Origin of the sequence: Arthrobacter sp. AOP36-C1-22 (assembly GCF_052377515.1) — a bacterium.
Classification (GTDB): domain Bacteria; phylum Actinomycetota; class Actinomycetes; order Actinomycetales; family Micrococcaceae; genus Arthrobacter_H.
Genome location: NZ_JBQSWW010000004.1, coordinates 113,289 through 156,742 on the forward strand (window position 1 = coordinate 113,289; position 43,454 = coordinate 156,742).

General features: G+C 67.6%; 49 protein-coding genes, 1 pseudogene and 1 riboswitch (1 of these 51 only partly in view). Of the genes and pseudogenes, 23 read left to right on the top strand and 27 right to left on the bottom strand.

Annotated features, from left to right (window positions below):
* The 3 genes from ACT3S6_RS04015 to ACT3S6_RS04025 all read left to right on the top strand — a co-directional run.
* Positions 1-183, top strand: partial view of an NAD(P)H-binding protein gene (locus tag ACT3S6_RS04015; protein ID WP_444553869.1) — the final stretch only. 738 nt of this gene lie to the left of the window's left edge; 183 of the gene's 921 nt are visible here — the last part of the coding sequence; the start codon falls outside the window, past its left edge; it ends in the stop codon at positions 181-183.
* A 67-nt stretch (positions 184-250) separates the two neighbouring features.
* Entirely contained in the window at positions 251-1,225 is a 975-nt protein-coding gene (locus ACT3S6_RS04020; RefSeq protein WP_444553870.1) for a D-2-hydroxyacid dehydrogenase family protein, read from the top strand.
* A gap of 50 nt (positions 1,226-1,275) precedes the next feature.
* On the top strand, positions 1,276-2,127 hold the full coding sequence (locus tag ACT3S6_RS04025) for a hypothetical protein (protein WP_444553871.1): 852 nt from the start codon (positions 1,276-1,278) through the stop codon (positions 2,125-2,127).
* Here ACT3S6_RS04025 and ACT3S6_RS04030 read toward each other — a convergent pair.
* The 3 genes from ACT3S6_RS04030 to ACT3S6_RS04040 all read right to left on the bottom strand — a co-directional run bounded on the left by ACT3S6_RS04030 (position 2,110) and on the right by ACT3S6_RS04040 (position 4,985).
* Positions 2,110-2,454, bottom strand: coding sequence for a bifunctional 3-phenylpropionate/cinnamic acid dioxygenase ferredoxin subunit (locus ACT3S6_RS04030; RefSeq protein ID WP_444553872.1), 345 nt, complete (start codon positions 2,452-2,454; stop codon positions 2,110-2,112). The genes ACT3S6_RS04025 and ACT3S6_RS04030 overlap by 18 nt on opposite strands.
* Positions 2,455-2,614: 160 nt before the next feature.
* Positions 2,615-4,363, bottom strand: coding sequence for an MDR family MFS transporter (locus tag ACT3S6_RS04035; RefSeq protein ID WP_444553873.1), 1,749 nt, complete (start codon positions 4,361-4,363; stop codon positions 2,615-2,617).
* Positions 4,350-4,985, bottom strand: coding sequence for a TetR/AcrR family transcriptional regulator (locus ACT3S6_RS04040; protein WP_444553874.1), 636 nt, complete (start codon positions 4,983-4,985; stop codon positions 4,350-4,352). Before ACT3S6_RS04040 ends, ACT3S6_RS04035 begins: the two co-directional genes overlap by 14 nt.
* Positions 4,986-5,140: 155 nt before the next feature.
* Between ACT3S6_RS04040 and ACT3S6_RS04045 the strand changes: the two genes are divergently transcribed.
* Positions 5,141-6,979: a bifunctional metallophosphatase/5'-nucleotidase gene (locus ACT3S6_RS04045; protein WP_444553875.1), complete on the top strand. Its 1,839-nt coding sequence runs from the start codon at positions 5,141-5,143 to the stop codon at positions 6,977-6,979.
* Positions 6,980-7,029: 50 nt separating this feature from the next.
* On the opposite strand, the gene ACT3S6_RS04050 is transcribed toward ACT3S6_RS04045, so the two are convergent.
* The gene (locus tag ACT3S6_RS04050) at positions 7,030-7,482 is read right to left on the bottom strand and encodes a hypothetical protein (protein ID WP_444553876.1); all 453 of its coding nucleotides are present in this window, start codon (positions 7,480-7,482) and stop codon (positions 7,030-7,032) included.
* Positions 7,483-7,523: 41 nt separating this feature from the next.
* Positions 7,524-7,730, bottom strand: coding sequence for a hypothetical protein (locus ACT3S6_RS04055; RefSeq protein ID WP_444553877.1), 207 nt, complete (start codon positions 7,728-7,730; stop codon positions 7,524-7,526).
* A 65-nt stretch (positions 7,731-7,795) separates the two neighbouring features.
* Here ACT3S6_RS04055 and ACT3S6_RS04060 point away from each other — a divergent pair, with 65 nt between their 5' ends.
* Positions 7,796-8,248, top strand: coding sequence for an SRPBCC family protein (locus tag ACT3S6_RS04060; RefSeq protein WP_444553878.1), 453 nt, complete (start codon positions 7,796-7,798; stop codon positions 8,246-8,248).
* Between the two features lie 202 nt (positions 8,249-8,450).
* Here ACT3S6_RS04060 and ACT3S6_RS04065 read toward each other — a convergent pair whose 3' ends face one another.
* Positions 8,451-9,119: a DUF6226 family protein gene (locus ACT3S6_RS04065; RefSeq protein WP_444553879.1), complete on the bottom strand. Its 669-nt coding sequence runs from the start codon at positions 9,117-9,119 to the stop codon at positions 8,451-8,453.
* Between the two features lie 152 nt (positions 9,120-9,271).
* Positions 9,272-9,387, top strand: a riboswitch (SAM riboswitch).
* A gap of 34 nt (positions 9,388-9,421) precedes the next feature.
* On the opposite strand from ACT3S6_RS04065, the gene ACT3S6_RS04070 reads away from it, so the two are divergent.
* The 3 genes and pseudogenes from ACT3S6_RS04070 to ACT3S6_RS04080 all read left to right on the top strand — a co-directional run.
* Positions 9,422-9,964: an OsmC family protein gene (locus ACT3S6_RS04070; protein WP_444553880.1), complete on the top strand. Its 543-nt coding sequence runs from the start codon at positions 9,422-9,424 to the stop codon at positions 9,962-9,964.
* 545 nt (positions 9,965-10,509) lie between these two features.
* The gene (locus ACT3S6_RS04075; RefSeq protein ID WP_444553881.1) at positions 10,510-11,127 is read left to right on the top strand and encodes a DUF805 domain-containing protein; all 618 of its coding nucleotides are present in this window, start codon (positions 10,510-10,512) and stop codon (positions 11,125-11,127) included.
* 232 nt (positions 11,128-11,359) lie between these two features.
* Positions 11,360-11,608, top strand: a pseudogene (locus tag ACT3S6_RS04080) (DUF805 domain-containing protein); the annotation flags it as partial.
* Positions 11,609-11,883: 275 nt separating this feature from the next.
* Here the strand turns inward: ACT3S6_RS04080 and ACT3S6_RS04085 are convergent.
* From ACT3S6_RS04085 to ACT3S6_RS04125, 9 genes are all read right to left on the bottom strand, one after another.
* Entirely contained in the window at positions 11,884-12,723 is an 840-nt protein-coding gene (locus ACT3S6_RS04085; protein WP_444553882.1) for an ABC transporter permease subunit, read from the bottom strand.
* Positions 12,720-13,682, bottom strand: a complete 963-nt coding sequence (locus tag ACT3S6_RS04090; RefSeq protein ID WP_444553883.1) for an ABC transporter ATP-binding protein — start codon at positions 13,680-13,682, stop codon at positions 12,720-12,722. The genes ACT3S6_RS04085 and ACT3S6_RS04090 overlap by 4 nt, the downstream gene beginning before the upstream one ends.
* Positions 13,666-14,331, bottom strand: coding sequence for a TetR/AcrR family transcriptional regulator (locus ACT3S6_RS04095; protein ID WP_444553884.1), 666 nt, complete (start codon positions 14,329-14,331; stop codon positions 13,666-13,668). The genes ACT3S6_RS04090 and ACT3S6_RS04095 overlap by 17 nt, the downstream gene beginning before the upstream one ends.
* A 109-nt stretch (positions 14,332-14,440) precedes the next feature.
* A complete protein-coding gene (locus tag ACT3S6_RS04100) occupies positions 14,441-15,847 on the bottom strand; it encodes an MBL fold metallo-hydrolase (RefSeq protein WP_444553885.1) in 1,407 nt (468 codons plus the stop codon).
* A gap of 129 nt (positions 15,848-15,976) precedes the next feature.
* Positions 15,977-17,251, bottom strand: a complete 1,275-nt coding sequence (locus ACT3S6_RS04105) for an MFS transporter (RefSeq protein ID WP_444553886.1) — start codon at positions 17,249-17,251, stop codon at positions 15,977-15,979.
* A gap of 62 nt (positions 17,252-17,313) precedes the next feature.
* Positions 17,314-17,682 (bottom strand): thioredoxin, encoded by a 369-nt coding sequence (trxA, locus tag ACT3S6_RS04110; protein ID WP_444553887.1) that lies wholly within the window; start codon positions 17,680-17,682, stop codon positions 17,314-17,316.
* Between the two features lie 40 nt (positions 17,683-17,722).
* Positions 17,723-18,613, bottom strand: a complete 891-nt coding sequence (locus ACT3S6_RS04115; protein ID WP_444553888.1) for a sulfite exporter TauE/SafE family protein — start codon at positions 18,611-18,613, stop codon at positions 17,723-17,725.
* Positions 18,614-18,658: 45 nt separating this feature from the next.
* On the bottom strand, positions 18,659-18,955 hold the full coding sequence (locus ACT3S6_RS04120) for a rhodanese-like domain-containing protein (RefSeq protein WP_444553889.1): 297 nt from the start codon (positions 18,953-18,955) through the stop codon (positions 18,659-18,661).
* Between the two features lie 29 nt (positions 18,956-18,984).
* Positions 18,985-19,578: a rhodanese-like domain-containing protein gene (locus ACT3S6_RS04125; protein ID WP_444553890.1), complete on the bottom strand. Its 594-nt coding sequence runs from the start codon at positions 19,576-19,578 to the stop codon at positions 18,985-18,987.
* A 118-nt stretch (positions 19,579-19,696) separates the two neighbouring features.
* Here ACT3S6_RS04125 and ACT3S6_RS04130 point away from each other — a divergent pair, with 118 nt between their 5' ends.
* The 6 genes from ACT3S6_RS04130 (at position 19,697) to ACT3S6_RS04155 (ending at position 23,446) form a co-directional block, all read left to right on the top strand.
* Complete coding sequence (locus tag ACT3S6_RS04130) at positions 19,697-19,954, top strand: metal-sensitive transcriptional regulator (protein WP_444553891.1); 258 nt, start codon at positions 19,697-19,699, stop codon at positions 19,952-19,954.
* Positions 19,955-20,066: 112 nt separating this feature from the next.
* A complete protein-coding gene (locus tag ACT3S6_RS04135; RefSeq protein WP_444553892.1) occupies positions 20,067-20,264 on the top strand; it encodes a hypothetical protein in 198 nt (65 codons plus the stop codon).
* A 36-nt stretch (positions 20,265-20,300) separates the two neighbouring features.
* Positions 20,301-20,489, top strand: a complete 189-nt coding sequence (locus ACT3S6_RS04140; protein ID WP_444553893.1) for a hypothetical protein — start codon at positions 20,301-20,303, stop codon at positions 20,487-20,489.
* An 87-nt stretch (positions 20,490-20,576) separates the two neighbouring features.
* Positions 20,577-21,584, top strand: a complete 1,008-nt coding sequence (gene uriH / locus ACT3S6_RS04145; RefSeq protein WP_444553894.1) for a uridine-preferring nucleoside hydrolase UriH — start codon at positions 20,577-20,579, stop codon at positions 21,582-21,584.
* Positions 21,581-22,549, top strand: coding sequence for a ribokinase (locus ACT3S6_RS04150; RefSeq protein WP_444553895.1), 969 nt, complete (start codon positions 21,581-21,583; stop codon positions 22,547-22,549). Before uriH ends, ACT3S6_RS04150 begins: the two co-directional genes overlap by 4 nt.
* A 33-nt stretch (positions 22,550-22,582) precedes the next feature.
* Positions 22,583-23,446: a fumarylacetoacetate hydrolase family protein gene (locus ACT3S6_RS04155; protein ID WP_444553896.1), complete on the top strand. Its 864-nt coding sequence runs from the start codon at positions 22,583-22,585 to the stop codon at positions 23,444-23,446.
* 19 nt (positions 23,447-23,465) lie between these two features.
* Here the strand turns inward: ACT3S6_RS04155 and ACT3S6_RS04160 are convergent, their stop codons facing one another.
* Together ACT3S6_RS04160 and ACT3S6_RS04165 are read right to left on the bottom strand one after the other, a co-directional pair.
* Complete coding sequence (locus tag ACT3S6_RS04160; protein ID WP_444553897.1) at positions 23,466-24,143, bottom strand: FadR/GntR family transcriptional regulator; 678 nt, start codon at positions 24,141-24,143, stop codon at positions 23,466-23,468.
* Entirely contained in the window at positions 24,140-25,417 is a 1,278-nt protein-coding gene (locus tag ACT3S6_RS04165) for an MFS transporter (RefSeq protein WP_444553898.1), read from the bottom strand. Before ACT3S6_RS04165 ends, ACT3S6_RS04160 begins: the two co-directional genes overlap by 4 nt.
* An 82-nt stretch (positions 25,418-25,499) precedes the next feature.
* On the opposite strand from ACT3S6_RS04165, the gene rraA reads away from it, so the two are divergent.
* From rraA to ACT3S6_RS04185, 4 genes are all read left to right on the top strand, one after another.
* Positions 25,500-25,964, top strand: a complete 465-nt coding sequence (gene rraA / locus ACT3S6_RS04170; protein WP_444553899.1) for a ribonuclease E activity regulator RraA — start codon at positions 25,500-25,502, stop codon at positions 25,962-25,964.
* A 51-nt stretch (positions 25,965-26,015) separates the two neighbouring features.
* The gene (locus ACT3S6_RS04175) at positions 26,016-26,651 is read left to right on the top strand and encodes a hypothetical protein (RefSeq protein ID WP_444553900.1); all 636 of its coding nucleotides are present in this window, start codon (positions 26,016-26,018) and stop codon (positions 26,649-26,651) included.
* A 112-nt stretch (positions 26,652-26,763) separates the two neighbouring features.
* Positions 26,764-27,498, top strand: coding sequence for a YcnI family copper-binding membrane protein (locus tag ACT3S6_RS04180; protein ID WP_444553901.1), 735 nt, complete (start codon positions 26,764-26,766; stop codon positions 27,496-27,498).
* Between the two features lie 63 nt (positions 27,499-27,561).
* Positions 27,562-28,137, top strand: a complete 576-nt coding sequence (locus tag ACT3S6_RS04185) for a copper resistance CopC family protein (protein ID WP_444553902.1) — start codon at positions 27,562-27,564, stop codon at positions 28,135-28,137.
* A gap of 21 nt (positions 28,138-28,158) precedes the next feature.
* On the opposite strand, the gene ACT3S6_RS04190 is transcribed toward ACT3S6_RS04185, so the two are convergent.
* On the bottom strand, positions 28,159-29,004 hold the full coding sequence (locus tag ACT3S6_RS04190; protein ID WP_444553903.1) for an HpcH/HpaI aldolase/citrate lyase family protein: 846 nt from the start codon (positions 29,002-29,004) through the stop codon (positions 28,159-28,161).
* Between the two features lie 149 nt (positions 29,005-29,153).
* On the opposite strand from ACT3S6_RS04190, the gene ACT3S6_RS04195 reads away from it, so the two are divergent.
* Positions 29,154-30,251, top strand: a complete 1,098-nt coding sequence (locus ACT3S6_RS04195; RefSeq protein WP_444553904.1) for a YihY/virulence factor BrkB family protein — start codon at positions 29,154-29,156, stop codon at positions 30,249-30,251.
* On the opposite strand, the gene ACT3S6_RS04200 is transcribed toward ACT3S6_RS04195, so the two are convergent.
* Together ACT3S6_RS04200 and ACT3S6_RS04205 are read right to left on the bottom strand one after the other, a co-directional pair.
* Positions 30,248-31,495, bottom strand: a complete 1,248-nt coding sequence (locus ACT3S6_RS04200) for an NAD(P)/FAD-dependent oxidoreductase (protein ID WP_444553905.1) — start codon at positions 31,493-31,495, stop codon at positions 30,248-30,250. The genes ACT3S6_RS04195 and ACT3S6_RS04200 overlap by 4 nt on opposite strands.
* Positions 31,492-32,535, bottom strand: coding sequence for a Gfo/Idh/MocA family protein (locus tag ACT3S6_RS04205; protein WP_444553906.1), 1,044 nt, complete (start codon positions 32,533-32,535; stop codon positions 31,492-31,494). The genes ACT3S6_RS04200 and ACT3S6_RS04205 overlap by 4 nt, the downstream gene beginning before the upstream one ends.
* A 179-nt stretch (positions 32,536-32,714) precedes the next feature.
* On the opposite strand from ACT3S6_RS04205, the gene ACT3S6_RS04210 reads away from it, so the two are divergent.
* Entirely contained in the window at positions 32,715-33,143 is a 429-nt protein-coding gene (locus ACT3S6_RS04210; RefSeq protein ID WP_444553907.1) for a LapA family protein, read from the top strand.
* 70 nt (positions 33,144-33,213) lie between these two features.
* Here ACT3S6_RS04210 and ACT3S6_RS04215 read toward each other — a convergent pair whose 3' ends face one another.
* From ACT3S6_RS04215 to ACT3S6_RS04225, 3 genes are all read right to left on the bottom strand, one after another.
* The gene (locus ACT3S6_RS04215) at positions 33,214-34,806 is read right to left on the bottom strand and encodes a GMC family oxidoreductase (RefSeq protein WP_444553908.1); all 1,593 of its coding nucleotides are present in this window, start codon (positions 34,804-34,806) and stop codon (positions 33,214-33,216) included.
* A gap of 45 nt (positions 34,807-34,851) precedes the next feature.
* Positions 34,852-35,856, bottom strand: coding sequence for an IS481 family transposase (locus ACT3S6_RS04220; RefSeq protein WP_444553909.1), 1,005 nt, complete (start codon positions 35,854-35,856; stop codon positions 34,852-34,854).
* A gap of 111 nt (positions 35,857-35,967) precedes the next feature.
* Entirely contained in the window at positions 35,968-37,485 is a 1,518-nt protein-coding gene (locus ACT3S6_RS04225) for an aldehyde dehydrogenase family protein (protein WP_444553910.1), read from the bottom strand.
* A 308-nt stretch (positions 37,486-37,793) separates the two neighbouring features.
* Here ACT3S6_RS04225 and ACT3S6_RS04230 point away from each other — a divergent pair, with 308 nt between their 5' ends.
* Entirely contained in the window at positions 37,794-38,090 is a 297-nt protein-coding gene (locus ACT3S6_RS04230; RefSeq protein WP_444553911.1) for a DUF503 domain-containing protein, read from the top strand.
* An 18-nt stretch (positions 38,091-38,108) separates the two neighbouring features.
* Here ACT3S6_RS04230 and ACT3S6_RS04235 read toward each other — a convergent pair whose 3' ends face one another.
* Both ACT3S6_RS04235 and ACT3S6_RS04240 read right to left on the bottom strand, forming a co-directional pair.
* Positions 38,109-39,296 carry an NAD(P)-dependent malic enzyme gene (locus ACT3S6_RS04235; RefSeq protein ID WP_444553912.1) on the bottom strand — a complete coding sequence of 396 codons (1,188 nt, stop codon included), beginning with the start codon at positions 39,294-39,296 and terminating at the stop codon, positions 38,109-38,111.
* Between the two features lie 232 nt (positions 39,297-39,528).
* Positions 39,529-40,374 (bottom strand): carbon-nitrogen hydrolase family protein, encoded by an 846-nt coding sequence (locus tag ACT3S6_RS04240; protein WP_444553921.1) that lies wholly within the window; start codon positions 40,372-40,374, stop codon positions 39,529-39,531.
* Between the two features lie 83 nt (positions 40,375-40,457).
* Here ACT3S6_RS04240 and ACT3S6_RS04245 point away from each other — a divergent pair, with 83 nt between their 5' ends.
* Together ACT3S6_RS04245 and ACT3S6_RS04250 are read left to right on the top strand one after the other, a co-directional pair.
* A complete protein-coding gene (locus ACT3S6_RS04245) occupies positions 40,458-40,868 on the top strand; it encodes a helix-turn-helix domain-containing protein (RefSeq protein WP_444553922.1) in 411 nt (136 codons plus the stop codon).
* Positions 40,869-40,926: 58 nt separating this feature from the next.
* Positions 40,927-42,222 (top strand): aminotransferase-like domain-containing protein, encoded by a 1,296-nt coding sequence (locus ACT3S6_RS04250; protein WP_444553913.1) that lies wholly within the window; start codon positions 40,927-40,929, stop codon positions 42,220-42,222.
* 31 nt (positions 42,223-42,253) lie between these two features.
* Here ACT3S6_RS04250 and ACT3S6_RS04255 read toward each other — a convergent pair whose 3' ends face one another.
* Together ACT3S6_RS04255 and idi are read right to left on the bottom strand one after the other, a co-directional pair.
* Complete coding sequence (locus ACT3S6_RS04255) at positions 42,254-42,976, bottom strand: NUDIX hydrolase (protein WP_444553914.1); 723 nt, start codon at positions 42,974-42,976, stop codon at positions 42,254-42,256.
* 17 nt (positions 42,977-42,993) lie between these two features.
* The coding region (gene idi / locus ACT3S6_RS04260) for an isopentenyl-diphosphate Delta-isomerase (RefSeq protein WP_444553915.1) at positions 42,994-43,454 on the bottom strand (461 nt) is incomplete at its 5' end.

Genomic DNA, 43,454 nt, shown 5'->3' on the forward strand with positions numbered 1-43,454 from the left:
GTGGCCGAAGCCCTGGCCTCCCGGGACGGTCTGGGTGCCCCCGACTGGCAGATGGACGCCTGGATCAGCACCTACACCGCGATCGCCTCCGGGGAGCTGGAACCGGTCAGTGCGGATGTCGAACGGCTGCTGGGCCGTCCGGCGCAATCGCTGCGCCGGACGTTGGAACGCCTGCAGGACTGACCGGCACCCGCCCCCGGCGACCGCGCCGGGTCCACGGACCACGAGAACCAGTACGAAAGGCCCTGCCATGTCCCCCACCAACCCTCCGGCCCACCGGCTGGCCATCCTCGACGACCATCAGGACGTCGCCTTGGATTTCGCGCCCTGGACCACGCTGGAGGACGTCGAGATCGTCGTCTTCCACGACACCCTGGCCACCGCCCGGGACACGGTGGAGGCCCTGGCGGGATTCGACATCATCGTCGCCATGCGCGAACGCACGGCCTTCGATGCCGAGATCATCGCCGGCCTGCCCGGGTTGAAGCTGCTGGTCACCACCGGAAAGGTCAACGCCTCCATCGACCTCGACGCCGCCACCGGGGCCGGCATCACGGTCTGCGGGACCGCCGGGTCCACCACCGCCACCCCCGAGCTCACGTGGGCACTGCTCATGGCCTGGATGCGGGATGTCCCGGCCCAACAGGCGTCGTTGCGGGCCGGCACCTGGCAAAACGGTACCGACGTCGGCTTCGGCCTCTGCGGCAGCACCCTGGGCATCCTGGGACTGGGCCGGATCGGTTCACGCATCGCCGCCTACGGGGCGGCCTTCGGGATGGACATCATCGCCTGGAGCCAGAACCTGGAAGCGGACCGGGCCGCCGCGGCAGGGGCCCGGCTCGTGGGTCGCGAGGAACTGTTCGCCTCCGCCGATGTCCTGAGCGTCCACCTGCAGCTCTCGGAACGCACTCGCGGACTGGTCGACGAGACGAATCTTCGCCTGCTGGGGCCCGCCGGGCTGCTGGTGAACACCTCACGGGCCGCGATCGTGGACCAGGAGGCAATGCTTCGGGGTCTGCATGAAGGCTGGCTGGGCGGCGCGGCACTGGATGTCTTCGACGTCGAACCGCTCCCGGCCGACCACCCGGTCATCGCCGCGCCGCGGACCGTGCTCAGCCCGCATCTGGGCTACGTCACCCGGCAGACCTACGAGGTCTTCTACGGGCAGGCCTTCGAGAACGTGAAGGCCTGGCTGGCCGGTGCCCCGTTGCGTCGGCTGAACTAGGACGCGCCCGGCGGCCTCCGAACCCCGCGGTTCCTCGATACGATGGATCCATGTCAGCAGAGGAACGCCGCGAGGGCCAGTGGGCCCCCCGCAACCGGGAATGGAAGTTGGCGCACCACCTGCTTCCCGCCTTCGTCATGGCCGGGTTCCTCATCGGGCTGGGGATCTGGGCGCTGGTCCTGCAATCGCTGCTCTTCGGGGTCCCCCTGGTGGCCTTCGGGATCGGGACCGTCGTGTCACTGTTCCGCGAATTCCGGCTGACCCCCGACGCCCGGCTTCCCGAGCTCAGCGCAGTGGACACCTCCAGCGGTTTGCGGGCCTCCACCCGTTTCGCCTACCGCCATAATTCGGCGGCCTTTGCCGCGGCCACGGTCGGACTCGGGGTCATCGGGCTGGTCGCCGCGCTGGCTGCGGTGGGGAAATTCGCGCTGTGGCACGCAGGATTCGAACGCTTCTGGACCATCGCCGGCGCCATCGTCCTGGGCGTGGCCGGATTCATGATCCTGCGCGAGGGCCTGCGGTTGCTGCGCATCGCCTCCGCCGAGCAGCAACCGGGGGTCTTCCTGACCCGGAGCCGTGTGGTGGTCTTCGGCCCCCTGGGGCTCGCCGAGATGTATTGGCGGGACATGGGCTCGATCAGCGCCGAGAACCCCCGCGGCCGCACCCCCCTGGGCCGGAGAGGCCCGGCGTTGGTGGTCCTGCGTGGCCGCGACCGGACGGCCTCCGACGGTCCGGAAGACCACGGCACCACCGCCCGCAAGGAGGTGGTGGTGCAGGTGGCGTACCTGTTGGCGGACCCGAACGTCCTGCATTCGGCCTTGGTGCACTATCTCGAGCACCCGGCCGACCGGCCCGAACTGGGAACGACGCTGGCGCTGGAGCGCCTAGCCGGCGTTCGGTGACACTCCGGGGTAGAGCAGGATGTCCCCGTCGCGGACCTCGACCTTGTGGATGCGGGCGTTGACGGTTGCCGGCAGGCAGAGTGCCTCACCGGTCTTGAGGCAGAAACGGGCCGAGTGCACGGGGCATTCGACTTCGCCGTCTTCGATCCAGCCTTCGGCCAGCGACGCGGTTTCATGGGTGCATTCGTCGTCGAGCGCGTAGAAACCACCGTCTTCGCTGTGGAAGATGGAAATATCGTTTCCGGTTCCCGTGTCATCGGAGTCGATGACCTTGGCCTCGCCTTCTTCGATGTCTTCGACCGGTCCCACATTGATGGGTTCGCTCACGGTGTCACTCCTTGGTTGGTGCAGCGGGACACCAATCGGGTCCCTGTCTTTCCAGTGTTGTCCAACGCCGTTCGCCGCGCAATGTGGCCCGTCACAACGGGGGCGCCCCCTCCGGGAAGCACCCCCGTTGTGACATCGAGCCCGGACCCCCGGTTCCCGGTCAGTCCCCCTCGACGCCGGCACGGTGCGCGCCCCGTGGACGCTGCCCCGGTCCATCGCCTACCGGCTCCATGGCCTGGGCGGCCGGCACGGGGGCCATGGACGGCACGCGGGACGGTTCGCTGCCGCCACCACCGGCTCCCACGGACACCGGTTCACGGTGGTCCGTCGGCCCGGGCACGTCGCTGGCCGCCAACTGCCCCTCGGCCGCCGAGGTCGCCGGTATCTCACGCTCGATGCGGGTGGCCAGCTTCGATTCCTTCATGAAGAACAGGGCGATGGTCGCGGCGATGGCCAACGGGACCATCCACAGGAACAACGGGACCAGGGCCTCGTTATAGGCCGAGACGATGACCTCGCGGATCGGGGCCGGCAGCGAGGTGACCAGTTCGGGGGTCAGCGAGTTGGTGCTGGCTCCCGACGAGGCGCCATCGGGCAACTTATCGGCCAGGATGTCCTTCAACCGGCTGGCGAAGAGCGAACCGACCACTGCCGAGCCCAGGGTGGCCCCGACCTGGCGGAAGTAGTTCTGCCCGGCGGTCGCCGTGCCGACGAACTTCAGCGGGAAGGAGTTCTGCGCCACCAGGGTGAGCATCTGCATGCTCATGCCCAGCCCCAGACCGATCACGCCCAGGAACACACAGATCATGTAGACCTCCGTGTCGGAGTGGATGGTCGAAAGCAGTCCGAGGCCCAGGCCCAGCGTGCCGGCCATCATGACCTTCTTATAGCGCCCCGAGGCCGAGACCTGGCGCCCCACGACGATCGAGGTCACCAGCAGGGCGCCCATCATCGGGATCATCAGCAAGCCGGCTTGGGTCGGGCCGAAGCCTGTGACCATCTGCAGGTAGGTGGGCATGTAGCCGATGGCCCCGAACATCGCGATGCCGACCATCAGGGCCGCGAATGTCGTCAGGACGAAGTTGCGGTTCTTGAACAGCATCAGCGGGATCACCGGTTCGGAGACCTTGCGCTCGACCAGGACGAAGGCCACCGCGAAGACCAGGGTGGCCGCGAACAGTCCCAGGATCTCGGGGGAATCCCAGGCGTAGGTGTTCCCGCCCCAGGTGCAGGCGAGCACCAGGGTGGTGGTGGCGATCCCCATCATCATCATCCCGACGACGTCGATCTTGGGGCGGGCCTCGTTGACCGTCCGGGGCACATGCAGCAGGAAGATGGTGGCCAGCACCGCCAGGACGCCCAAGGGCAGGTTCAGCCAGAAGGCCCAACGCCAGCCCGGCCCCTCCGTCAGCCACCCACCGAGCAGTGGTCCGGCGACCGAGGACAAGGCGAAGACCCCACCCATGACGCCCATGTATTTGCCGCGCTCACGAGCCGGGATGACGTCGGCGATGGTGGCCTGGGAGAGGATCATCAACCCGCCACCACCGAGCCCCTGGACGACGCGGGCGAGGATGACGCCGTTCATGGTGCCGGAGAGGGCGCCGAGCACAGACCCGCTCATGAAGATCAGGATGGCGATGATCAGCAGCGGTTTGCGCCCGAAGAGATCTCCGAGCTTGCCGTAGACCGGCATCATGATGGTGGAGGCCAGGATGAACGCCGTGATGATCCACGCCATGTGTTCGACGCCGTTGAGCTCGCCCACCATGGTGGGCAGGGCGGCGGAGAGCACGGTCTGATTCAGCGAGGCCATCAGCATCGTGATCATCAGGGCCGCGAAGAGCAGCATGATGTGGTTCTTGCTGCCGAGCACCGGCTTGGCTCTGGTGGTTTTAAGCGTTGTCATGGGTGGCTTGCATTACCTCTCGGAAAATCTTGACGGTTGAGTCGATATGCAGATCGATGTCGGCGACGGTCCCTTGTGGATCGGAACGGTAGGCGAATCGGGTGATGGTTCCCGCGAGCATGAGCAGCGCCCGGGCGGAATCCTGGCCATCGGGCAGCAGGTTGAGTGTCTCCTCGGCAGCGTCGCTGTCCATGCGTTCGTGCAGGATTTCGTCGACCAGCTGTTCGGCGGCGTTGATGTGCTGGACCATCCGACCCTTGAGTTCCGGATACCGGGTGATGATGTCGCGCCTGACCTGGTAGGCGTGGCCCCGGCCGAGACTCGTCGCCATCACCCCGGCAAGGATCCTGACGATCCGGGTCAGCAGGTCCGCATCACTGCTGCGGAACTTCTCCAGCAGTTCATCGGACACCAAGGGTGCCCGCGTGCCCAGAATGGCGTCTTCCTTGGTGGGGAAATAGTTGAAGAACGTTCGTTTGGAGACCCCCGCACGGGAGGCGACCGCCTCGATCGTCACGGAGACCGGCCCGTCTTCGAGCGTCATGGCAGCTGCGGCGTCATGAATCGCGTTCCAGGTCTCGAGGCGGTTGCGCTCACGCTGGGTCAAGGGCACTTCTTGCATAGGTACAGTTTATGCACTCATGCAAAGATTGCACAACTGCAATCTTTGTGGAATAGACCACATTTTTTCCTTGACAGGCCCCTGTCGCTCGGTAGGATCGCCCGTACGCCACGGGTGTGTGGCACCTCACATTTCGCATCTTCGGGAGTCTCGATATGAAGCCACGCGCGCATTCGATCCAGAGAGCCGGCGTCGTCGTCGCGGGCCTCGCATTGGCCGCCACGACCCTGGTGGCGCCGGCCCAGGCCGCCGCCCCCGCGGGGGGCAGCCACGGAAGCCACCACGGTGGCGGGCCGGGAGGCCACCACGGCGGGGGCCACGGCAACGGCCATGGCGGTCATCCTGGCGGGGGTCATCACGGCGGGGGTCATGGATCTGGGCACCACCGGCCGGGAACCAGCACCATCCAGTTGCTGGGCATCAATGACTTCCACGGTCGGATCGAGGCGGGCGGCACTTCGGCCGGCGCCGCGGTGGTGGCGGGAGCCGTCAAGGAGTTGTCCGGCAAGAAGAAGCACAACACACTGTTCGTCTCCGCGGGCGACAACATTGGCGCCTCGACGTTCACTTCCTTCTCCCAGGACGACACCCCCACCATCGACGCACTACGCACTGCCGGGCTGGATGTCTCCTCTGTGGGAAACCACGAATTCGACCGCGGCATCGACGACCTGAAGAACCGGGTCATCCCGCGCTACGGAAAGCACAACAGGAACGCCGGGGCCGACTACGCACTGGGCGCCAACGTCTACCATGAGGGCACCCACCAGCCAGCGTTGAAGGAATATGCGCTGCGCAAGGTCCAGGGCGTCACGGTCGGCTTCATCGGCGTCGTCACCGAACAGACCAAATCGTTGGTCACCCCCTCCGGCGTGGCCGGCCTCGACTTCGGTAACCAGCTCGAGGCCGTCAACCGGGTCTCGACCCAGCTTTCCGACGGCAAGAAGTCCAATGGTGAGGCGGACGTGATCGTTCTGCTGGCCCATGAGGGGTCTGCCAGCACCGACTGCTCGGCGATCGCCGACGAGGACACCGCCTATGGGGAGCTCGTCCGCGGGGCATCGGCCGACGTCGACGCCATCTTCTCCGGCCATACCCACCAGGAATACGCCTGCTCTTTCCCGGTGGAGGGGTGGTCGTCCTCGATGAAGCGCCCGGTGGTCCAGGCCCATGAATACGGCACCACTCTGGACCGGGTGAAGATCACCGTGGACCGTCGTTCCACGAAGCCGGTCGCCCTCTCGGGTTCACTGGTGGAGCTGACGAAAACGAACCACGCCGGCGAGACGGTTCCTGCCTTCCCAGCGGATCGGCGCGTGGCACGGGTCGTGAAGAAGGCGGCCGAACAAGCAGAGATCGTCGGCGCAGAACAGGTGGGCCGGATCAGCGCCGACATCCTGCGCGGCGGGAACGAGCCGGGGGCCGACCGCGGCGTCGAATCCTCGATGGGTAATCTCGTGGCGGATATGCAACTGTGGGCGACCTCCAACGAGGATTTCGGCGGCGAACCGGCACAGATCGCCCTGATGAACCCGGGAGGCCTGCGGGCCGACCTGCTGTATGGCACGAACGGGACCGTCACATATAAGGACGTGGCCAACGTCCAACCATTCGGCAACACCTTGTGGACCGAGGACCTCACCGGGGCTCAGTTGAAGACCGTGCTGGAAGAACAGTGGCAGCCCGATGGCTCCAGCCGGCCCAAGCTGCATCTGGGGATCTCCGAAGGCCTGGACTACACCTACACGGAGGATGCGGCCCGCGGCTCACACATCACCTCGATGACCTTCGACGGTGCGGCCATTGCCGACGACGACGTGTTCAAGGTGGTTATGAACTCGTTCCTTGCCGCCGGTGGTGACAACTTCACCACGTTGGCCGAGGGGGCAAACGCGACCGACTCGGGCCAAAGCGACCTGGTCGCTGCCCTGGATTACTTCGAGGCCCACGACGTCGTCGACCCGGCCCCGCTGGGCCGGGCCGTCGCGCAGTAGTCGCAGTGTCCGCGCCGGCCATTCGCCGGCGCGGCCGTTGCCGGCCGCCTTCAGCCCATGCGCGAATTCGCCAGGATGATGCCGATGGGGGCCGATACCAGGATGATCACGATCATCGCCCGGTATCCATAAAGCCACCACCGCTGTTCCGAGGCAGCACCGCGGGCCGCCCAGATGAACAGGCCCATGGCGACGACGATCAGCCCCGCACCAATCCACGTCAGCAACGTCAGGGAGAACATCGAGCCACCCAGTACGGCGATATTGGCGAGGTTGTACGTCAAGACTTCGGCCGAAACGAAGCCCTCCGACGGGGTTTTTACGGCCAACCGGGCCTGGCCCAGGCCCAGCACCACTTGCGCGACACCGACCACCAGCACCAGATAGGCGACCGCCCAGGCGGCCAAATAGGACGGGGAGGCGGCACTGATGGCGGAGAAGAGACCACCGAGCAGCATGCCGAGGCCACCGATGACGAGGAAGGGAGTCGCTGTTCTGTTCACGCCTACAGACTACGGATTCACCGTCTCCCGTGGAACAACCCTCAGGCCCGGTTCTTCAGGGTGTCTTGACGCCGAAACTCCCGCACCCATACGGAGAGCGTGAATCCGGAGCCTGCGACGATGAGCGCGCCGATCACGGGCAGCCACCAGGATTCCCCGAAGAGCCCGAAGACCAACAGCAGTAGACCCACGAGGATCATGGCGCAGTAGGCGGCAATCAGGAGGCGTTGCTGGGTGGAGAAGCGCATACGCGCACCGTACCGCGTATTCGCCGACCTTTCGAGAGGCGGGCAACACCTGAGAGACTCTGCCCATGAGCGTTTCCTTCCAGTGCACGACGTGGACCACCATCCCTCAGGAACACTTATTCGATCTGGCCCGGAACATCGACACCCATCAACAATCGCTGGCGAAGTCCCGGGAGGAGGCCATCGCCGGTGTCACTTCCGGCCTCATCTCACTCGGTGAGAACGTGACATGGCGGGCTTGGCACTTTGGCGTCCCCCTGAAGATGACCAGCCGCATCATGCAGATGGAAGCACCGCACTCCTTCATCGACGAACAGGTCAAGGGCCCGTTCCGCTGGTTTCGTCATATCCATGAGTTCAGCCAGGAGTCGGGGGGAACAACCATGGTTGACCGCGTCGATTTCGCCGCACCGTTCGGCCCTCTCGGTCGTTTGGCAGAGAAGCTCTTCCTGGCCCGTTATCTGCAGAAGCTCATCGAGGAGCGGAACCGCCATCTCAGCGCCGGGCCCGTGGACTAATTAGCGGCCCTGATTGCGCGGATGCTTCCGTGCAACGCGTTCATTTCCGCGCTTATGGTTGCCGGTGATTCGCGCCATGAGTGCCTGCGGTTCTTGTGTTTCGATGTCGGCCAGGAAGCACGTGGCCATCATCCCGCGCAGTGTTGACGCCCGCCGGCCCTGATGGAAGATCACGACGGAACCGCCACGGGCACACGGTTTGTCAGCCCCCTGCCGCACCAGCCGCGTCTCGCACCGCTTCCGGCCACGGCCGCCAGTGCCCATCGGAAGGGAGCATGGCTTCTGCCACCTCCATCCTTCCCTCGGGCACATCCTCGGCATGGATGCACCCGGCTTCTTCCCACCGGCCCGGCTCGGCCAGCCGATAATCGACAGATTGGTCGTCGTTGGGATTAATTCGTTCAAAATAGCCGCCTGAGACGACGGCTCGCACCACGGATTCAAGGTTTTCCAACAGCTCCTGGACATCGTCATCGCAGGCATCGCAACCGCATACCGGATAGTGGGCGTCGTAGAGGGCGCCAGCGTGCAGGAAGATCCCCGGGAACCCGGTGAAGACGAAGGTCAGCGGGGCCGCGAGCAGGTTGGACGGGACGACCCGGACCGCGTGGACGACGTCCTCCGAGGGGAACAGCAGATCGGAAGCAACCTCCGGGTCCCGTTCGGCGACGACGTCAAAGGCGTCCAACAGCCAGTCGAGCTGGGCATCAGCGACCTCATGCAAGGGAGCGAACCGGTGTCGATGGCCCACCGTGGAGTAGGCGCGCGAAGGCGGAGACATCCCTTCCCACCGATGGCCGTAGGCGATCGGGGCGCCCTGTCCATCGCGATGGATCTCCGGGGTGAACTCCGGGCGCCGGTATCCGCTCATGGCCCCACGATAACCGCTGGGATACCCCCTGGCGAGGGGAATCCTGCTGCGGGGATGGCGGGCTCTCCACCCGCGGATGACCCGGCGTATGTCTCCGGATGACGCGACGCGTTTGCCCGATCGGCGTTCCCGCCAGCAGAATCGAACCCAAGAATCAAGAGATCCAACCTGAGGCCCTGGCCGGTTGGACGGCAACCCCCTTCGCCATAGTGGGGTGCCCCAGGTGACGATTCGACGCCGTCCCGACCGGGAGGCGTAAGTATGGCGCAGCGCCACGCTCGCCATGACAGCGAAGGAACGCCATGACCCAGACCCTTGCAGAAACCAGCATTTCCAACCGCGCCGAACGCCTCGATTCCGCGGGATCCGCCTGGGCGGAACGGATCGGTCAGAACACTGCCAGCGCATCGCTGCAGTTCCGCGCGACGGCCGACCCGGTGGGCTCGGTCGGTTCGACCATCCGCGCCGGACGCCACGAATTCACCGTCGACGAACCGGCGGCATTGGCCGGGGACGACGTCGCCGCCAGCCCCGTCGAATACGCCCTCGGGGCGTTGATCTCCTGCCAGGTGGTGGTCTACCGCCTCTATGCTCACCAGCTGGGCATCACGATCGACTCGCTGGACATCTCGGCGGACGCCGACCTGGATGTGCGCGGCCTGTTCGGCATCGAGGACAAGGTCCGCCCGGGATTCGGTGATGTGCGGCTGACCGTGGACGTCTCGGGTCCGGCCACCGAGGAACGCTATGCCGAACTCCAGGCGGCCGTCGACGCCCACTGCCCGGTATTGGACGTCTTCACGAACCCGACCCCGGTGACCACGACCCTGCGGGTCAACTCCTAGAAGGCGGCCAGCAGCCGACTCCCAACAGGACCTCCGAACCGGCTGTACCTGCCGAATTGCACGGTGTTGTCCCTGGGGCTGCGGCTCCTGGTGTCCAGTCACGATCCATGAAGCAGCGATCTCTTGATGTTCATGAAGTGAGCTTCTGTCTAGTTCGACGGTCCAGTGACAACTGTCCGGCTCCCGGCACCGTGATGGCCAAGTTGAAACCGCTGAGCTGTCGTGGATCGGGGTCTTCCCCGAGGACCAGTGCGCCCAGGCCTGCCACTGCCGGCGGCGGGAGCCGTCAGCAGGGCAGTGGCGGTGGCCGGCAGCCTCCAGAGGTCCCCCTGAACCACAAGGTGTAGGCGGGCAATCCTCCGATGCCACCGAGCTAGAGGTAGCCGGTTGCCCCGGCGGCCTCGAGCTAGTCGGGGTGGCTCCGGGGGCCTACCCCACACCAAGGGCAGACACGACGCGACATGGGGAGTCCTCCCCATCGCATGTCAAGGCTCCATCTGGAAGACTACTCCCGATCACCCGAAATACTTTCGATGGAGGAAATTTTGAGCAGCAGCACCCCCAACCCCTATGGCAACCCCGGAGGGGTCACCATGCCCACCCATGGTGAGGCTCCCTTGGACCAGCCGCTCTACGGGGCCAGCTTCGGCCAGGCCATCAAGCGCTTCTTCAAGAAGTATGCGACCTTCTCGGGTCGGGCCAGCCGCAGCGAGTTCTGGTTCTTCGCGCTTTTCAACGCCATCGTCTACACCGTGTTCTACGGCTTGGCGATCGGATTCGGACTGGCCGGCTCCGACCCCGTCACCGGTGAAATGGGTGCCGGCGGGGCCATCCCCTCCTTGGTGATCGGGCTCTATGGGTTGGCCATCATCATCCCGTCCATCGCCCTGAGCGTCCGCCGCCTGCACGACGGCAACTTCAGCGGATTCCTGTACCTGCTGATCCTGGTGCCGATTCTCGGTGGGCTCGTGGTCCTCGTCCTCATGATCATGCCCTCCGTCCCCGAAGGTGCTCGTTTCGACGCCGATGGCGGCGCGGCAGCCTACGGGAACGCCTTTGGCACCTCTGCCGGGTACCCGGGAGCACCGGCTGCCGGCGGCGGTTTCGCGGGCCAGAACCCCCCACAGGGCTACCAGCAGCCCACCGACCCGACCCAGGGCTAGCCAAGCCCCGGCGATGTCCCGGCGGTCCGCCGCCGGGGCATCGGCCCCGCACGCCAGCGCACACCGCCTGGCCTCGACTCCCCCGGAGAACCCCTTGAGCGCTGGTTACCCCAACCCCTACGGCGGCCCCGCGGGATCCGTCGCCCCGTAAAGCAACCCCTCGGGGCGCACCGTCACCTTCGGGGAGGTCCCGGTGGAGCAGCCGCTCTACGGCGCGGATTTCTATCAATCCGTGAAGCGCTTCTTCGGCAAATATGCAACCTTCAGTGGTCGAGCGAGCCGGAGTGAGTACTGGTGGTTCTGCCTCTTCAACAGCATCGTCTATCTCGTCCTCTTCGCCGTGTTCATCGTTCTCGGGGTCGGTGGCATGGACCCGGTGACCGGCGAGATGGGGCTCGGCGCCGCCTTCCCGCTCCTGCTGCTCACTGTCTACTGGCTGGGGACCTTCGTCCCGAACATCGCGCTCTGCGTGCGTCGGCTGCATGATGGGAACTTCAGCGGGCTGTTGTACCTGCTCACCCTGATCCCTTTCTTCGGCGGGGCTGCTCCTCTTCATCCTCCTGCTCATGCCCTCGGCCCCCCGCCGGCGCCCGTTTCGACGCGGATGGCGGAGCGGCAGCCGGCGCGGCCATGCTCGGGGCACCCACCGGGCATCCAGGCTCCGCGGTCGGCTACCCCGGCGCCCCGGCCGGCGATCCCGCGGGGCAGTACCCTCCACAGGGCCACCGGCAGCCCACCGATCCGACGCGGGGCTAGTCACGCCCCACGGATGTCCCGGCGGTTCAATGCCAGCACCGAGAGCCCGATGCACACCAGACCCACCCCTGCCAGCAGGAGGGCCGCCGGGACATCCACCCCGCTCACCAGCGGGGATTGTCCGTAGGCCCAGTAGTAGGGCGACAGCCCGTGCAACCATTCCAGTTCCGGATTCTGGTTGCCGATGGCGTTGAAGGCGTATCCCAGCACCGCCACCACGGCTCCGACGCCGATCCCGTGGATCCGCCGCCCCCCGATAGCCCCGCCCAATAAGGCGAAGGAGCCGTTGAAGAACACCAGCAGGGCGAACATCAGCACCCCTGCCACGGCATGGCCGGCGTCGATCCCCAGTTCCGAGGGCCCCTTGAGGATCAGCAGCACGGCCAGGATGAACAGGTGCAGGAGCAGGATCCTCATGACCAGCGCCGCGGCCCGTTCGAGGACCAGCTGGCTGCGGGTCACGCCGTGGGCCAGGGTGAGTTCGAGCAGGCCCGATTCCTCATCCCCACCAATGGCAGCCGCCCCGGCGCCGACGGCCATGATCGTCATCAGCAGGAAGCCGATCAGGCCGAAGACGGTCGCCTGGGTGTAGCCCGGTCCGCTGGTGATCTGGCCGTAGTTCAACGCGTCGACGAGTTCGGGGGGCAGGGACTGGATCATTTGCTTCATCTGCTCGCTGCCCCCGATGGACGGGTAGAGCGGCAGATACAGGCCCATCACCGCCAGCATGGCCAGCGCCCAGATGAGCATCGAGGCCTTCGCATCGATGAGCGCCTTGGAGAAGAGCGGAAGGACTCGCGGACGGCTTTGCCGGCCGCGGTGCAGGGCGGTGGCGCTCATGAGGTGGTCCTTCCGGCGCCGTGGTGCCCGTCGGTGGTTCCCGGGGTCCGGTACAACCCCAAGACCACCTCTTCCAGATCCGGTTCCTCCACGGCCAGGTCCACGGGCCGCAGCCGGGGCAGGAGGTCCACCAGCTCAGCCACCGGACCGGACCACGTCGCCGAGGCCTGGCACACCGGCCGGCCGTCGCCGTCTTGCATCTGCTCCAGCCGTAACCCGTCGAGGCCTTCCAGCGCCCCCAATAGCCCCCGCACCTGGTCGACGGGCAGCGGGGTTTGGATGCGCAGGCGGCTGGTGGCTCCCTCGCGTAGTTCGGCGACCGTGGAGGTCGTGGCAATGGCTCCTTCGCGCAGGATCGCCACGGTGTCTGCCGCCTGTTGGATCTCGCTGATGACGTGCGAGGAGAGGAAGACCGTTTGCCCGGCTTCGCGTGCTTCGGCGACCAAGGACAGGAATTCTTGTTGCATCAGCGGGTCCAGTCCGCTGGTGGGTTCATCGAGGATGAGCAGTTCGGGTTCGTGCATGAAGGCCTGGATGATCCCGAGCTTCTGCTTATTGCCCTTGGACAGCCGACGGGTCTGCCGATCCAGGTCGAGCCCGAGGCGTTCCGCCAGCCCCTCGACCCGGCCGGAGGCGACGGGCCCGCTGATGTCCTCGAAGTGGCGCAATAGCCGCCGTCCGGTGGTCCTGCCCTCGAGGATCAGTTCCCCGGGCAGGTAGCCGATGCGTCGTCGGAGGTCCGGACCGGCCTGGCGCGGTGGGACGCCGAGGACACCGAGGTGTCCGGCGCTGGGCCGGATGATGTCCAGCAGGCAACGCATCAGCGTGGTCTTTCCGGCGCCGTTGGGCCCGATGACCCCGAACACGGATCCGCGCGGGACGGCGAAGTCGATACCGTGCAGGACCTCGTTGTTTCCGTAGCTCTTGTGCAGTCCAGTGACTTCAATGGCGTGGCCCATGACCGTCCTTTTCTTCGAGCGTGGTGGCGGCTTCCCGCGTAGCGTCAAGGAATGCGGAGTCCGTATACAACGGATGCGTATAAAGGTCGACGGCGGGGACCGCGAGTCGGTCGATGGCTTCCACACCGAACCCCTGCTGGCCCAAACCACGGGCGACATGGCGACCCAGGACCAGCAGGCCCAACGACTGGGTGACCATCAGGGCGGCAGTGGCTTCGGGGTCCCCGACCTGGCGCATAGTCCCGGCCCGGGCGCCGTCCTGGAGGATCTGCAGAGTCAGGGAGAAGTAGGCGTCGAAGAGGGAGTCCCCTGCCTCCGAATCCTCCACCACCGCTCGTCGGATATAGGCGAGCTCACGTTCATATGCAGCGGGGTTGGCCAGATATTCGGTCAGTGCGTCACGCAGCTTGGCGGGGTCTTGGGACTTGGCGGTGGCCGATTCATGGGCCGTTTCCAACACGTGGGTATCGCAGGCCCGGCGCAGCCCCTCCTTGGTGCCGAAATAGTGGATGACCAGCCCTGGGGAGACCTCGGCGGCGGAGGCGATGTCGCGCACCGTGGTCCGGGAGAAGCCGTGCCGACCGAAGAGGGTGATCGCGGCATCGCGGATCCTGGCCCGGGTCGTGACATCACCATCAATTGAACGCATGTTTAAGATACTAAACAACGGTTCAGCATAGTCAAGGGTCGGACGCTGCACGCACGCAAAGGAGGCGGCCCCGCAGTGGGGGGCCGCCTCCTTTCGTCAGGGAATGAGCCTAGGCATTCACTGCCTGGCATGCTCCCTTCCATGCCTCCCAGCCGGCATAGCTGCCGTCGAGCTCGATGACGTCGTGACCGGCACGGCGCAGGGCGCTGGCGGCGACCGAGTTACGCACCCCGCTCTGGCAGTAGGTCACGATGGTGCCCGAGGTCGGCAGCTCGTCCTGGTGCCACAGGACGCGCCCGCCACTGAGCTGTTCGGAGCCGGGGATGTGGCCCTCCGCGTGTTCGGTCTTATTGCGCACATCGAGCACGAGTGCCGCGTCGAAGCCCTCGAGTTCCTCTGGCTGGAGCAGCGCCGGGGTATGCATCGGCAGCCCCTCCAGGCCGGTGACGTAACCGGCGACCCGGTCGATCCCGACCCGCACCAGGTGGTCCCACATCTCCTGGGCTTGATCCTGGGTGTCCGCCAGCAGAACCAGTGGACGCTCATCGGTCTCCGGGTCCACCGCCCAGGCGCCATAGCTGGCAATCTTCTGACCAGCGGGGATGTTCAGCGAGTGGTCCACCGTGCCCTGGTGCACCTCGTGGTGTGATCGGGTATCGACGAAGCTCACCGTGTCCAGTTCGAGATCGCGGCGAACGTCGTCGGTGGAGAGCTCCTCCAGGGCGGGGCGTTCGCCCAGCATCGCCGGGCCATCTCGGTTTTCCCGCTTCATCCGACCGAAGTAGGCATGGGCATCGGGCTGGCCGTTGAGCAGCTCGTGAACGAAACCCTGCTCGTCATTAGCGGCAATGTACGGTCCCCACCAGGAGTAGAGGCGCTCATACCCGACGGTGGTCGCCGGGACCGCACCGAGGGCCTTGCCGCAGGCGCTGCCCGAACCATGGGCCGGCAGGACCTGGACGTAATCCGGTAGGGCCAGGAACTTCTCGCGCAGGCTCGTGAAGATGAGGCTGGCCCCTTCGAACCGGGTATCCACTCCTCCGGCTGCCTCGTCGAGCAGATCCGGCCGGCCGAGGTCCCCGACGAAGACGAAGTCCCCGGAGAGCATGAAGCCGGGCTGATCGGAGAAGGCCCCGTCGGTCACCAGGAACGAGAGGTGCTCCGGGGTATGCCCGGGGGTATGGGAGGCGGTGAGCTTGATGTTCCCGACGGTGATGTCATCGCCGTCGTAGAGCCGGTTGGCCTCGAAGTCATATTGCCAGTCGGGGCCACCTTCGCCGGAAACATACATTTCGGCCCCGGTGGCAGCGGCCAGTTCACGGGTACCTGAGAGGTAGTCGGCGTGGATGTGGGTTTCGGTCACCGCGACGATGCGCATGCCGTTTTCCGCCGCAAGGTCCAAATAGGTCTGGATGTCCCGGCGGGCGTCGACCACCACGGCCTCGCCGTTGCGCTGACAGCCGATGAAGTAACTTGCCTGCGCCAGATCTTGGTCGTAAATGCGCTCGAGTAGCATGCGATCTCCTTCGCGTGATTCGATACCCCGGGGGGTATTGGTTTCATGACGACAATAATACACCCAGGGGTATTTCTCAACCAATGGGTCCCCGGCGTCGAAACTGTTTTAGTAGTGCGTAGAGGTGTTTCAGGCGGGGATGGGGTGATGGGTTTCCTTCAGCCGGGCGGCGACGACGATCGCCGTGAGTACGCTCAGGATCGCTGCCATGACGACCGCGGCCTGCAAGCCCAGGGCGTCGGCCACCAGGCCTCCCGCGATTGCACCCACCGCGTAGCCCGCATCACGCCAGACCCGGTAGACCCCCACGGCCCTCCCCCTCCAGGCTGGATGGGCAACGTCCCCGACAACGGCCAGCAGCGTGGGGTAGACCATCGCGGTTCCGACCCCCAGCAGCGCGGCCGCTGCCGCCCAGATGCCGAACCCGTCTCCGGCGGCGATGACGGCGAGCGCAACTCCTTGGACGGCCATCCCCCAGACCACCAGCTGTTTGCGCCCGATCCGGTCGGACAGTGCTCCGGTGACTAGCTGCCCAAGGCCCCAGACGCCCGGGTAGATGGCGAAGAGGAGTCCGATCCGCCCGTCGCTGAGGTGAGCCGTGGCGAACAGTAGGGGGAAGACGCCCCAGGAGAGCCCGAAGTTCAGGTTGTTCACCAACCCCGCCCAGCTGGCCGAGGAGAGCGAGGGGTCCTTGAAGCTGGTCAGCTCGGCGATCCGCCGGCTATCCAGCTGCGCGTCCACCCGGGTGGGGCCCGCAGACCGTGCCGTCGCCTGTTGTTCTGCTTCCAACCGGGAGTGGCCCTTGGTTTCACGGACGAACAGGCCGGTGAGCACGAGCCCGAGGGCCGTATAGGCGATCCCGAGGAGGAACGGGGCGGGACGCAAACCGAATTGTTCGGCCAGATGCCCGGTCAGCAGGGAGGTGATGGCCACGGCACCGTATCCCGCCGCTTCGTTGAACCCCATCGCCAGGCCTCGCCGGTTCGGTCCGATCAGGTCGATCTTCATCACCACGGTGGTGGACCAGGTCAGGCCCTGGTTGACGCCCAACAGGATATTCGCGGCCACGACCCATCCCCAGCTGGGAGCCAGGATGAGCATCAAGGGGACCGGGACGGCGAAAAGCCAACCTATCATCAGTACTGGTTTGCGCCCGTGACGGTCCGAGAGCGTTCCGGCGAACCAGTTGCTGACGGCCTTGGCGATGCCGAAGGCCGCGACATAGGAAAAGATGAACGTGTACCCGGAGAGGCCGAACTCGGCGCCGGCGAGCAGGGGCAGCACCGTTTGCTGCTGGCCCACCATTCCACCGACGAGGGCGTTGACCGCCACGAGCAGCACGAACTGCGGGGCATTCGCCCGCAACCCCAACACGGGGATCCTCGCGCCGGACTTTTTCTTCATGCGGGACTTCCCTTCGGTCGGTGTCAGGCGGTTCGGCGAGAGCCGCTTCAGCGGCCCGGGTTTCAGGCTTGCTGACCCTGCTGCTCCAGTTGGGAGCGGACGGTATCCATATCGAGTTCCTTCACGGCTTCGATGACCTTTTCCAGCTCCTTCCCTGGCAGGGCACCCGGCTGACTGAATACGAGGATGCCATCACGGAAGGCCATCAGTGTCGGGATGGAGCTGATGCCCGCGGACGCCGACAGGGCTTGTTCGGCCTCCGTGTCGACCTTTCCAAAGAGTACGTCGGCATGGTTGTTCGAGGACTTCTCGTAGGTGGGGGCGAACGAACGACACGGTCCGCACCAGGCCGCCCAGAAGTCCACCAGGACGATGGGGTTCTCTTGCAGGGTTTTCTCGAAGTTCTTTTCGGTCAGGTCGATGGTGGACATGTTGACTCCTTTTCGTGGTGACGGTGGTTCCGTCGAATAGTTAGCGGGAGGTCGTGATGACGGGCTCTTCGTTGGAGGCGAGGAAGCGGGCCTTGCACGAGGGAATGAGGTACCTGCAGGCCACCGCGGCCACCGCCAGTACGACCCCGAGAATGCCGACCACCAGGTTGGCCGGGGCCGGTAGCTCCTGGACCAGGACGAACACGCCCATGGCCAGGACGAACACCCCAAATCCCTTGCGCAACGCGTTTTCGGGGATCCTGCCGGCCAGCCGCGAACCGACCAGTGAACCCAGGATCGCTGCGGCAGTCACCCCCGACACCAGGGCCCAGTCCAGGGAGATGGTGGTCAGGTACCCGCCCAGTCCGGCGAAGGACTTCAGGGCGATGACCACCAATGAGGTGCCGACGGCCACGGGCATGGACAGCCCGCCCATCAGCGCCAGCGCGGGAACAACAAGGAATCCGCCGCCGGCACCGACGAGCCCGGTGAACAGGCCGACGACCAGGCCTTCGAGGATGACCTTGCCCAGCGGAAGATCGCCGTCGTGCACCTGCGCACCTCCGCCCTTGCGGCCACGGATCATGGCCATCGACGTGGCAACCATCATCAGCGCGAAGGCGATCATGAGCACCGTTCCGGGGATATGTCCGCCCAGCAGTCCGCCGCCGAAGGCCCCCGCCATGCCGGCGGCCCCGAAAACCAGGCCGGTGCGCCACTTCACCCGGCCGTTGCGGGCATGACTCACGGCACTGACCGCCGAGGTGGCCCCCACCACGAACAACGAGGCGGCGATGGCCTCCTTGGGATTCATTCCTGCGACATAGGTCAGGATCGGAACGGTGAGGATGGAGCCACCCCCGCCGAGCAGGCCGAGGGAGAGTCCGATCAGCACCGAAAGGACGAGTGTCAACAGGAGGGTCAGCGTCATGGCAGGGTCCTTATCGGAAGTCGGAGGAAGGCGGGGGCCCTCGGGCTAGGCGGTGGGCAGGCCGGCGCCCTGCCAGGCGGACATGCCGCCGGCCATGGTGTCCGCCGTGTAGCCGGCGGCGTTGAGCGCATCGGCCACCTGGGCACTGCGGTTTCCGCTGCGGCAGACCACGATCACGGGGCGGTTGGCATCAAGCTCCTCCACGCGTTCGTTCAGTTGTCCCATCGGGATGTGCACGGCGCCGGGGATCATTCCTTCGGCGGTTTCGAAGTCCTCGCGGACATCGAGGACCTGTTCGGTCCTGCGGCGTTGGTCGGTTTCGGTGATCGTGGTTTCAGGCATGGTGGCTCCGTTGGGGTCAGGGGTGGAAATCAGTGGTTCGAACGCGGGATCTGGCCGATCACCGCACGAGGCGCCGGGCAGGTCGCCCCCTGGTTCCATGGCATCTTGGACAGCGCCTGGCCCATGGCGCAGGTGTTGGTGGCCGCCGAGACGGTCAGCCCGGTGCCGATCGCTCCGGAAAGCAGCCGGAGCCTGGGTGAGAGGAACTTCCCGGCCAGCAGGCCGGCGACGACCAGGGATCCGGCCACCAGGCGTACCTGACGCTCCAGGTCCCAGCGCTGGACGCCACGGACGACGTCCCCACCGGCGGCGGCAAAAGCGGGCACCCCGCCATCGAGCACCTGGGCATGGTCGACCCCGACGCCGTCGAGGCGGGTGCGCGCCTGGTCGGCACGGACCCCCGACTGGCAGACCAGCACCACGCGGCCGTCGAGTCGTTCGGCCAGTTCGGCGGTGTGCTCGGAAAGCAACGGAAGCGGCACGTTATAGGAGCCACGAATGTGCATGGTCTCGAATTCGGCGGCGGAGCGGACGTCGATGATCTTCACGTCCTGCTGCTCATCGATCCAGTTGCGGACCGTCTGCGCATCGAGATCGGTGACGGCGGGTGTTGCAAGGGACACGTCTGCTTCTTCCTGTCGGATCAGTGGTTCCCCAGCAGTCTGGCATATACCCCCCCGGGTATGCAAAAACACCCAGGGGGGTATGATGGGACAACGCCAATCATCACAAGGAGCAGACATGCAACTCGACACCGCCGAACTCACTCCGGTCATCAATCGACTCAAGCGCGCCCAGGGCCAGCTCTCGGCCGTCACCCGGATGATCGAGGAGGGACGGGAGTGCAAGGATGTCGTCACCCAGCTCTCGGCGGTCTCCAAGGCACTGGACCGGGCCGGCTTTGCGATCATTGCCACCGGACTGGAGCAGTGCCTGGCCAGCGAGGACAACTCGATGGACAAGAAGGAACTGGAGCGCCTCTTCCTCTCGCTGGCCTAACTCGTTGGACGGCGCCCCATGCCCTGACTTTGATACCCCCGGGGGTATGTGTCACAGTAGGTTGCAGCAGGACGAATCCTGCTCGTGATGTCACCGAAACCAGGAGAAACCCATGTGCCGAGCCGTAAAATGCCGCAAATGCCAGAAGACGACGTGGGCCGGATGCGGTCAGCACGTCCAGCAGGTCATGGCGAACGTCCCCCGGGCGGACCGGTGTTCCTGCGATCCGAACGCCCCCAAGGATTCCTCGGCATCCGGCGGCTGGCTCTCGCGCCTGTTCAAGCGCACACCGACCAACACCGGGGGTTAAACTGGTCTCCTGACGCCCCTGAGAGGAGCCGCCACCATGGAGCACGACGCACGCCCCACCGTTCCCCCGGCCGATAGCACCCCGCTGCTCGGCGGAAACCCGAGCGCACCCGGCCTGCGGGAATCCCATGACCCGCAAGCCGGCCCCAGGAACCCGTGGCCGGCGCTCATCGGCATGATCACGACCCTGTCGGTTCTGGTGATCGCGCTGGTCATGCTGCTCTAGAACCGCCCTCCAACACCGCGGGTTAGGCTGGTGGACCGACGCCGGACACTGCCCGGCACCCCACCCCCTGATGACGTGGAGAAGAACATGGGCGCACACGCCGCCACCGCTGGACCCCGAAAGATCATCCTGGACTGCGACCCCGGACATGACGACGCAGTGGCGATCCTGCTGGCCCACGGAAACCCCCAGATCGAACTACTGGCCGTGACCACCGTCGTCGGTAACCAGACCTTGGCCAAGGTCACCGAAAACGCCCTCGCGGTGGGCACCATCGCGGGGATTACCGGGGTCCCCTTCGCCGCAGGTTGCGACCGCCCGTTGGTCCGACAGCTCAAGACCGCCGGCGATATCCACGGCGAGACCGGCATGGACGGACCCGCCCAGCCGGAGCCCACCATCACGGTGGATCGGCGTCACGCAGTGGATCTGATCATCGAGACGGTCATGGCCCACGAACCCGGCACGGTAACCTTGGTTCCCACCGGAGGATTGACCAACATCGCCATGGCCGCCCGCAAGGAACCGCGCATCGTTGAACGGGTGCGCGAAGTGGTGCTGATGGGCGGTGGCTACCACGTGGGCAACTGGAGTGCCGTCTCCGAATTCAACATCATCATCGACCCCGAGGCGGCCCATATCGTCTTCAACGAGGACTGGCCAGTGGTCATGGTGGGACTGGACCTGACCCATCAGGCATTGGCCACCGATGAGGCCATAGCCCGGATCGAAGCCATCGGCACCAGCCCGGCGACGTTCGTGCGCGAACTGATGGATTTCTTCGCCAGGACCTACCAGGACCATCAGGGCTTCGATGCCCCACCCGTGCACGACCCTTGCGCCGTCGCCTACGTCATTGACCCGACCATCGTCTCCACCGTGAAGGTCCCCCTCGACATCGAACTGCGCGGAACCCTGACCCTGGGCATGACGGTCGCCGACTTCCGGGCCCCGGCACCCCCTGGGTGCAACACCTCGGTCGCGGTGGATCTGGACCACGGACGGTTCTGGGATCTGGTCACCGACGCCCTCGAACGCATCGGTGACGTCGACCTGTCAGCCACCCCCTCGACTCCAGCGGAGGCCACGGCATGAACACCCCCGGCGGTGCCCCGATCCGCGGAGGCCGAGTGGTGGTCGTCGGTTCCCTGAACGCCGATCTGACCATCTACACCGAACGCCTCCCCTCCCCGGGCGAAACCCTGCACGGGGAAGGTTTCACGGTGAATCCCGGGGGCAAGAGCGCCAACCAGGCGGTCGCCGCTGGCCGGCTCGGCGCCGACGTGACTCTGCTCGGTGCCGTCGGCGATGACCCGCACGGCACCATGCTGCTCGAATCCTGTTCCGCGGCAGGCGTGGATACCCAGGCGGTACGGCGCGTGGAATCGGTGGAAACCGGCGTCGCCGTGGTGACCGTGGATGCCGCGGGCGAGAACAGCATCGTCATCTCCGCCGGAGCCAATGGAACCGTCTCGGCGGCGACGATCGCCGACGCGTCGGGGCTCTTCAGGGCTGCGGCGGTGGTGTGCCTGTGCCTGGAAGTCGCCCCTCAGGCCGTGCTGGCCGCGGCCCGGGCCGGGCACGACGCCGGGGCCACCGTGGTCCTGAATCTCTCCCCGTACGCCCCCATCAGCCGTGAACTGGCCGAGCTGACATCCGTGTTGCTGGTCAACGCCCACGAGGCCTCCCAGTTCCTGGACGGCACGGGCATCCCCGCGGCCGATGACGACGATGACGCCTGGCACCCGGTGCTCGCCCGTTTCCTCGACCGCGGGCTGGACCGCGTGGTCGTCACCCTCGGTGCCCACGGATCGGTGGTGCTCGATGCCCACCCCGACGCCGCGGCCCCGATCACCAGGATCGCCCCCACCCGGGTCCACGCGGTGGACACCACCGGGACCGGAGATGCCTTCACCGGCGCGGTGGCGACCCGACTGGCGGCCGGGGACACCCTGGCCGACGCCTCGGCCTTCGCCTCAGTGGCCGCCGCCCTGGCTGCCACGCAGAAGGGCACGCAGGCGGCCTACCCCGACGAAGCAGCGGTCGCCGCGGCACGCTAGGCCCTGCGGGCCCCGCCGTGATGGGATGGTGGCATGAAACTTGCCACCCTCCGCAGGCCCGGGACCGGGGCCACCTTCGCCGCGGTCATCCACGGCGAGACGGCCCACGAACTGACGGGCTTTTCCGACGTCGGGGGCTTTTTGGCCGCCGACGAGCAGAGCCGCGCCGAATCCGTCGCGGCGGCCGATCCCGCCGCCTCCCTGCGGACCACGCCCCCGGGGATTCCGGTGACCGAGGCCGACTTCGCGACCTTGGTGGGAGCCCCGGAGAAGGTCTTCTGCATCGGGCTGAACTACCGCAACCACATCCTGGAGACCGGGCAGGAACTGCCCGAGCACCCCACGGTGTTCACGAAGTTCGCCCGCTCGCTCACCGGCCCGATGGACCCGATCGACGTGCCGCCGGAGGACCACCGGCTCGACTGGGAGGGCGAGTTGGCCCTCGTCATCGGCGCCCCGGGCCGCCGGATCCCCGAAGCCGATGCCGCCAAGCACATTGCCGGCTACGCGGTCGCCAACGACATTTCGATGCGCGGTTGGCAGGGCCGGACCACCGAATGGCTGGCCGGCAAATGCTGGGAGGCCTCCACCCCCGTGGGCCCCTATCTGGTCAGCGCCGACGAGTTTCCGGACCGGGCCCGCATCCGCACCCGCGTCAACGGCGAAACCATGCAGGAGGACTCGACCGCGGATCTGGTCTTCGGCCCCGCCCGCCTGGTCGCCTACCTCTCCACCCTGGTGACGTTGGTCCCCGGGGACCTGATCCTCACCGGGACCCCGGCAGGGGTGGCCCTGGGGCGTCGCAACGAACAGGGCCGCCACCCCTGGCTCAAGGCCGGGGATGTGCTCGAAACAGGCATCGACGGGCTCGGCACCCAACGCAACCGGATCCGCTAGGAGGTCGCTGGGTCCTGGCTCAGCCGGCCTCGGTGAAGGAGAGGCAATACAGCAGGTTCGCCACCGTGCTGCGATCCGCGGCATCCGGGTCCGCGGCGGCGATCGCCTCGACCAGTTCCTCATGACCTTCGGCCCGGCACCCGTCGAAACCGCGGTGGAGGCGTTGGGCCAGCTTGGACCCGTGGAAGACGTCGCCGAAACTGGCATACAGTTCGACCAGCAGGGCATTGCCGGAGGCACGCGCCACCGCCAGATGGAACTTCCAGTCGGCGTCGATCCACCCCTCGATGTCCTCGGCCTCCCAGGCCCGACGACGTTCGGTCAGGATCACCCGCAGCTGCTCCACCTCGGCGTCCCCGGCGACGGCCGCGGCCAAGCGGGCGGCCTGGGCATCCAGGGCGAATCTGACCTGCATGACTTCCTGGTCGGAATGACGCTGGTAGACCTGCCCGATGGCGCCTTCGATCTCGCTGCGGGTGCGCACATAGGTCCCGTCCCCGCGCCGGACCTCCAGCATGCCCGCATGCGCCAGTGCCTTGATGGCCTCGCGCAGCGTGCCCCGGGAGACGGCGAAGCGTTCGATCAGCGCCGGCTCCGCAGGGATTCGCGCCCCGACCGGCCACTCACCAGAACTGATGGCCCGGCGCAGGGCATCGGTGACTTGTTGGACCAAGGGCGTCCGCGACGGAATGCTCATGCCGCCACCTCGCGCCGGGGCGACCTGCCGGCCCGGCGCCCCGGACCGCTCGGGCCATCGGAGGTCAACGCGAGCGCCAGCAGCAACTGGACCACGGCGACGGCGAACAACACCCACAACGGTCCGGTCCAGCCGCCCGTCCGGGTATGCAGCAGCGCGAGGCCGAAGGGTCCCGCGCTGGCCACCAGGTAGCCCACCGACTGGGCGACCGTGGAGATCGCCGTGGTTTCCGCGGCATTGCGGCCACTGCGGCTGATGACCACCAGCAGCAAGGGGAAGATCGTCAGTCCAAGGCCCAGCAGGACCACGGAGAGGACGGAGAAGTCGACCGGCAGCAGGATCAGGCAGCACAGACCCAGCAGGATCCCGACACAACAGACCATGAAGGCCGGGCGCAGCAGGTGCGGGCGGGTGGCCATGGCCAGCAGCACCACCGTTGCGGGAATCGTGACCAGCTGCATGAGCCCCAACATGATTCCCGCGTTCGCGGGGGCCATGCCCCGGGAGATCAGGATGACCGGCAACCAGCTGATCAGCGAATAGACCAACAGCGCCTGGACCGTGAAGAACCCGGTGATCAGCAGGCCCTTGCGGGTCCGCAGGACGGCCAGCAGCGATCCCCCGGATTCGGCCGGGGCCACCGGGTCGGCGGCATCCTGCCGGGGCCGCGGTCGACCGGCGATCGCCAACGGGAGGAAGACCAGGACCGAGACAGCGGCCAGGATCGACCAGGCCGCCAAACCCAGGCTCGGGGATCCCAGCTGCCGGGCCAGCGGGACGCCGAGCGCCGAGGCGGCCGTGGCCCCGAGGGACATCGTGATCGTGTACGTCCCGGTCAGGGCCGAAGTCCGGTGGGCATAGTGCTCCCGGATGAAGGAGGGCATCGCCACGTTGCACAACGCGATCCCGCACATTCCGGCCACGGTGCCCACCAGCAGCATGCCCACCGAGGGGATCGCACGGATCGCCAGCCCGGCGGCCAGGATGATCAGGGCCAGCAGGATGGTCCGTTCCACACCGATCCTGCGGACCAACCAGGCCGTCGCCGCACCGGCGAAGGCGAAGGTGACCGTGGGGATGGAGGGGAGGATGGCGGCCACCAGCGGCCCGTACCCGAGCACGGCCTGCAGATCGTGGAACAAGGCGGCGGCACTGGTGATGCCGGCCCGCAGGTTCAGCCCCACCAGCACCACGGCGAGCACCCCGAGCACCGTGATCCACCGCCCCCGGGGCAGGACGACGGCCGGTGGATCGGTGGTTCTCGAGGAAGGCATGGGAAAACATTAGACGTCTGATGTTTACTGGACCAACTGTTGTGATCCACATCCTGTCCGTGGTTCGTTTTATGCTGGGTTCATGACTTTCACCACCTGCGACCTGTTCGACGACGACGAATCGCTCCAGACCCTGTCCCTTCAGCTGCAGAACCTGGGCGGTCGGACCCGCTTCAGCGGCCCGGTCCGGACCATCCGCTGCGACCGCGACAACGCCCTGCTCAAACAGACCCTGAACAGCCCCGGCGAGGGCGCCGTGCTCGTCGTCGACGGCGGCGGCTCGCTGGAAACCGCGCTCATGGGGGACATGATCGGTGAAGCCGCCGTGGCCAACGGCTGGTCGGGTGTGGTCATCCACGGCTGCATCCGTGACCGCGTCGCCCTAGCCGAACTGGACCTGGGCGTGAAGGCGATGGGCTCGAATCCGCGCAAATCCTCCAAACACGGCACCGGGGAGGCCGACGTCGTCCTCTCCTTCGGCGGGGTCGACTTCCGGCCGGGGGCCATGCTGCATTCGGACGAGGACGGGATCGTCGTCGAGGCCTGAGCCGCCCGGCGATAGTTCGTTGCGGCCACCGGCATGACGGGAGCAGACCCGATGAGCACCAGGGCACCACTGCGCCTGTGCCGTTCGATCGCGGTCACCTCCACGGTGATGGCCCTCGCTGCCGGGGCGCACGTACTCGGCGGCGGACCGCTGCCGGGACTGCCGGTCCTGGTGCTGCTCGCGGCACTGGTCAACCTGCCCGTGGTGCTGCTGGCGGGTCGACGCCTGTCCCTGCCCACGCTCACCGCCGTCCTGGGGCTCGGCCAATGGTCCCTGCATCATGCCTTCGCCTGGTTCGCCACACCACCGGACTGCACCGGCGGGGCACCGGAGGTCCCCTTCGGCCACCACGGCTCCGTGGTGGCCGGGATCTGCGGCAGCGCGTCCCCGCTGGCCCACGGGGCGGCAGCCCACTGGGGGTCCATGGGTCTGCCGATGATCACGGCCCATCTACTGGCCATCTTCCTCTCCGCGGTGGCGTTGGCCCGCGGCGAGGCGGCCTTGTGGATGCTCATGGCCTGGCTCTCCCCGCTGGCCTCGCTGCCCCGCCCGGCCCCCTTGGCACCGAAGGGCCCCGCCCAGCAGGCCATGTTCGCCCTGCCGCTCCTCCGGCCCCGGTCCAACGCCCGCGCCGAACGTCTGCGCGGACCACCCCGGGCACTCCTCCCGCGTTCGCTGCGCCCCTGACCCGACGGGGCGGCGGATTCGGGGCATCCCCTCCCACCCCGGGAACCGGAGTGGGAGCACCGTGAACCGCCCGAAGGCCGTGCCCCGCACGGCCCATTGCAAAGGAAACCCCATGACTTCTCCCCACGCCGCTCCGACCCGCCACCGGGTCCTGACCTTCACGGCGGCCCTCGCCGCCACCGGCGCCCTGATGGCCCTGGGTGCCGGGGCCGCCTCCGCCCACGTGACCGTCAGTCCGAACCAGACCGCCGAGGGCTCCTACGCCCAGGCGACCTTCAGCGTCCCCAATGAATCGGAGTCGGCCACCACCGACAAGCTGACCGTCTCACTGCCGACCGATACCCCGTTCATGTCGGTGAGGGTCAAGCCGGTCGACGGTTGGAAGGCCACCGTCAAACGCACCAAACTGGACGAGCCCGTGGAATCCCACGGTTCCACGGTGACCGAGGCGGCGAGCTCGATCACCTGGACGGCAGACCGGGCCCACCGGATCGGCCAGGATGAGTTCCAGACGTTCACCGTCTCTCTGGGCACCCTGCCGGAAGCCGGCACCGATGTGGTCCTGCCCGCCTCCCAGCATTACACCGACGGGTCCGTGGTGAAGTGGGACGAATCCGCGAAGGACGGTGCCGAACCCGAGCATCCGGCCCCCACCTTCACCACCACCGCGGCCGCCGACGACGAGCCGGCCGCCTCGGCGGCCCCGTCCGGCACGGCCGGGGCCGCGGACGCCCCGGCGGCCGGCTCGGAGGGAACGGCGACGGCCGCCTTGTGGATCGGGGTCGCAGGAATCCTGCTGGGCGCCGTCGCCCTGGTGCGGACCGTCGGTTCGCGCAGGAACCAATAGCACTACCCGGTGGCCCGTCGTTCCGGCGGGCCACCGGGCCCCGACTCCTTGAAAGCGAATCCCATGAACCAGCATCGGTCCACCCTCTCGTTGCGGAAGGCCGGCACCCGTGCGGCGGGCCTGCTCGCCGTTCTGCTCCTGGCCCTTCTGGGGCCCATCGGCGCCGCGAGCGCCCACGACCAGTTGATCTCCAACGACCCCGGCTCCGGCTCCACCGTGGAGGCCATGCCGCAGAAGATCGTCCTGACCTACAACAACACCCCCATCGCCATCGGCTCGGAGATCCGGGTCGAGGACGACGCAGGCACCAACTGGGCCGCCGGCCCCGCGAAGGTCACCGACCGCGATGTCGAACAGGCCATCCAGGACGGGACCCCGGCCGGCGAGTACACCGTGAAGTGGCGGGTGGTCTCCTCCGATGGCCATCCGATCCAGGGGACGTTCACGTTCACCACCACCAGCGGGGCGCCGGAAGGTGCCGCCACGCCATCGGCGGCCGCGGACGAGGACACCGGCGAATCCACCCGGGAGGCCGATGGGCAGGGTCTGGCCCCGTGGATCATCCCGACCGGGCTTGCGGTACTGATCGTCATCGGTGCCGGGACGGCCATCCTCTGGCGTCGACGCCCCGGCAACTAGGCCGGGCCGCCACAGACGGGATCAGGCGTTCCAGAGTCCGTAGGAGTCGGCCAGATCCGCGATCTTCTGGGCGCGGGCCAGACGCGGCAGGTAGGAGCCGTCGCCGACCGAGGCGCCGGCGGCGTGGGCCTCGAGCAGCTCGTGGGCCCAGGAAAGCTCGTCGGTGCTCGGGGAGAGGTCCTCGTTGATGTCATCGACCTGTGAGGCCGAGAGGCTCAGCTTGCCGGTCATCCCCATCGTGGCGGTGGTCCGGCAGCTGGCGTGTACGGCCTCGGAGCCGGCCCCGGCGGCCGCCGGACCGTCGATGGCCCCGGGCAGCTGGCCGACGCGGGAGGCCACCACCAGCTTGCCGCGGGCATAGGCCAGGGCCAGCGGGTCGTCGGAGACGCCGGTGTCCTTGCGGAAGTCGTTGACGCCGAAGGCCAGCCGGAACGTGCCGGGGGCCGAGGCGATCGGGGTGGCGTTTTCGATGCCGACCGCCGATTCGATCAGGGCCAGGACCGGGGTGCCGGCCTGCAGGCGCATCGCCGTCAGGGTCACCTGTTCGGGCTTTTCGGTCATCGCCAACATGACCCCGCGCAGCCCCTTGGCCTTGGACAACGCCGCCAGGTCCTCGGCCCAGAACTCGGTTTCGATCCCGTTGACCCGCACCCAGGCGGTCATCCCGGTGCTCAGCGCCTCGACCACGGCATCGCGGGCCTCGGCCTTCTGGTCATCGGGCACGGAGGCTTCCATGTCGAAGATGACGGAGTCCGCTTCGGAGGACAACGCCGGGGCAAACGATTCGGGGTTCGCGGCATTGACCAGCAACCACGAGCGGGAAAGTTTGGCAGGCAGGGACGCGGCGCGGCGGTTACGAAGGGACATACCTACACACTACCGAGTTGGCGCCCCCGCCTTCCACCGGACGGGGCGGGCATCACACCCGGCCCGGGAGGTTGTGCCTCCCGGTGCCTCATGCTTGACTTTCAGTGCCCACGAAAACCCACGTCAACCACTAGTCAGCGGAGGCTTCCATGCCAGGTCATCGCCACGCCACCCCGGAGAACGGCACTGCTGCCGATACCTCCGCGAAGGGCCGCAACGCCCCCTCGCCCGACGACGATCGCAAGCCCTCGGCCCCGACCGACCTACGCGGCCCCTCCTGGAAATACGTGTTGAAAAGGTCCATGCACGAGTTCACCCGGAACAAGTGCACCGATATGGCGGCGGGTCTGACCTACCACGCGGTGCTTTCGGTCTTCCCGGCCCTGCTGGCGATGGTCTCCCTGCTGGGCGTCGTCGGCCAGGCCGAATCCACCACCAAGGCGCTGATCGGTTTCCTCGAACAGTTCGCCAGCGAGGGAGTCGTCGATACGTTGCGTCAGCCCATCGAACAGCTGGCCAACACCCCGTCGGCCGGGTTGGCCCTCATCGTCGGCATCCTCGGCGCCCTGTGGTCGGCCTCGGGCTACACCGGGGCCTTCGGACGGTCGATGAACAAGATCTACGACGTGGCCGAGGGCCGCTCCTTCTTCAAGCTCAAGCCGGTGCTGCTACTGGTGACCCTGGTGATGCTGTTGGTCGCCGTCGTCGTGGTGGTCCTGCTGATCGTCTCGGGCCCCATCGCCAAGACCCTCGGCGACCTGATCGGTTTCGGCGACACCGCCGTCATGGTCTGGGGCATCGCCAAATGGCCGCTGGCCGTGCTGCTGGTCATCCTCGTGATCGCCATCCTCTACTACGGCACCCCGAACGTGAAGCAGCCCAAGTTCCGGTGGCTCAGCATCGGTTCGGTCATCGCGTTGGTGGTCCTGGCGGTGGCCACCGTCGGATTCTTCTTCTACGTCTCCAACTTCGGCAGCTACAACGCGACCTACGGGGCCATTGGCGGGGTCATCGTCCTGCTGCTGTGGATCTGGATCGCGAACCTGTCGTTGCTGCTGGGAGCCGTCTTCGACGCGGAGATGGAAAGGGCCCGCCAGCTCCAAGGTGGCATCAAGGCCGAACGGTCGGTGCAGTTGCCCCCACGCGACACCAAGGCCAGCGATAAGCAGGCCCTGGTCGAGGAACGTGACGTCCAGGCCGGCAGCTCTTTGCGGCACCAGTCGGTGCGCGAGCCCGAAGACAGCTAGCGGGCGAGCTTCTTGAGGTTGACGGCGGGGTCGGCCAATTGGGCGGGGTCCACGCGGATCCGCCGGTCGATGATCCGGCGGGCCGCCTTCACCGCCAGCCCGCCGTCGACCGCGGCACAGCCGAGCAGATAACCCTCGCCGTCAACCCGGAAGGCCATGACGGGCACGCCGTCGGCCTCGCGGATCACGGTGGTCCCCGGGGCGGTCAGCGACCCCACGCCCTCGACGTGGACCCCGTGGCGGTCGGACCAGAACCAGTCGGCCCGTGGGGCCGGGGCGTCGCCCCCGATGATGGCCGAGGCGGCCTGGTGTCCGGAGTTCATGGCGTTCTCCCAGTGCTCCGCCCGGCGTTTGAGCACGCCGCCGGTGGTGCGGGTCCGGGCGCAGTCCCCCACAGCGTAGACGCGTCGGTGGCTGGTGCGTTGCCTCTCATCCACGATGATCCCGCCGTCGACCTCCAGCCCGGCCGACTCGGCGAGCGCCGTGTTGGGGGTGATCCCGACCCCCACCAGGACGGCGTCGGCGGTGATCTGCTCCCCGCTGGCCAGCGCGATCCGGTGGTGTTCCCCGTCGCGGGTGATGGTTTCGGGGATGCCGGTCACCACGGTGATCCCCTTCTCGGTGTGCATGGCGTGCAGACGCCGGGCCAGTTCCGGGCCGACGGCCGGGACCAGGGGCGGATCCATGGGGTCGATGAGGACGACGACGGCCCCGAGTTCACGGGCGGCGGACGCGGTTTCTGCCCCGATGAGTCCCGCCCCGATGATCGCCAACCGGGTGCCGGGCCGCAGCACCGTGCGCAGCCGGTCCGCGTCGGCCCGGTGGCGCAGCTCCAGCACGGTATCCAGGTCGCCGCCGGGGATCGAGAGCTTGCGGGCTGTCCCCCCGGTGGCCAGCACCAGCACGTCCGCGGCCAGGGCCGTACCGTCGGCCAGGACGGCTTCGCCGGCCCCCGGGCGCACGGTGGCCACGGTGCCGGTGAGGATCTCGACCTCGTGCTCCCGGCACCACGCGGCGTCGGCGAGCAGCAGGCCGGCCTGATCGGTGTGCCCGAGCAGATAGGCCTTGCTCAAGGGGGGCCTGTCGTAGGGCAGCCCCTCGGGATCCACGATCCGCACCCCGCCGGTATGGCCCAGGCTGCGCAATTGGCGGGCCACGGAAAATCCTGCCAGCCCGGCACCGATGATCAGGACCGAGGCTTCCGGCCCCGGTGCCGCCTGGTCGTGGCTGGCTACGGGGTTCATGCCCGGTTCCTCTCGTGGATGTCTTCGATGATCTGCAAGGTGGCCACGGCATCCGCCGGGTCCACCGGAAGCGGGCCGTGGCCGTGGACCCCGGCGGCGAAGCTGCGATAGAACTTCGGATAGGCGCCCACGTCGGAGGGCACCGTCTCCATGGCCCCCGGCACGCCGAGGCGGCCCCACTCGTTATCGGGCACCCGCCCATATCCGGCGTCGTCGGGTTCCATTCCGGCGTCGAGCGCCGCCTCCTGCCCGTCGGTTCCCCACGTTTCGAAGCCGGCCTCGGTCCCCAGGACCCGGAAGCGGGGTGCCGGGACCGCGAAGTGCAGCCCGACCGATAGATGCGAGTCCACCCCGCTGTGGTGCCGGATGACGATGGAGGCATCCTCATCGGCATCGGAACCGCCGGTGCTGAGGCGCCGGGTCAGCCCGTACACCGAGTCCGCCGGCCCGAACAGGACCAGTGCCTGGTCGATGACGTGGGTGCCCAGATCGAACAGGACTCCCCCGCCGCCGGCGATCCCCGCGCTGTCCTTCCAATCGCGCAACCCCGCGGGTTTCCACCGTTCGAACCGTGATTCGAAGGTGTGCACCTCGCCGAGCGCCCCGTCCCGGACCAGACGCGAGAGAGTCAGGAAGTCGGCGTCCCACCGACGGTTCTGGAACACCGAGAGTTTCACGGCGGCGGCCCGGGCCGCCTCGATGACTTCACGCCCCTCGGCAGCGGAAGTGGCGAAGGGCTTGTCGAGAACCACATGCAGGCCGTGGCCGATCGCTCTCAGGGCCAGGGCGGCATGGGTCGCTGGCGGGGTCCCGATGACCACCACATCGAAGTCGGCGGCCCGGGCGAAGAGGCTCTCGGCGTCCGGCATGATCAGCGTGTCGGGATGGGCCGCGGCGGCAGCAGCCGCGCGTTCGGGGTTGCCGGTGATGATCGCGTCGAGGGAATAGTCGGGGTCCGCGGCAATCAGGGGGGTGTGGAAGACCCGGCCGGACAGCCCGTATCCCAGTACGGCAGTACGCAATTTCGGGCGCGGGATCACGTTGGCTCCTTCGGGACGGTCATACGCCAAACCCTACCAATCCGGGCGCCGGCGGCGCGGGCACGTAAACTGTCCCCAGGGTCCGGAACGCATCCACGCACCGGCCCACCCCCGGCAGTCCGGGCCCGGAAACAACCGGGGACGGACGGAACCGGCCCGCGTCGACGAAAGGTAGTGCCATGGCCAAGGACCCGCAGGATCGCCCGAAGCCGGCGAAGACCCCCCGGGAGCCGGCACCCGGAACCCCCTCGGGTGGCGCACCCGCCGGAGGGACCCCCGAGCACCGCCCCGGAACCAGCGACGGGGCCGGACGCCCCGAGGACCCGATGCGGGTGACCCGCAGCGGGGTCATGTGGACGGCAACCGTCCTGGCGTTGGTGTTCCTGGTGCTGCTGATCATCTTCATCGCGCAGAACACCAATACGGTGCAGCTGCGCTACTTCGGCTGGGAGGGGACGGTCCAACTCGGACTGGCGCTCTTCGTTGGAGCGGTCGGCGGCGGCATCATCGTAGCCATTGCCGGTGCCGCCCGCATCGTCCAATTGCGCAGCCACGCCCGCAAGGGAAGAGTCAAGCCGGGCAAACCCGGGAAGAAATCCACGCAGTAGGTCCCCACAGACGAAGGGCCGCCCCGCATTCCGCGGGGCGGCCCTTGACTTTTTCCCTGCCGGCGACCGGTCAGCCCTTGCGGGCCTGCTTGATCAGTTCGGCGCACCGCTCACCGATCATCATGGTGGTGATGTTCGGGTTCACGGTGACCTGCTCGGGCATCACCGAGGCGTCGGCCACGCGCAGCCCCGTGACCCCCTTGACCCGCAGTTCGGGGTCCAGCGGCGACAGATCGTCGTCGATGGGCCCCATGCGCACGGTGCCGACCGGATGGTAGACGGTGTTGTGCGTGCGCCGGATGTAGTCGGCGATCTCCTCGTCCGACTGGGTTTCCGTCCCCGGGTAGAGTTCGCGCCCGGCCCATTCGGCCATGGCCGGCTGGGAGACGATCTCGCGGGCCTTGCGGATGCCGGCGATCATCACGCGCATGTCATGGCCTTCGGGGTCGGTGAAGTAGCGCGGGTCGACCTTGGGCTTATCGCGGAAGTCGCCGCTGCGCAGGCGCACGGTACCGCGTGACTTCGCGTGGGTGACGTTCGGGGTCAGGCAGAAGCCGTTCTCCGTGGTCGGGTAGCCCTGACGCAGGGTGTGCATGTCGAAGGGCACCGAACCGTAGTGCATCATCAGGTCGGGACGATCCAGGCCCTCGGTGGTCTGCGTGAAGATCCCGATCTCCCACCACTGGGTCGATTCGGACACCATCGGCTGCTTCGCTTCCCACTGGATGACCCCCTCGGGGTGGTCCTGCAGGTGTTCGCCCACCCCGGGGGAATCCACGCGGACCTCGACCCGGTTCTCCTTCAGCTGTGCTGCCGGGCCGATCCCCGAGAGCATCAACAGCTTCGGCGAGTCGATGGCCCCGGTGGAAACGATGACCTCCTCGCGGGCGGTGAGGTGATGGGTCTTGCCGAATCCGTTGTCCACGACCGCGACGCCGGTGCACCTGTTGGCCTCGTCGAAGGTCAGGACCTTGGCTCGCAGCCCGGTGAGCAGATGGAAGTTCTTCCGGTCGGCAATCGGGTGGATGTAGGACACCGAGCTGGAGGAGCGGGTGCCGTCGGCCTTGCGGTTGATCTGGAAGAAGTTCGCCCCGTTGGTGACGGTGGCGTTGTCGTTGAACTTCGCCCGCGGGATCCCGGCCTGTTCGGCGGCGTCGAGCACCGCCACGCCGCTGGGATCCGCCGGGGGGACGTTCATCAGGTGCACGGGCCCGGAGTCGCCGTGGTGCGGGGCCCCGGGCCCCGCGTCTTCGTTGGTCTCCAACTGCTTATACAGCCGGAAGGCGGTCTCGGCGTTCCAACCGGTGGCCCCGTATTTCGACTCCCATTCGTCCAGGTCCTCGCGCGGGGCCCAGAAGGCGATGCAGGAGTTGTGGCTGGAGCACCCGCCCATCACCTTGGCGCGGGCGTGGCGCATGAACGAGTTGCCGTTCTCCTGCTCCTCGATCGGGTAGTCCCAGTCGTAGCCGGATTCGAGTAGTTCCATCCAGCGGTCCAGCTGCAGGATCTCATCGATTCCCCGGTCATCGGGACCGGCCTCGACCAGGGCCACCTCGAGTGAGGGATCCTCGCTCAGGCGGGCGGCGACGGCGGCACCGGCGGACCCGCCGCCGACGACGATGTAGTCGAAGGCCGAACCGTCCAACGTCTCGAAATCAGTCATTTTAAGTACTCTCCTTGGCTCAGGCTCGGAAACGGGCTAGGTGTTCTATGCCGCGAGGTTGGTGACACCGATTGGCGCGCGGCTGGCTGGGGGCCTGCCCTTGAGCGCGGTGTGTGATCGAGTGTAGTTGTAGTGGTCCAGGAATCCTTGCAGGGCCGCCGTTCTTTCGGCGTTGCTGGCCCAGGCTTGCCGGTGGGCCCATTCGCGGGCCAGTGTGCGCTGGTAGCGCTCGACCTTGCCGTTGGTCTGCGGACGGTAGGGCCGGGTGAACTTGTGCCGGGTACGGGACTTGGCCAGCGCGGCGGTGAACAGCCAGGACCTGTAGCAGGAGCCGTTGTCCGTCAGGACCCGGCGGATGCGAGTGATCCCGTGACGGCGGAAGAACTTCACGGCCCGTTCCCAGAATCCGGCGGCGGTGGCTCCCTTTTCGTCGATGTGTTCCTCGGTGTAGGCCAGCCGGGAGTGGTCATCGACGGCTGAATGCAGGTACACGTAGCCGGCGCGGGCACCTGCATTCTTGGCGCGGCTGGAGGCCTTGTGCTGGGCCGAGCCCCGGCCATGGATGCGCCAACCGCCACCGTCGGGGATGAAGCCGATCTTCTTCACATCGGCGTGGACCATGTCCCCGGGCCGGTCCCACTCGTAGCGGACCACGGGCTCGCGCAGGTCCTCCCCGGACACGTCCAGGTCCCGGAGCCGGGAGATGCCATGGCGCAGCAGGATCCGGTAGATGGTCGAGGCCGGTAGCTCGATGCCTTTGGTGACGAGCAGCCCGACCAGCTGCATCGGGCCGAGCTTTTCCTTCCGGCGTAGCTGGCAGACCCGTGCTTCGATGTCCGGGTCGGTCTGGTTCGGGCTGGTCTCGGGGCGTGAGGACCGGTCTTCGAGCCCTGGTTCGCCTTCCGCGGTCCAGCGGGCGTACCAACGCCCGAGTGTCTGACGGGCAATCCCCGCCTCGGAAGCGACGTGGCAGATCGGGCGGCCGGCATCAACACGCTCACAGAGGCGGCGACGTCCTTCAGGGGTCAGCGGGGCGTTACGGTGGGACATCGAGGGCCTTTCTTTTCGGCGTTTTGCTTGGTCGCTTAACACCGAATCCAAGAAAGGCCCTCTTTAGCTATCCGCCACACCGGGCGTCACCAACCTCCATGAGCAGAACAGCTAGGCGCGGTCGGCGAACCAGCCGGTGACTTGCGGGGCCGTGTTCTGGTAGATGTGCTTGGCTTCCTGGTACTCGCCCAGCCCGGTCGGGCCGAGCTCGCGACCGACGCCCGACTGGCCCATGCCGCCCCATTCGGCCTGCGGCAGGTAGGGGTGGAAGTCGTTGATCCAGATGGTGCCGTGACGCAGGCGTCCGGCGACCCGCTGGGCCCGTCCGGCATCCTGGGTCCAGACGGCGCCGGCCAGGCCGTAGACGGTGTCATTGGCGGTGGCAACGGCTTCGTCCTCGGTGGAGAACGTCTCGACGGTGACCGTGGGACCGAAGGCCTCGTCCGTGACGACGGACATGCCCCGGCTGACCTGGTCCAGGATGGTCGGCAGGTAGTAGTGCCCGGCCCCCAGCCCGGTTCCGTCCTCCTCGGTGGCGGCCCGACCGCCGGTGCGCAGACGGGCGCCTTCGGCGACGCCCCTCTTCACGTAGGCGTCCACCTTCTGAAGGTGGGCGGCGGAGATCAGCGGGCCGGTTTCGGCCTCGTCGTCGTAGGGGCCGCCGATGCGGATGTCCTCGGCCCGGCGGACCAGTTCATCCACGAAGGCTTCGGCGATGGACTCGTGGACGAGCAGCCGGGCCCCGGCTGAGCAGACCTGGCCGGAATGCACGAAGGCACCGTTGAGGGCGTTGTCCACGGCGGCGTCGAAGTCGGCGTCGGCGAAGACGACGTTGGGGTTCTTGCCTCCCAGTTCCAGCGCGACCTTCTTCACGGTTCCTGCGGCGCCTGCGGCGATCACCCGACCGGTGACCAGGCCGCCGGTGAAGGAGACCATGTCGATGTCGGGGTGGCTCGACAGCGGGGCCCCCGCGGTGGCCCCGGCACCGGTGACCAGGTTCGCGACGCCGTCGGGCAGACCGAGTTCGGCGAAGAGGTCCATGATCAGGATGGACGTCGACGGCGTCAGCTCGGCGGGCTTGAGCACGAATGAACACCCCGCGGCAATGGCCGGGGCCATCTTCCAGGCGGCCTGCAGCAGCGGGTAGTTCCAGGGGGTGATCATCCCGCACACACCGACCGGTTCGTAGGCGATGCGGGAGACGACCGTGTTGTCCCCGGCATCGACGACGCGTCCGGCATCCTGACCGGACAACCGGCCGAAGTACTCGAAGCAGTTGGTGATGTCGTCCATGTCGATCCGCGATTCGAGGATGCGCTTGCCGGTGTCACCGGTCTCGGCGCGGGCGAACTCCTCCTTGCGTTCACGCAACCGCTCGGCGACCTTGAGCAGGAAGGCCCCGCGTTCGGGAGCCGGAACCGAGGACCAGACCCCGGAGTCGAAGGCCGCCCGGGCCGCGGCGATCGCCCGCTCGGTATCGGCTGCTGCCGCCTCGGAGGCCGTGGCGACATGCGTGCCATCGGCCGGGCAGATGATCTCGCGGGTTTCACCGGAGGCTGCCGCCTCCCATTGCCCGCCGATGAACAGTGTGTGCTGGTTGGGGTACGGGGTCTGCGGCGTAGCGGTCATGCCTGCTCCTTCGGGTTGCGGGGTGCTTCGTCTTCGGGGCCGATGGCGGCGCCGAAGCAGGCGAACTGGTGGGTCAGCGTCCGGTCGGGTCCCGGGGGCCGTCACCGGCGGGTGGCCAGGCATTCGGTGGCCGGGCGGATCCGGCCGTTTTGCTCGAAGTCATATTCAGCACAGTAACAAGAAGGAGGGCCGACGTAGAGTGCCCGTGCATGTTAGCACGGGGTATCGGTGAGCAAACGCACACCGGAACCGGCCGGTCGCCGCCGGCTCCCCTTGGCCCTTCCCCCGGCATGACGCAGGATGGGGGCATGTGGTTCGGTTGGGTTGAGTTCGATGTGCTGCTCGGCGATGTGCACTCGCTGAAGGCCAAACGCGCCGTCGTCCGCCCCCTCGTGGCCGAACTGCGGCGACGCTTCGAGGTGTCCGTCGCCGAAACCAGCCACCAGGACCTCCACCGGCGGGCCGGCATCGCCGCCGGTGTCGTGGCCGCGGATGCCGGCCACGCCATCGAGGTGCTCGACGGCGTCGAACGCCTGGTCGCGGGCCGGCCCGAGATCGACCTTCTCAGCGCCCGGCGCCGGCTCCACTCCTCCGAGGACGAGTAGGGTCCTCCCCGGTCCGGCCTACTCCCCGGAGGCGACCTCCTGCACGGCCGCGGCCACCGCGGCGGCCACCCGCGGGTCCAGGGGCGAAGGGACGATGAAGTCGGCAGCCAGGTCCCCACCGACCAGATCGGCGATGGCCCGGGCCGCAGCGATCTTCATCCGTGGGGTGATCCGCCGTGCCGACGCGTCCAGGGCCCCGCGGAAGATCCCCGGGAAGGCCAACACGTTGTTGATCTGGTTCGGGAAGTCGCTGCGCCCGGTGGCGACGACCTGCCCGAAACGGGCCGCGACCTCGGGCATGACCTCGGGGTCCGGATTCGACAGCGCGAAGATGATCGCGCCGTCGTTCATGGCCTCCAGATCCTCCGCGGGGACCTGCGAGGAGGAGACCCCGATGAAGGCGTCGGCCCCGTCGAGGGCCTCGCGGATCCCGCCCATGACCGAATCGCGGTTGGTGATGGCCGCATATCTGGCCTTGATCGGGTTCAGGTCGTTCCGGTCACGGTGGATGACCCCCTGTGAATCGACCAGCACGACGTCGCCGATGCCGACATTGACCAGGATGTCGGTGATCGCGATGCCTGCGGCCCCGGCGCCGGAGACGACCACGCGCAGCCCGGCCAGCTCCTTGCCGACCACCCGGGCCGCGTTGGTCAGTGCCGCCAGGACCACCACCGCGGTTCCATGCTGGTCGTCGTGCATCACCGGGCAGTCCAGGGCCTCGATGAGGCGTTCCTCCAGTTCGAAGCAACGCGGTGCCGAGACGTCCTCGAGGTTGATCGCCCCGAAACTGGGACGCAACCGGACCAGGGTCTCGATGATCTCCTCGACATCGGTGGTCTCGAGCACCAGCGGAATGGAGTTCAACCCACCGAATTCCTTGAACAGGGCACATTTCCCTTCCATGACGGGCAACGACGCCGCGGCGCCGATGTCGCCCAGCCCCAGCACGGAGGTCCCGTCGGAGACCACGGCCACCAGCCGGGAAGCCCAGGTGTGGGTGGCGTGGCGGGCCGGGTCCTCGGCGATCGCGCGGGAGACCTGGGCGACCCCCGGGGTGTAGGCGATGGACAGGGCCCGCTTCGAATCCAGGGCCATCGTGGACTGGACGGAGAGCTTTCCGCCTTCATGGGCGGCAAAGACCTCCCCGCTGCTCACGGGCGTCGTGGGGCCGGGGGTGGTTTCAGGGGTGGTCGAGATGGACATGTGGATGCTCCTGGAGAAAGACTGCCGTTCGGGAAGCGGGCCCGGCGCGGATGAACGCGGACTGCCTGTTCTCCGGCGACCGGGTCGTCACGCGAAGGGCAGCCTGCCCTGCTCTGCGGCGGCCGGCCCGGGGTGGTGGCTCGCGGCGCTGGCGCAGTGGTCAGTACTTTCTTTAGACCGTTGTCCACCAGAGTAGGGCATCGATGGAGCCGACCCAACCATGACGGTGGCCCTAGCCGGCCTCGGCCTCGGTGGCCCCGGGGGCGACCACCCGGCCGTCGGGGCCGATCCGTCGGGCGTTGGCCAGCACCGGCAGTTTCCGGCGGGCCTGCTCGACCTCTGCGAGGTCGAGGTCCACGACGGTGAGCTCGGGGCCCTGCGGCAGGCAGGCCAGCGTGCGGCCCAGCGGTGAGATGACGGCGCTGCGGCCGACCCCCAACGGGGTGCTGTCGGTGGCGGGGCGTCCGCTGGCCGCGGGGTCGGCCTGGTCGCAGGCGACGATGAACGTCGTCGTATCCAGTGCCCGGGCCCGGATGAGGGCCTCCCACTGCTCGGCCTTGTCCGGGCCGTCGCCCCAGGAGGCACACACCAGGTTCACCGTGGCGCCGGCCGCCGCGTTCGCCCGGAACAGATCGGGGAAACGCACGTCGTAGCAGATCGACAGCCCGAAGACGACGCCGTCGAGTTCGAAGGTGGCGATCGATCCACCCGCGGTCACGGCATCGGATTCGGCGAACCCGTAGGCGTCGTAGAGGTGGATCTTGTCGTAGCTGGCCTCCACCCCGGGGCCGGTGGCCAGCAGCGTATTGCGCACGCGCCCGTCCTCGCCGGGGGTGAACATCCCGTGGACCGTGACGATGCCCAGTTCGGCCGAGAGGGCGCGGATCCGTCGGGCCCAGTCCCCGTCCAGGGGCTGGGCCACCTCGGCCAGCGGGTTGCCGAAGGCGCACATGGTGGCTTCGGGAAAGACCACGACGGCGGCACCGGCGTCCCGGGCCCGGGCCGCCCGGTCACGGACCAGACCGAGGTTGGCCTCCAGATCGGCGGTGGAGTTGATCTGGGCCAGAGCGATTTTCAACGTCATGTCTTCGAGGTTGCCATACCCCGCCGATCCGCCCAAGGGCCCCGCCGGCAGGGCATGATGGTCTCATGCCACAGGAGATGACTGCCTTGACCAGAACCACCCAGCATGAGGCGCTGGCGGGACCCGACGCCGCCCGGCTGGCCCGGGCGTTGGGGGAGTCCGCCGATGCGACGGTGTTCGTCAACGGCACGGCACTGCGCCTGCCGTCGGCGGCGGCCGGAGCCGTCTTGGATCTGCTCGGCCGCCTGGCCGACGGGGAAGCGGTCGTGCTCAGCACCGCCGAGCGATGGCTGAACACTTCCCAGGCGGCCCGGCTGGCCGGGGTGTCCAACACCTACATGCGCAACCTCACCGATGCGGGGACCATCCCGGTCGAGTACCGCGGCAGCCACCGCAGGATCAAGCCCGCGGACATCACGGCCTGGGTGGCCTCCCGGCGGGTGGAGGCCCCGCCCGCGGATCAAGGGGGCGGCGAGACCCCCGAATAAACATCTCCTCGGTAACAACTGTTGCCTCATGGTGAACCCATGTTGTTACGATGTGAGGGTGAACACAGCAGAGAACCCCACCGCCCAGGACCGCGAATCGTTGCCCACCGAATCGGAGCTTGCCCTTGAGCGGGCCGAGGCCTCGACCCGACACGAGAGCCTGTTCTCCGAACGCGCCGCCAACATCAAGCAATCCGCCGTCCGGGACGTCTTCGACATCTCGCTGCGCCCGGGGCTGGTCTCGCTGGCCGGGGGAAACCCCTACCTCTCGTCGCTTCCCTTGGAGAAGATCGGGACGATGGCCCACCAGCTCATCGCCCAGGAGGGGCTGACTGCCCTACAATACGGTGGTGGCAAGGGCACCATCGAGCTGCGCCAACACATCTGCGAGGTCATGGCCGAGGAGGGCATCACCGACGTCGACCCCGAGAACATCGTGGTCACCGCCGGCTCACAATCGGCCCAGGACGTAGCCTGCAAGGTCTTCTGCGACCCCGGCGACGTCGTGCTGTGCGAGGACCCCACCTACGTCGGGGCCCTGAACACCTTCGAGGCCCACCAGATCCAGGTCGAATCGGTCGCCATGGACGAGGACGGGCTGGTTCCCGAGGCCCTGCGTGAACGCATCGCCGAGGTCACGGCCACCGGTAAGCGGATCAAGTTCCTCTACACGATCCCCAACTTCAACAACCCCTCGGGCATCTCGCTGGCCGCCGCACGCCGTCAGGAAGTCGTCGACATCTGCCGCGAGGCCAACATCCTCGTCCTCGAGGACAACCCCTACGGGCTGCTGAAGTTCGACGGCGAGCCCTACCCGACGCTGCGGGCGGACAACCCGGACGACGTGATCTACATGGGCTCGTTCTCCAAGATCCTGGCCCCCGGCCTGCGCATCGGCTGGGCGTTGCTGCCCGAGCACCTGACCCGCAGGTTCTACCTGGCCAGCGAGGCGGTGGTGCTCTGCCCACCGACCCTGAACCAGATGCTGATCACCAGCTACCTCGACGGGCATGACTGGCGCGGCCAGATCTCCGCCTACCGCGGACTGTATGCCGAGCGTTGCACGGCCATGCTCTCCGCCCTCGAGGAACTCATGCCGGAAGGGGTCCACTGGACCACGCCGACCGGGGGCTTCTTCATCTGGGTCACCCTCCCGGAGGGGATCGACACCTACCCGCTGCTCGCCGAGGCCATCGACGACGGCGTCGTCTTCATCCCCGGGGCGGCCTTCACCCCCGGGGACGAGCCGAACAACCGGTTGCGACTGGCCTTCAGCGCCATCGACCCGGAGAAGATCCACGAGGGCGTCAAGCGTCTGGCGGTCGTGTTGAACCGGGCCATCGACGCCGCCTGATCCCTCCGTGGGCCTCCAGGCCCCCGGTTCGTTACCGCTGCCCTGCGGACTGTTCGTGGAACCACGGCCGGACATCGAGGGTGATCCGGTTCCGGGCCCCCGGGGGTCCGGGGTGCCCGTCCAGGTCGTAGGCCTCGTCGCCGGCCCAGGCCACGATCGGGTGGCCCTCGTCGTTGCGGGCCCCGACGCTTTTGAAGTCCGCCGGTTCACTGGCCCGTGCGGCGGCCACCGCCGCTGCCGCGCTCCGGTGGCCGCTCAACCAGTTCAGCGTCATCCAGGTGGGCGGGACCAGTTCCATGGACCCGCCGGCGTGGCGTTCCAGGGCCTCGGCCGGGGTCAGCCACGCGTGATCGACATGCTCCTCGGGACTGAGCCGGAGCGGCCCGGTGGCCTCTGTGTCCACCGCCGCCAGGAAGAACCAGGTGAGCAGCCGTTTCGGCACGCTGGGCGGCGGGGTCCAGATGGACAGGGCGGCCAGATCCTCCTGGGCGATCACCATCCCGGTCTCCTCCCGGGTTTCGCGTACGCCGGCACACCGGGCGGCCCCGGCGGGCGGATCGGGGCAATCCCGCGGGACCTCGTCCCGGTCCTCCGGATCGACGTGGCCTCCGGGAAAGACCCAGGCCCCGGCGAAGGAACCGCGGTGGGAGGGCCGTTCCAGCAACAGCACCTCCAGTCCGCGGGGCGCATCGCGCAACAGCACCACGGTGGCCGCATCACCGTGCAGGGCGGGCTCGTGCGTGGCCTCGGGCATCGACGGTCCTTCGTCCCTCATCGGGTGGGTTCCGGACCGGGACCCCGGTAGGGGATCTCCCGGGAGTCCAGCTGCTCCAGCTGCAACACCAGCCACGGACTGAAGGCCCAGGGGGTGGCGCGGACCGCGGCGACCAGGTCCTGCGGAGCCACCCAGTGGTGTTCGGCGACTTCGCTGGGCCGGGGGGCGACCCCGGAGGCGGCCCGGGCGAAATACACCGGGCAGAACTCGTTCTCCACCACCCCCGAGGCATCCTCGGCCCGGTAGGCGAACTCCGGCAGGACCATCTCGACGGCACCCAGCTCCATCCCGAGCTCGAACCCGGCCCGACGGTGCACGGCATCCTCGCGGGGTTCACCCGGTGCGGGATGCCCGCAGACGGAATTCGTCCACACCCCAGGCCAGGCCTTCTTGGCCAGGGACCTGCGGGTGACCAGGACGCGCCCTTCGGCGTCGAAGACATGGCAGGAGAAGGCCA

Coding starts and splice junctions, on each gene's coding strand:
- ACT3S6_RS04070 (WP_444553880.1), top strand. CDS start 9,422: ATGACCCAGACCCTTGCAGAAACCAGCATTTCCAACCGCGCCGAACGC.
- ACT3S6_RS04195 (WP_444553904.1), top strand. CDS start 29,154: ATGCCAGGTCATCGCCACGCCACCCCGGAGAACGGCACTGCTGCCGAT.
- ACT3S6_RS04220 (WP_444553909.1), bottom strand. CDS start 35,856: ATGTCCCACCGTAACGCCCCGCTGACCCCTGAAGGACGTCGCCGCCTC.
- ACT3S6_RS04230 (WP_444553911.1), top strand. CDS start 37,794: ATGTGGTTCGGTTGGGTTGAGTTCGATGTGCTGCTCGGCGATGTGCAC.
- ACT3S6_RS04035 (WP_444553873.1), bottom strand. CDS start 4,363: ATGACAACGCTTAAAACCACCAGAGCCAAGCCGGTGCTCGGCAGCAAG.
- ACT3S6_RS04135 (WP_444553892.1), top strand. CDS start 20,067: ATGTGCCGAGCCGTAAAATGCCGCAAATGCCAGAAGACGACGTGGGCC.
- ACT3S6_RS04255 (WP_444553914.1), bottom strand. CDS start 42,976: ATGCCCGAGGCCACGCACGAGCCCGCCCTGCACGGTGATGCGGCCACC.
- ACT3S6_RS04095 (WP_444553884.1), bottom strand. CDS start 14,331: ATGCGTTCAATTGATGGTGATGTCACGACCCGGGCCAGGATCCGCGAT.
- ACT3S6_RS04115 (WP_444553888.1), bottom strand. CDS start 18,613: ATGACGCTGACCCTCCTGTTGACACTCGTCCTTTCGGTGCTGATCGGA.
- ACT3S6_RS04105 (WP_444553886.1), bottom strand. CDS start 17,251: ATGAAGAAAAAGTCCGGCGCGAGGATCCCCGTGTTGGGGTTGCGGGCG.
- ACT3S6_RS04090 (WP_444553883.1), bottom strand. CDS start 13,682: ATGGGCCACGCCATTGAAGTCACTGGACTGCACAAGAGCTACGGAAAC.
- ACT3S6_RS04200 (WP_444553905.1), bottom strand. CDS start 31,495: ATGAACCCCGTAGCCAGCCACGACCAGGCGGCACCGGGGCCGGAAGCC.
- ACT3S6_RS04185 (WP_444553902.1), top strand. CDS start 27,562: ATGAACCAGCATCGGTCCACCCTCTCGTTGCGGAAGGCCGGCACCCGT.
- ACT3S6_RS04215 (WP_444553908.1), bottom strand. CDS start 34,806: ATGACTGATTTCGAGACGTTGGACGGTTCGGCCTTCGACTACATCGTC.
- ACT3S6_RS04165 (WP_444553898.1), bottom strand. CDS start 25,417: ATGCCTTCCTCGAGAACCACCGATCCACCGGCCGTCGTCCTGCCCCGG.
- ACT3S6_RS04245 (WP_444553922.1), top strand. CDS start 40,458: ATGACTGCCTTGACCAGAACCACCCAGCATGAGGCGCTGGCGGGACCC.
- ACT3S6_RS04160 (WP_444553897.1), bottom strand. CDS start 24,143: ATGAGCATTCCGTCGCGGACGCCCTTGGTCCAACAAGTCACCGATGCC.
- ACT3S6_RS04190 (WP_444553903.1), bottom strand. CDS start 29,004: ATGTCCCTTCGTAACCGCCGCGCCGCGTCCCTGCCTGCCAAACTTTCC.
- ACT3S6_RS04040 (WP_444553874.1), bottom strand. CDS start 4,985: ATGCAAGAAGTGCCCTTGACCCAGCGTGAGCGCAACCGCCTCGAGACC.
- ACT3S6_RS04155 (WP_444553896.1), top strand. CDS start 22,583: ATGAAACTTGCCACCCTCCGCAGGCCCGGGACCGGGGCCACCTTCGCC.
- ACT3S6_RS04175 (WP_444553900.1), top strand. CDS start 26,016: ATGAGCACCAGGGCACCACTGCGCCTGTGCCGTTCGATCGCGGTCACC.
- ACT3S6_RS04025 (WP_444553871.1), top strand. CDS start 1,276: ATGTCAGCAGAGGAACGCCGCGAGGGCCAGTGGGCCCCCCGCAACCGG.
- ACT3S6_RS04085 (WP_444553882.1), bottom strand. CDS start 12,723: ATGAGCGCCACCGCCCTGCACCGCGGCCGGCAAAGCCGTCCGCGAGTC.
- uriH (WP_444553894.1), top strand. CDS start 20,577: ATGGGCGCACACGCCGCCACCGCTGGACCCCGAAAGATCATCCTGGAC.
- ACT3S6_RS04210 (WP_444553907.1), top strand. CDS start 32,715: ATGGCCAAGGACCCGCAGGATCGCCCGAAGCCGGCGAAGACCCCCCGG.
- ACT3S6_RS04120 (WP_444553889.1), bottom strand. CDS start 18,955: ATGCCTGAAACCACGATCACCGAAACCGACCAACGCCGCAGGACCGAA.
- ACT3S6_RS04235 (WP_444553912.1), bottom strand. CDS start 39,296: ATGTCCATCTCGACCACCCCTGAAACCACCCCCGGCCCCACGACGCCC.
- ACT3S6_RS04060 (WP_444553878.1), top strand. CDS start 7,796: ATGAGCGTTTCCTTCCAGTGCACGACGTGGACCACCATCCCTCAGGAA.
- ACT3S6_RS04020 (WP_444553870.1), top strand. CDS start 251: ATGTCCCCCACCAACCCTCCGGCCCACCGGCTGGCCATCCTCGACGAC.
- ACT3S6_RS04180 (WP_444553901.1), top strand. CDS start 26,764: ATGACTTCTCCCCACGCCGCTCCGACCCGCCACCGGGTCCTGACCTTC.
- ACT3S6_RS04130 (WP_444553891.1), top strand. CDS start 19,697: ATGCAACTCGACACCGCCGAACTCACTCCGGTCATCAATCGACTCAAG.
- ACT3S6_RS04150 (WP_444553895.1), top strand. CDS start 21,581: ATGAACACCCCCGGCGGTGCCCCGATCCGCGGAGGCCGAGTGGTGGTC.
- trxA (WP_444553887.1), bottom strand. CDS start 17,682: ATGTCCACCATCGACCTGACCGAAAAGAACTTCGAGAAAACCCTGCAA.
- rraA (WP_444553899.1), top strand. CDS start 25,500: ATGACTTTCACCACCTGCGACCTGTTCGACGACGACGAATCGCTCCAG.
- ACT3S6_RS04100 (WP_444553885.1), bottom strand. CDS start 15,847: ATGCTACTCGAGCGCATTTACGACCAAGATCTGGCGCAGGCAAGTTAC.
- ACT3S6_RS04140 (WP_444553893.1), top strand. CDS start 20,301: ATGGAGCACGACGCACGCCCCACCGTTCCCCCGGCCGATAGCACCCCG.
- ACT3S6_RS04065 (WP_444553879.1), bottom strand. CDS start 9,119: ATGAGCGGATACCGGCGCCCGGAGTTCACCCCGGAGATCCATCGCGAT.
- ACT3S6_RS04225 (WP_444553910.1), bottom strand. CDS start 37,485: ATGACCGCTACGCCGCAGACCCCGTACCCCAACCAGCACACACTGTTC.
- ACT3S6_RS04045 (WP_444553875.1), top strand. CDS start 5,141: ATGAAGCCACGCGCGCATTCGATCCAGAGAGCCGGCGTCGTCGTCGCG.
- ACT3S6_RS04055 (WP_444553877.1), bottom strand. CDS start 7,730: ATGCGCTTCTCCACCCAGCAACGCCTCCTGATTGCCGCCTACTGCGCC.